Genomic DNA, 55,664 nt, shown 5'->3' with positions numbered 1-55,664 from the left:
GCCGCCAATCCGCTTGATTTCTTCAGAACGAGAAACTTCGTCGCCAGCAGCGCCGCCGCCCTCGTCAGTGAGTGGGCTTATAATCCCACACCCTCAAAACAGTCAACACCGACAATCCAACTTTTTTGACATTTTTGTAACAGGTTGATTCGACAGGTGATTTTTGGGTGGAAAGTTATCCACAGGCCGCCCTTTGGGACGAAATTCCCGAACAATCTTTTACCAGGCGATAAAAAATCATCCGGAACCCTTCCAAAAAGAGGCGGAAAGGCCAAAAAAACAGTGCCTTGGCCAATTTTATGGTTAACGCAGAATAAACGCCAGCCCTATCACCGTTGTCAAACAACCGTCATATTGGATTGTGGCGAAAGGTTCGGAACCTAACGCGGTTTTTCGTGTTTCCCTCCCCATTGAAGGAAAGGAGACAGATATGGCCGCCAATACCGATGATCTCAGAACTTCCGTCAGCAAGGATATCGCCGCTCTGCAGCAGGAGGTCTCCCGCCTGCAGAAGATGATTTCCGCACAGGGCGCCGAAGCCTATTATGAAGTGCGCGACCGCGCCGGCAAGGCTTACGAAGACGCGCTTCCCCGCGCAAAAAGCGCTGTCGCCCAGATCCGGGCCGAAGGTGCGGCAGTCGCCGGCACAGCCCGCGAACACCCGGCAGCCACCACAACGGCGCTTCTGGTTGCCGGCGCGATCGGCTTCCTTGCAGGTTATATGTTGTCAGGCGCCTCGCAGCCCGAGCCGCGTCACTGGTGGCGTTGAACTGCCAAGCTCCAGATTCCGCATTTTTTACGCATCCTGCAGATCCATTTTTTGCAGGATGCGTAAACACTTATGTCTTAGAAAAACCAATTTTTAATGCGATCGATAGGAGCATAAAAATGAAGGGAGGACATTATGGACAACAAGAGAGAGAAGCTGATCGTTGAAGTCAGCGTCGACGCCAGCGATGGACGTCGCGCAGTCGGCATCATGAACATGCGCCAGGCGCTCGATCTGCCCGAAATGCCGAGCCTCTCCTATACACATCCGGACCCGGCCAAGGCCGCAGCCGGCATTATGATGAACCGGCAGGAACTCGCCGGTTTCATGGCCTGCCCTTGAGGCAGTAGAAAAACTCTCTTGCCCACTGCGCTTTGTCCAAAGCGTCGATGATTTCCTTCGGCATCCGAAATCCCCTCCTCCCCAGAATTTCGAGCACCATTGCTGGCATCCGTGCGTCGTTCATGCAAAGAACAGCTTTCGCAATCGCATCAGGGATAGCGAAGTGAAAGGCCGGCGATCACCGCAGAAAACACACGAACGCAACAGACCCCAGGCCGAACCGGCCGGCAAGCGGGTCACGCTTCCACGTGCGCTCTCCAAACTTGGCTATTGTTCCCGCACGCAGGCCGAACGGCTGATCGCTGAGGGCCGCGTCGCGGTCGGTGATCGCATTGTCACAGATCCCGCGGCATGGGTCGATCTTTCGACCGCCCTTATCAAGGTCGATGACAAGGAGATCGTCGCAGAAGTCAGGATCTACCTGATGCTCAACAAGCCGCGCGGTCTTGTGACCACTCGTCATGATCCGGAAGGTCGCCCGACCGTCTATGACTGTCTGGCCGATTTTGATGTCCCGCACCTCTCTCCTGTCGGTCGGCTCGATAAGGCGAGCGAGGGGCTGCTGCTCTTTACCAACGATACGGAATTCGCCCAGACGCTGCTCGATCCAATCACCCACGTCTCGAAATCCTACCATGTGCAGATCGATCGGATCGCCGATAACGACATGCTGACAGCGATGATGTCAGGTCTTCGGCATGACGGCGAACTGCTGCGCGCCACCGCTGCCCGCAAGCTGCGTGACGGCGACCGCAACTCCTGGATCGAAGTGGAATTGCAGGAAGGCCGCAACCGGCAGATCCGCCGGATGCTGGAAGCGCTCGATATCGCCTGCCTGCGGCTCGTGCGTGTCGCGATCGGTGGGCTGGAGCTCGGCGACCTGCCGAAGGGATCGGTCCGGGCGCTGACTGAATCTGAACTGAAGGACCTTCGCCGGAAGGTCGGCACCGGTAAGGCAATACGGGATTGAGAATGAACGAAATGAAGCCGCATGATTTCTGGCAGGAGATCCATCCGCCGGGCAGTTTCGAAACGGGCGGCAATTTCACCTCCTTCTTTATAGCGGAACTGGAAGATGGCAGGCAGTTGCGGCTGCCGATCCGGGTCCTTCCGGATGGTGAGCATGCGCTGGCCTCGCTGATCATCAATCAGGCAAGCTTTGCGGTGCTGGATATGCTCGCCGAAAACCTTGCGGCAAAGATAGAACCATCAGGCATCGATGTCGTCGCCGGCCTGCCGACACTCGGCCTGACACTTGCGGCGGCCGTTGCCCAGAAGCTCGGCCACAGCCGTTATGTGCCGCTCGGCACCTCCCGCAAATTCTGGTATCGCGACGAGCTATCGGTCGCCCTCTCATCGATCACCACGCCGGAACAACAGAAACGGCTCTATGTTGATCCGCGCATGCTGCCCCTCCTCGAAGGACGCCGTGTCGCGCTGATCGATGACGTCATATCGAGCGGGGCCTCGATCGTTGCAGGTCTCGATCTGCTCGCAAGCTGCGGCACAGAACCCGTCGTCATTGGCGCGGCCATGCTGCAATCGGACCGCTGGCGCGCCAAACTCGACGCCACAGGCCCTCAATGGCAGGCACGCACGAAAGGCGTTTTTGCCACGCCCATCCTAAAGCGGACCGCCGAAGGAAAATGGCGCAGACCTGCCTGAGCGACGTCAAGATCAATGTAAGGACCGATCATTCTTTCGTCTGAACGAGCTATACAGTGCGAGACGAAGAGCTACATTCGGCGTGTGATCGAAGACAGGACCCCCCGATGACGCTTGAGCAAGCAGCCCTCCTGATCCTGCTGGTGGCAATGCTCTTCCTGTTCTCCCTCGACCGCCTGCGCATGGAAGTTATCTCGATCAGCGGATTGCTTGCGGGCTATGTGCTCGGCCTTTATCCCGCCGATAGCATCTTTGCCGGCTTCGCAAGCCCTGTCGTCGTCACCGTGGTCGAAATCCTGCTGATCGTTCAAGTACTGGCGCGCACCAAACTCTTTGACAGCCTCGTCGAGCGCTTCGTGGCATCGGGTCTCTCGCATTTCCGGGTCATAACAGGCGTCGCCGCTCTGACAGGCTTCATCTCGATCTTCATGAACAATATCGGTGCCTTTGCGATCAGCTTGCCGCTGGCGTTGCGGCTGAGCACGCTCATGAGCATTCCGCGCCGGCAGCTCGTGATGCCGATCTCCTTCGCCGCTCTTCTCGGCGGTCTCGTCTCGTTGATCGGCACACCCGCCAATCTTCTCGTCAGCGATGCGCTTGAAAAAACCACCGGCAAGGGTTTCCGCTTTTTCGACTTTGCCTATGTCGGACTTCCGGTCGCCATAACAGGCATCCTGCTGATCGGGCTAGTTGTGCAGCGATTGTTTTCGGAGCAGGACGAGACCGCGGAAGTGCCAACTCAGCCGGTCCGCCGCATCGTCGTGGAGCGCAGCATTCCCGAGCATTCGCCGCTCGTCGGCATAACACTTGCCCAATGCCCCGAGCGTTTCGGCATCCAGCCGCATGCCCTGATCCGCAATAGAGCTTTCGTCTTTGGCCCGCTCGAACAATCGGTCATTCAGCCGGGCGATATTCTGCTGGCGCAGGCCGCGGATTCGGTCTTCGCGGATCTGGCCGCCTCACAGGCGCTGGTGCGAGACGTCAATCCGCACGGGCTGCAGCCGGATTTCGCCAGCATCGAAGCCGTCGTCATGCCGGAAAGCACTGTCGTCGGCTCGCGCATCGCATCGCTCGAAGTCTTCCGCACTCGCGGCGTTACTGTTTCAGCATTGTCGATGCGGTCTCCTCGTATCGAAGGACGTTTTGCGGATCTGCAGCTTTCGATTGGCGACATCCTGCTGCTGGAAGGCCCGAAAGCGGCGATAGCTGAAGCGTTGGAAGAGTGTGAATGCCTGCCGCTTGCTTCCGCAGCCCCCTCCCCCGGATCGCCAGCTTCATGGCAGCCTTTTGCAATCTTCGCCTGCGGCGTCGTCGCTTCCGCCTTCGGCCTACGCCCCGATATTGCTCTTGCCTTCGTGGTGTTGGCGCTCGCACTGCCCGGCTATCTCAACATCCGCCACGCAATGGCGGATATCAACTGGCCAATCATCATTATGCTCGCAGCGATGATCCCGATCGGTCAGGCGGTTGCAACAACGGGCACGGCCGAGACCATTGCAGCATGGCTGAGCGTGGCCTTCCCGATCCGCTATCCCTTGTGGGGTATCGCACTCGTTCTGCTTCTCGCCATGGCGATGACGCCCTTCGTCAACAACGCGACGGTCGCAATCGTACTTGCGCCAATTGCGCTGGAATTTGCGCGCGCCAGCCAGCAGCCGCCGCAGGCCTATCTAATCGCGGTGGCCGCAGGCGCCTCGCAGGATTTCCTGACCCCCTTCGGTCACCACAACAATACGCTGTCGATGAGCATCGGCGGCTACCGCTTTGGCGATTTCCTGCGCGCCGGCTGGCCGCTGACGCTCGCCGGCTATATAGTCACGCTTATTCTCATCGCCGTCTTCTGGCTTGAATGAGCCTTTGCTTGACTTCCCCGGCAATGAAACTAGAGCAGGGTCAGAGCATGCGGCGCAAAAGTGTGGAGCGGTTTTGCGATAACGACATGCGTAAAACAAAGACCTGAAGCGTGCGAAGCGAATCCTAAAGATCGCGGCACGCTTTAGTCTCAGCTGATAGAAGGATAGCCAGGCGCCGTGCGTATTCTCTCCGAAGCCCATTTCCCGGAATTGCCGAACTACTACCGCGGCAAGGTGCGCGAGAACTACGATCTTCCGGATGGGCGGCGCATCATCATTAGCACCGACCGACTGAGCGCCTTCGACCGCATCCTGACCTGCATTCCCTATAAGGGACAGGTGCTGACCGAGACGGCCCGCTACTGGTTCGAGGCAACGAGGGACATTTGCCCCAATCACGTTCTCGACTATCCCGATCCGAACGTCGTCATCGGCAAGCGGCTCGATATCCTTCCTGTCGAGATCGTTGTGCGCGGTTATCTCGCCGGCACGACAGGCACCTCGATCCTGACGCTTTACAAAAAGGGTGAGCGCGAAATGTATGGCATGCGCCTGCCCGACGGCATGCGCGACAACCAGATTCTTCCCGAGCCGGTCATCACGCCGACCAGCAAGGAATTCGACGGCGGTCATGACGAGCCGCTAACGCCGGCCGAAATCGTCAGCCGCGGACTGCTGACGAAAGAACAGTGGGAAATGCTTTCGAAATATGCACTGGCGCTTTTTGCCCACGGCCAGCAACTGGCGGCAAAACGCGGCCTGATCCTTGTCGACACCAAATATGAATTCGGCACGGACGAGAATGGCAACATCATTCTCGCCGACGAAATTCATACGCCCGATAGCAGCCGCTACTGGGTGGCGGAAACCTATCCTGCCGCCTTCGAAGCGGGCAATCGGCCGGAAAGCTTCGACAAGGATTTCGTCCGCGCCTGGGTCGCCGAACGCTGCGACCCCTACAAGGATGCGATTCCGGAAATTCCTCTCGAGCTGATCGAGCAGACTTCGGCCATCTATATCAAAGCCTACGAATGGATCACCGGGGAACGCTTCGTACCCGACGATCGTGGCGAAACGCCCGCGGCACGTGTCCGGGCAAATCTCGCGCCCTATTTTCCCTGAACCTTTAAAGCCGGAGTTGCGAGCCTGCTTGCAGGCTTTCAACCAATCGCGCTAGCATCGGAAAAAAGGGGTGCTGGGCCAAGCCCGGCGGGGAACAGATGGCACGCAGGCCCAGACGCAAGGCCGAAGAGACCAGGGAGGATATCCTCTCGATGGCGGATACGCTGTTTCGCCAGCGCGGCTTCGTCGCCGTTTCTATCGCCGATATCGCTTCGTCGCTGCACATGTCGCCGGCCAATGTTTTCAAGCATTTTCAATCAAAGGCGGTGCTGGTCGATGCGATCGCCGAGCGTCATCTCGGCAATGCGACAGAGCGCTTCGCCGCCGTTGACACCAGCCTGCCGCCGAAGGAGCAGTTGCTAAGCTTCGTCCTGCGCCTGCTCGACAGCCATCTGCAGGACATCCAGCAGAACCCCTACATTTTCGAGATGGTGATCTCGACGATCAATGCCAAACTCGATGCCGGCCAGCGCTATCGCGAACGGATAGAGCAGAAGCTCGGCGAGATCATTCGTGAAGGCGTGGCCGAAGGCAATTACCATTGCGACAACACGGATGCGGCAGCCCGCACCGTTGCAGACCTTCTGGCCTGTGTTCTGCATCCCATCCTCATTGCCAAGGACGACAAAAACACACTTGTTCACCGTGCGGAAAAAATCGTGTGTTTCGTGGATGCCGCACTGCAAAATAACCCTTGCTAAGTGACGATTGCTGAATTACGTCACTTCGTAAAGCTTTTCTTAATATCGGATAACGGCATCTGTTTCCGGGTCAATCATCACTCCTATATAGAGCGGCGCCTCATAGGGCCGGCGATTGAACCGCTACTGCCAACCGCACAGGAATTCAGCATGATCCGGCGTGCCCTCATCATCTCCTCGGCCCTCTTGCTGGTTATGGGCCTCGCAGCCTGCAACGAGAGTGGCAGCAAGCCCGCGGGCAATGCAAGCGCAGGCGGTGCTGCCCAGCAGGCTGCACCGGTCGGTGTGGTCACGCTGAAGAAGGATACCTATCCGATCACCACGATCCTGCCTGGCCGCGCCGAAGCCTTCCAGGTGGCCGATATCCGCCCGCAAGTGAACGGCATCATCCGCGAAATCGCCTTCAAGGAAGGCGGCGAAGTCAAGAAGGGCGACCTGCTCTACCAGATCGACGATGCTGCCTACCGAGCAGCCGTCGAGCAGGCCCAGGCTGCGATTTCCAAGGCTCAGGCAAGTGTGCCGAGCGCCCAGAGCAATTTCGACCGCTACCAGCGTCTGGTCGGCAGCGGTGCGACGCAGATCGAATTCGAGACCGCCCGCACGGCGCTTGCCCAGGCAAATGCAGAAGTCGAAGCCGCAAAAGCGGCATTGACCGCAGCACAGATCGACCTCGATCACACAAAGATCACGGCCCCTTTCGACGGCGTCATAGACCAGACGGCCTACAATATCGGCAACGTCGTTGCAGCCAACCAGTCGACCGCGTTGACCACTATCCGCCAGCTCGATCCGATCTACATTTCGCTGACGGAATCGAGCACCAACCTGCTGAAATTGCGCGATGCGATCGCTGCCGGCGAGGTTAAGGGCGAGGACAACAATATCGCGTTCCGCCTGATCCTCGAAGATGGCCGTGAATATAATCAGAAGGGCAAGCTCGACATGTCGAAGCAGGTCGTCAGCGAAACGACCGGCACCTTCATCATTCGCGTGGTTTTCCCGAACCCGGACCGCGTCGTCCTGCCGGGCATGTATGTACGCGCCACGGTCGAACTCGGTGCTGAAACCGGATATTCCCTGCCGCAGCTTGCGACCACCCGCGACGCAAACGGCCGTTTGACGGCACAGTTCGTTTCCGCCGAGGGCAAGGTTGAGACTCGTGTGTTCGAGAACGCCTCGCCCTCCAACAATTCCTGGCTCGTGACCCAAGGCGTGAAGGACGGCGATCAGCTCATCGTCAGCGGTCTGCAGTCGATTGTATCAGGCATGCCGGTAAAGCCGGTTCCAATGAAGATCAACGACAACGGCGTGGTTGTCCCTGCCGATCAGCCTGTGGCCGGAGGCGAACAGACGCCCGCAGCAAAGTAATGCGCAGGCATTTTCGTATCGTCACCGTCCCAGCCGTACAGGAATAACCGATGGCCAAGTTTTTCATTCGACGACCGATCTTCGCCTGGGTCATTGCGATCACCATCATGCTCGCAGGTCTGCTCGCCATCTTCACGCTGTCGATCTCGCAATATCCTGATATTGCGCCGACCACGGTCCGCATCAACACCAGCTATCGCGGCGCGAGCGCCGAAACGGTCGAAAAATCGGTGACCACCATCATCGAAGACGGCATGACTGGTCTCGATGACCTCACCTACATGACCTCGACCTCGTCGACTGGCTCGGCCAGCATTTCGCTGACCTTCGGGACCAGCATCAATCCTGACATCGCGCAGGTGCAGGTGCAGAACAAGCTGCAGCTCGTCCAGTCGCAGCTGCCGGGAGATGTCATCGATGCCGGCATCAGCGTCACGCGCTCCACCTCGAGCATTCTTCTCGTCGGCTCGCTGGTCTCGACAGACGGCAAGCGCACCTCCGTTGACCTCGGCAACATCATGTCGACCTCGATCGAGGACCAGATCCAGCGTCTGGAAGGCGTGGGCAGCATCAACGTATTTGGCTCCGGCTACGCCATGCGCGTCTGGCTGGATCCGTTCAAGCTACAGAAGTTTCAGCTCACTCCAAGCGACGTGACCTCGGCCATCCAGGCCCAGAATACGCAGGTCTCTGTCGGCTCGCTCGGCGCGCAGCCGGCCCTCCCGGGGCAGCAGATCAACGTGACCATCACCGCGCAAAGCCAGCTCACCACTGTCGCGGATTTCGAGCACATCATCCTGAAGGTCGAAAAGGATGGGTCGACCGTCCGCCTCAGCGATGTCGCCCGCGTCGAGATCGGTCAGGAAAGCTATGGTGGCAGCTCGCGCTATAATGGCCTGCCATCGTCGGGTTTCGCGGTCAACCTTGCCATTGGCGCGAACGCCATCGACACCGCCGCCCGCGTCCGCACCGCGCTTGAAACGATCGGCCGTGGCCTGCCGGAAGGCGTCGAGATCACCTATCCCTACGACACGACCCCCTTCGTCGAGCTGTCGATCGAGAAGGTCGTGCATACGCTGATCGAGGCGATCGTGCTCGTTTTCGTGGTCCTGCTCATCTTTCTTCAAAACCTGCGCGCGACATTGATCCCGACCATCGCCGTTCCCGTCGTGCTTCTGGGCACGTTCGGCGTCCTCGCGGTAACAGGCTATTCGATCAATACGCTGACGATGTTTGCCATGGTGCTGGCGATCGGTCTTCTTGTCGACGACGCCATCGTCGTCGTGGAAAATGTCGAACGCATCATGTCGGAGGAAAAGCTCTCGCCGCTTGAAGCGACCGAGAAGTCCATGGGTGAAATCACCGGTGCCATCGTCGGCATCGCTCTCGTGCTGACCGCCGTTTTCATTCCCATGGCCTTCTTCGGCGGTTCGACCGGCATCATCTATCGCCAGTTCTCCATCACCATCGTTTCGGCCATGCTGCTGTCTGCCCTCGTCGCCATCGTGCTGACGCCGGCGCTCTGCGCCACGATGCTGAAGCCCGTCAACGAGCATAAGAAGCATCGCATCGGCGACTGGTTCAACCGCAACTTCACCCGCTCGACCAACGGCTATGTCCGCACGATCGGCTACCTCTTGAAGCGTCCGGTCCGCGTCATGCTGGTGTTCCTGCTGGTCGGCGCCGGCTGCGCCTATCTCTTTACGCGCCTGCCGAGTTCGTTCCTGCCGCAGGAAGACCAGGGTGTGCTCCTGACCATCGTCACCACACCGCCGGGCTCAACCACGCAGCAGACGCAGGCCGTCGTTGAAAAGGTCGAAAAATACTTCCGTGAAAACGAAAAGGATGCGGTGGATTCCGTCTTCGGCGCGCTCGGCTTCGGCTTCAACGGTTCAGGCCAGAACAGCGCTATCGTCTTCACCAAGCTCAAGGATTTCTCACTGCGCACCGATCACAATCTCAGCGCGCAGTCGGTCGTCAACCGGGCTCTCAAGAACTTCTTCACGATCCGCGAGGCGCAGGTCTTTGCGCTGCTGCCACCAGCGATCCAGGGTCTTGGCGTCTCAAGCGGCTTCTCCATGTATCTGGTGGACACCGGCGGCCACGGCAATCAAGCCCTGACGGCTGCGTCCAAGCGGCTCATCCAGATGGCCGGCGCCACCGGCAAGGTCGTGGCGCTGCGCTCGAACAACAAGGAAGTCGAGCCGCAGATGAAGATCCTGATCGATCAGGAGAAGATCGGCGCCATGGGTGTCGACCTCGCCTCGGTCAACTCGATGCTGTCGATCATCTTCACCGGCCGCGACGTCAACGACTTCACGCTGAACGGTGAGATCAAGCCAGTCTACGTGCAGGGAGACGCCCCCTTTCGCATGCAGCCGACCGATCTGAATCACTGGTATGCCCGCAACACCGCCGGCGAGATGGTGCCCTTCTCTGCCTTTACGACAACCCAGTGGGTGGAAGGCGCGCCGTCACTCGCCCGATTCAATGCTGTCAGCGCCATCCCGCTCGACGGTGCGGCAGCCCCTGGAGTCTCCTCCGGCGAGGCCATGAACGAGATGGAAGCCCTGACCGAGCAGCTCGGCGGCGGCTACACGGTCGCCTGGCAGGGCATTTCCTATCAGGAGCGGCTCTCGGGGTCGCAGGCACCGATGCTTTACGCGATTTCGGTTCTCGTCGTCTTCCTCTGCCTGGCTGCGCTCTACGAGAGCTGGTCGATCCCGTTCTCGGTCATCATGGCCGTGCCGGTCGGCGTGCTCGGCGCGCTTGCCGCAGCAACGCTCTTCGGGCAGGCGAACGACGTCTATTTCAAGGTGGGCCTGCTCACGACCATCGGCCTTGCCGCGAAGAACGCGATCCTGATCGTGGAATTCGCAAAGGACCGAATGGAGACGGGCATGGGGCTCTTCGAGGCAACGCTGGAAGCAGCAAGGCTGCGCCTGCGCCCGATCATCATGACCTCTCTGGCTTTTATTCTCGGCGTCGTGCCTCTGGCCATCGCAACGGGCGCGGGTTCCGCTGCCCAGAACGCGATCGGTATCGGCGTGCTCGGGGGCATGCTTTCGGCAACGATGCTCGGCATTTTCTTCGTGCCGTCCTTCTTCGTCGTGATCCGCCGCATCTTTGCCACACGGCAAAAAAATGAGGCGGGAGTGTGATATAAATGCACTGTGAGAAAGCTTTCCGGATTGCTACATTGCGCACGGACTGCTTCGGCATGTGTTTAGCGTAAGGAACGAGGCGCGTCAGGGCCGATAGTGAAGCATGACGCTTCGGACAAGAATTGACTTGCTCGAGTTACAGGATGAAATGCATGGTATCTCTTCGTTATGCCACACCGGCGCTATTGTTATTGCTGTCGGGCTGTGTAGTAGGCCCTGATCACGTACCTCCTGAAATGGCACTTCCCGGAAAATTCAGTGAAGGTGGCAAAAAGAGCATCGGCGATGTCGCTACCACGGCCTGGTGGACCGCCTATAACGACCGCAAGCTCGACAGCCTTGTCCAGACCGGGCTTAGCCAGAACCTGACGATTCAACAAGCGATCGAGCGTATCAATTCCGCATCCGCCAACGTGACCATCGCCGGCGCCGGTGCCTTGCCCGCCCTCGATGTCGGCGCTTCCCACACCATCAGTGGTCAGACCGGTGAACTGCGCGACCAGCCCAACACTCGCAACACCAGCGCCGGACAGCTTTCCCTGTCCTGGCTGCTCGATCTGTTCGGCCTCTACAAGCGCAGCAAGGAAAGCGCCCTCGCCTCTCTTGATTCCGCTTACGCGGGTGCCGACATCGCCAAGCTGTCCTACATCCAGGACCTTGTCTCAACCTATATCGATCTGCGCTTCTACCAGCAGCGCCTGGCGCTTTCGAAGGCCAACCTGAAATCCCGCCAGGAAACCTACGACCTCACGAAGTTCCAGCTTGACGCAGGTGCGGCATCCCGCCTCGACGTCGTGCAGGCTGAAGGTCTTGTCCAGTCGACGCTCGCAGAAATCCCCGGCCTCGAAACCAACATCCGCGTTTCGGCCCATCATATCGCCACCCTCGTCGGCCAGCCGGCTGGTACGATGGTGGATGAACTGATGCGTGGCTCTGGTCAGCCGACTTTCCGCGGCGGTATCAATTCCGGCATTCCGGCCGACCTGATCCGCAACCGTCCGGACATTCGCCAGGCCGAGCGCAACCTTGCCGCCGCTACCGCCCAGATCGGTGTCGCAGAGGCTCAGCTCTACCCGTCGATCTCGCTCTCAGGCTCGATTTCGCCGAGCTACATCAACCAGCGCGGCATACACGGCGGCCTGTCGGCATGGTCCTTCGGCCCAACCCTGAACCTGCCGATCCTCGACGGTGGTCGCCTGCGCGCCAACGTCGACGTCTCCAAGTCCGACGCAGCCGCATCCTATCTCGCCTGGAAGCAGACCGTTCTGACGGCAGTCGAGCAGGTCGAAAACGCTCTGTCGGCCGTTCGCCGCGATGCCCAGACCGTTAATGCGTTGCGCGCCCAGGTCCGGACGACGCAGGAAACCCTCGAGCTTTCGACGGCGTCCTACAAGGACGGCGCCTCCTCGCTGCTCGACGTTCTCGACGCCCAGCGTCAGGTCTCGCTCGCTCAGGCAAGCCTTGCCGCCGCTGTTCAGCAGATGGCAAAGGATTACGCTGCGCTCAACATCGCAACCGGTGGCGGCTTCGCTCCGGGCGGCAAGACTACCGGTCCGGGACCGGTCAAGGTTACCAAGGGCAGCTAACATCCTCGCATAGCGTCATTCCGAAGCCTCGCGGTTTCCGCGGGGCTTTTTCTTTGCGTGAAAATCTACCCTGGACAGATAATATCCTGCACAGGAAGAATTTGGATTCGACAAGCCGCAATTGCTACGCTATGCAATTGATTAAACGATTAAGCGCGGCGCTTCAAAACAATGGCTTCACAACGCCCGGGACCCAATCTCAGCAGGATTGCGACGTCGCTCGGCGTCTCCGTTGCCACGGTCTCCAATGCGCTCTCCGGCAAGGGCCGGGTTTCCGATGCCCTGATCGAAAGAATTCGCGCGCATGCTGCCGAACTTGGCTATGTGCCGAGCCAGGCTGGCCGGGCTCTGCGCACCGGCCGCAGCGCCGTGCTCGGCCTTGTCCTGCCTGACATAGCCAATCCTCTCTTTCCGAAGATCGCCCAGGCCATCGAATATGCTGCATCGGCAGCAGGCTATGGCGTGCTGATCGCCGACTCCCGCGGCGATATCACGGCGCAGACCGAAGCGATCAACCGGCTGGTGGAGCGTGGTGTCGATGGCATGGTGGTCGTGCCGCGCCGTGCCACACGCATTTCCGGCGCAAGCTGCCCGGTCGCAGTCATCGATACCGCCTCCACGCCGGGCAATACGGTCGCCGCCGATCACTGGCAGGGTGGCAAGGAGATCGCCGCCCACCTTGCGAGCCTCGGCCATAAGCAGATCCTGATCATCGGCAACAATCACGAGTCCAATGTCCAGAATGACCGAGCCGGCGGCATCAGAGCCGGCCTGCAGCCTGGCATGCGCTCCGAAACACTCTGGATCGAGCGGTTGGAGAACGAGACGGGTGCCGGTTGCCGGCTGGGGCTTGCGGAAAAGGCGCGTCAGGGCTTCACGGCCTTTGCGGCCCTTTCCGACCTACAGGCTCTGCGCGCGCTGACTGAACTGCAGCAGGACGGCATCAGCGTGCCCGCCGATGTCAGCGTCACCGGCTTCGATGATCTCATCTGGTCGCCTGTCGTCACGCCATCGCTGACGACGGTGAGGATGGATATGGATACCATCGCCGAAATTGCCGTCTCGGCACTGGTCAATAGAATAAACGAAAGCGGCACACGGGAGGGCGTGCTGGTTACGGCGCACACCGAACGTGTGCCCATGCAGCTGATTATTCGCCAGTCATCCGGGCTCGCGAACCCGGCACCAAAAACCTCAGAGATGGAGAACTTGTAGAATGAAGAAAGCCCTGATTGCATCGGTGGCGCTGGCCGCCCTTTTCCCGCTTGGTGCCGCTGCGCAGGAGCGGACACTGACCATTTCCGTCTATGCTTTCGCGCAGGATGACTATAAGATAATCGTCTATGATCCCTTCGAAGCCAAGTGCGGCTGCAAGCTTGTCGTCGAAACCGGCAACAGCGTCGAACGTATTGCTAAGATGGAAGCCAACAAAGCCAATCCGGTGGTCGATCTCGCTGCCGTCTCCATGGCCGATGGCCTCGCCGCTTCCCGCGCCGACCTGATCGACAAGGTCGATACGTCCAAACTCGAAAATTTCTCCAAGCTCTATGATATCGCCAAGAATCCGAACGGCGACGGCATGAGCGTCGGCTACACCTTTTACGCCACCTCGATTGCCTACCGCTCAGACAAGATGAAGATCGAATCCTGGGCCGATCTCCTGAAGCCCGAATATGTCGGTCACGTCGCCTTCCCGAACGTCACGACCAACCAGGGGCCACCGGCGCTCTATATGCTTGGCCTCGCGCTCGGCAAGGACACGCCTGATCTCAAGGCGCCGATCGAAGCACTTGGCGAAAAAAAGGACGAGATCGTCACCTTCTATGAAAAGTCTTCCCAGCTCGTGCAGCTTATGCAGCAGGAAGAAATCTGGGCGGCTCCGATCGGCCGTTTCTCCTGGGCAGGCTTCACCAAGCTCGATGTTCCCGTTGCCTGGGCAACGCCGAAGGAAGGCCAGACCGGCGGCATGAACGTGCTGGTGCTGACCAAGGGCTCGAAGAACCAGGACCTTGCCCTGCAGTTCATGGATTTCTGGCTGTCGACCGACGTCCAGACCAAGCTCGCGGAAAAGCTGATCGACAGCCCGGCGAACAAGGATGTTAAGGTCTCAGACAAGGTCGCCAACAACATTACCTACGGCGAAGACACTGCCAAGAGCCTGAAACTGATCCCGTCCGCAGCCGCCCTCGACAACCGCAGCGGCTGGTTGAAGGAATGGAATGAAAAGGTCGGCCAGTAAGCCAGTCTGAAATCGGTCCCGGCGGCGGCCGGGATCGGCCCTTCCCCGCTCGAAAGGCGTCTCATGTTCCAGAACCGCGCAGAAGCCCTGGCGCTTGCCCTGCCGGCAGCGATCTTCGCCGCCGCGGTCTTTCTGCTGCCTGTCGCGATACTGCTTTCGGAAGGTTTTCGTAGTGGCGGAGCCTGGACGCTTGCCGCCTACACGGATTTCTTCTCGCAGACGCTGAACCGCACCGTCTTCTTCCGCACCTTCCGGCTCGGCCTGGAAGTGACGGCAGTGTCGGCCATCATCGGCTATGCCGCCGCCTTTGCGATCGTCAATCTTCCTCCGAAGGGCAAGGGCCGCATGATCGGCCTCATCACCCTGCCGCTGATGATTTCGCCCGTCGCCCGCACCTATGCCTGGATTGTCATTCTCGGCCGCACCGGCATCGTCAATGAAGCCATCACCGGTCTCGGGCTCAGTCCGGAGCCGCTGCGCCTGCTCTTCACCGAAACCGCCGTCTTCATCGGCCTGCTGCAGCTTTTCCTGCCGCTGATGATCCTGTCGCTCATCAGCGCGCTCGAGAACATGCCGAAGGATGCCATTCCCGCCGCCCGCGTGCTCGGTGCAAACTGGCTCCAGGTCTTCTGGAAAGTTATCCTGCCGCTCACCAAGGAGGGCCTCGTCGTCGGCGGCACGCTGGTCTTCACCGGCTCGCTGACGGCCTATATCACCCCGGCCATCCTCGGCGGCTCCAAGGTGCTGATGCTGGAAACGCTGCTGTATCAGCAAGTCTCCGTCGCCAATAATTTCGTTTCGGCAAGCGTCATCGCCTTCATCCTGATCGTCATGAGCTTTGCCGCCAATATCCTGCTGAAGCGCCTTGCCACCGCGAGGAACCGCCGATGAGCATCCGTCTCCTCTCACCCGTCGTGCTCGTCCTCCTGCTGGTCTTCCTGATCGGGCCCTTCCTGATCATCATCGCCGCTTCGCTTTCCGCGGGCGATACGCTGGCCTTCCCCCCGCAGGGCCTGTCGCTGCGCTGGGTGGCAAAGGTCTTCACCATCGACAGTTTCCGCGAAAGCTTTGCCATGTCGATGTTTCTGGCAGTCTTCGGCACGCTGGCAGCTCTTATCCTCGGCATCCCCGCCGCCTATGCCCTATCGCGTTACCGTCTCCGGGGCGCAGAGACGGTAAGAACCATCGTCTCACTGCCGATCATTGTGCCCGGCATCATCGTCGGTCTGGCGCTGCTGCGTTACCTGGTCGTACCATTCGGCTTCAACATCACATTGGCGCTCTTCTTCGCCCATACGGCTCTGGTGCTGCCCTATGCGGTGCGTGTTGTGTCCGCAAGTCTCGGCAACCTGCGCTCAGATATCGAGGAAGCCGCCGTATTGCTCGGCTCCTCGCGGCTCGGCGCTTTCTTCCGCGTGGTCATGCCAAATATCCGCGGCGGCATTCTCGCCGCCTTCATCCTCGGCTTCGTCACCAGCTTCAATCAGGTGCCAGTCTCGCTCTTCCTCTCCGGCCCTGGCGTCCGCACGCTGCCGATCGACATGCTGGGCTATATGGAGACGACCTACGACCCGTCCGTTGCGGCGCTCTCAGCGCTGCTCGCCTTCCTTTCGATCGGCATCGTCTTCCTCGCCGAACGCTTCCTGGGATTCTCTCGCTATGTCTGATGCCTACCTTCAACTCGACAAACTGACGCTCGCCTATGGCGATACGGTTGCGGTGAAGGACCTCGACTTGTCGATTGCCAAGGGCGAGCTGGTAGCCCTTCTCGGTCCCTCCGGCTGCGGCAAGACGACGACCATGCGCGCCATTGCCGGCCTGCTGAACCCGGCTTCCGGCCGCATCAATCTCGATGGGATCGAGATCACCCGCGTCTCTGCCAACAAGCGCGCCGTCGGCCTGGTTTTCCAGTCCTACGCGCTTTTCCCGCATCTGACCGTCTATGAAAACGTCGCCTTCGGCCTGCGCCTGAAGGGTCTTCGCGGCCGAGATCTGGACGGCAAGGTCAATGCCGGCCTCAAGTCCGTCGGCCTTGCGAAGTTTTCCGGCCGCAAGCCGGGCGAACTCTCGGGCGGTCAGCAGCAGCGCGTCGCGCTCGCCCGCTCCATGGTCATGGAACCGAAAGTGCTGTTGCTCGACGAGCCCCTTTCCAACCTCGATGCCCGCCTTCGCCTTGAAATGCGCGCCGAGCTTCAACGCGTCCAGAAGGAAACTGGCGTAACGATGATCTTCGTCACCCACGACCAGGCGGAGGCCCTTGCCCTTGCCGACCGCATCATCGTCATGCTGAACGGCGGCATCGAGCAAATCGGCGCGCCCGAGGACATCTATAACAAGCCTGTTTCTTCCTTCGTCGCCGATTTCGTTGGCTTCGAAAACATCTTTGCGCTGAAGGACGGAAAACTCGCGACGCCGAATGGCCCTGTCGTGCTTTCCGCCGCAGCACCTGACAGTGCGGCGGGTCTGGCCTGGCGGCCGCGTGCGGTAATCCTCGGTTCTGGCCCTTTCCAGGGCACAGTGCGCGGCACGTCCTTTGCCGGCAACAGCCGCGAATATCTGCTGGACAGCGCGCTTGGCCCTATCAAGGCGGAAGTCGACGCCGCCCTGCCACAGCACAAACTCGGCAATACGATCGCCTTCGATTTGCCGGTCGCAGTTTCCGCAAGCCTCAAGCGTTTCGGGTGAGATCATGGGCGTCTGGATCGACACGGATATGGGTTTCGACGATGTCGCCGCTATCATGGTGGTGACGAACGCCGAGCTCGACATCGACGGCGTCTCGCTGATCTTCGGCAATACGCCGCTACCGCAGGTGCGCACCAATGCGGCTGGTGCCGCCAAGGCCTTCGGTTGGAAATTTCCGATTCACAGCGGCCGCGACATGCCCGTGCTCGGCAAACTTGAGACGGCGCAGGCGATCCTCGGCGAAGGCGGCATTCCGACGACCGGTAGACAGCTACCACCGGCGCCGATCCTGCCGGATAGCGATGCCTTCCCTGCCCTCTGCCGCTGGCTGGAGCTGGAAGGCCCGCATCGCATGCTAGCGCTTGGTCCATTGACGAATATCGCCGCACTGGCGCTCGCCCGGCCTGATCTCACAGCCCGCATCACTGAACTCGTCTGGATGGGCGGCGGCGTTACCTCTGGCAACCACACGGCATCCGCGGAGTTCAACGCACTTGCCGACCCCGAAGCGCTGGCAATCGTCATCGCACACAAGTTGCCACTGCGCATGGTCGATCTCGATCTCTGCCGCAAGGTTCTCGCAAAGCCCGAGGATGCCGATCCAGTCCGCGTTGCCGGCGGCGCCAATGCCGAACTGATTGCCGACATGTTCGCCGGTTATATCCGCATCGGCACCAGCCGCGGCCGTCCTTCGATGGCGATCTATGATCCCTCGGCTGCCGTCGCCTTCGTCGCTCCGCAGGTGGTCAGCTTCCGCCCTGCCCGCATCGACGTGGAATTGCAGGGGCAGCATACCCGCGGGCGCACGGTCGTCGAAACCCGTACCACCCATGCAACGTTCAATGCACAGTTCGCCGCTGACATCGATGCCGATATGGCGCGTGTCATCATTCTCGCCGCCTTGGTTAATGAGGCCCGCAAATGACCGCCACTCCGCGTCAGGAACCCGTCGATCTCAATGAGCCGGCCTTACGCGCCCGCGCCGTGGCTGCGGCGCGCGGTAGTAGCCCTTTCGATGTGCTTGTTACCGGCGGCCGTATCCTCGACGCCGTGACCGGGCTGATCCGCGAGGCCGATATTGGTCTCGTCGGCGCCCTAATCGCGAGCGTACACGCCCCGGCAAGCCGCAGCGATGCTGCAAATGTGATCGACGCGGCCGGCAGCATCATCTCCCCGGGCCTGATCGATACGCATATGCATATCGAAAGCTCGATGGTCACACCGGCCGAATATGCCGAGGCCGTTCTGCCGCGGGGCGTGACGACGATCGTCTGGGATCCGCATGAATTCGGCAATGTTCATGGTCTCGACGGCGTGCGCTGGGCAATCGAAGCCTCGCGCAATCTGCCGTTGCGCGTAATCCTGCTTGCTCCCTCCTGCGTTCCCTCCGCCCCTGGCCTGGAACTCGCCGGTGCGGATTTCGATGCTGGCGTCATTGCCGAACTGCTGCGCTCGCCGGCAATCGGTGGCGTCGCGGAAGTTATGAACATGCGCGGCGTCATCGACCGCGACCCACGGATGACTGACATCGTCAATGCCGGCCTGGCCTCAGGCAAACTCGTCTGCGGCCATGCCCGTGGCTTGGAAGGCGCCGATCTCAATGCCTTTATGGCCGCCGGTGTCACCTCTGATCATGAGCTCACCTCCGGCGCCGACCTTCTGCAAAAGCTCGCAGTCGGAATGACGATCGAACTGCGAGGCTCGCACGATCATCTATTGAAGGAATTCGCCGATGCGCTTGATGGCATCGGTCATCTTCCGCCGACCGTCACACTCTGCACCGACGACGTCTTCCCGGATGAACTCTACGAAAATGGCGGCCTCGACGATGTAGTGCGCCGTCTCGTGCGCTACGGGATGCGTCCGGAATGGGCGCTGAGCGCGGCAACTTTCAATGCCGCACAGCGCCTGAAGCGCTCCGACCTTGGCCTCATCGCCCCCGGCCGCCGCGCTGATCTCGTGCTGTTTGAGGATATGAGTGAATTCAGGGCGCGCGCCGTCATCGCCAACGGCCGTCTTGTTGCCGAAAATGGCGCGGTGAAGGATCCCATCCAGCCGCTCGATGCCAGTCCGCTGATGCAATCGGTCAAGCTCGCAGCGCTCGCGGACGATGATTTCCGTATTCCCGCCAACGGTACGAAAGCGCGCCTCGCGACGATCGACCGCCCGCGCTTTACCCAATGGGGCGAAGCTGAAGCAGATATTCGCGACGGCTTCGTCGTACCGCCAGCCGGCAGCGCCATGATTGCAGTCGCGCATCGTCACGGGGTGGCGGATGGCAGGCCGCGTGTCGGCTTCCTGACCGGCTGGGGTGAGTGGCGCGGTGCCTTCTGCACTACCGTCTCACATGACAGCCACAACCTCACGGTTATCGGCGGAAACGCACGAGACATGGCGCTTGCAGCAAATGCCGTCATCGAAGTCGGCGGCGGCATGGCCGTAGCAAAGGACGGACACGTCGAAGTCCTTCTGCCCCTGCCGTTCTCCGGCCTTGTGACAGATGCCTCCCTACAGGAAACCGCCAACGGCTTCACCGGCATCCGCAAGGCGATGGAGAAAGTCGTCGACTGGCAACCTCCCTATCTGGTCTTCAAGGCCTGCTTCGGTGCGACGCTTGCCTGCAATGTCGGCCCGCACCAGACCGATCGAGGCATTGCCGACGTCGTAACCGGCAAAGTGCTGGAAAGCCCCGTCTTGGAAACCTTCTGAGGCGACCTACGCTTCAGCCTTGAGCTCTTGCTCGACAAGCGACACCCAATAGGCCACTCCATATCCGAGGGCATCGTCATTGAAGTCGTAGGCTGTATTATGATGGAGCGCTCCATCGGCAGCCGGGCCGTTGCCTAGCCAGACATAACAGCCGGGCGCATTTTGCCCGAAAAAAGCAAAATCGTCGCCGGCGGTCGACGGCGGAAAGCTCGTACGCGCCTTTTCACCGAACACCGCCTGTGCGGCGCCTAGAGCCCGAGCAGTTGCATCCGCGTCATTGACGACGGGCGGAATGCGGCGTTCGAATTCATAGTCAGCCAGAATGCCGTACATGGCGGCCGTGCCCTGCGCCAGACGGCCGATCTCCGCTTCCAGTTGGTCACGAACCTCAGGCGAATAGGCACGCGCGGTTCCGCCGATCTCGACGATATCGGGGATGACGTTCAATGCCTTCGGATTGCCGGCCTGTACCGAACAGGCGCTGACGACCGCTGATTGAAGGGGGTCGACGACGCGCCCCACGATCGTCTGCAGGGACGAAAGGAAAGTGCCTGCAGCTGTAATGGGATCGCGGCCGAGATGCGGCTTTGCACCATGCGTACCAACGCCCCGGAAAGTGATCCGCCAGCTATCTGAGGAAGCAAGCTGCGGCCCCTCGACGACCGCAATCTCATCCACGGCAAGCCCTGGCATATTGTGCAACCCATAGACGGCATCGCAAGGAAACTGTTTGAATAACCCTTCCTCCACCATGCGCTTCGCACCGCCACGACCTTCTTCGGCCGGCTGGAAGATGAAATGCACAGTGCCGGAAAAACCGCGCGTTTCAGCCAGATAGCGTGCCGCGCCGAGCAACATCGTCGTATGCCCGTCATGGCCGCAGGCATGCATCTTGCCGGGTGCCGTCGATTTGTAAGGACGCTCCGCCGTTTCCGGCATGGCGAGCGCATCCATATCCGCCCTCAGCCCGATCGAGCGTGTGCCATTGCCGATTTGCAGCGTACCGACGACACCGGTACAGCCAAGCCCGCGATGCACCTTGATACCTGCCTCCTCCAGGAGCCTTACGACGATGTTGCTGGTACGCTCCTCCTCGAAACCAAGTTCTGGATGGGCATGCAGGTCGCGGCGAAGAGATGTAAGGAAGGGCAGATCGTTGCTGATCCGGGCGGGGATGCTCATAGCCTGGATATCCTGTAAAGCGAAACGGGCGCCCGACGACGCCCGCATCAGATCGTCTTTTCTTCAACAAACACGTTGAGAGCGCAAGCCCTCATGCCTCCTCGACGAAGACCTCTTCGCGCTTGCGCTTGACGCTCGGCAGGAAGACGATGATCAGCATCGCCACGGCGATCGCGAGCAGCGTAGCGCTGATCGGCCGCGTGATGAAGGTCGTGGCATCGCCGCGCGACAGGATCATGGCGCGCCGCAGGTTCTCCTCCAGCAAAGGCCCGAGCACGAAGCCGAGCAGCAGCGGCGCCGGCTCGCAGCGAAGTTTCGCCAGCAGGTATCCGATGAGGCCGAAGAAGGCGACGGCGTAGAGGTCGTAGACGTTGGAATTGACGCTATAGACTCCGATTGAGCAGAAGGCCATGATCACGGGAAAGAGCACGTAGTATGGCACCGTCAGCAGCTTCACCCACAGCCCGATCAGCGGCAGGTTGAGGATGACGAGCATCAGATTGCCGATCCACATGGAAGCGATGATGCCCCAAAAGAGCGCCGGCTGCTCCGTCGCCACATTGGGACCCGGCACGATGCCTTGGATGATCATCGCGCCGACCATCAGCGCCATGACAGGGTTTGCCGGGATTCCAAGCGTCAGCAGCGGAATGAACGAGGTCTGCGCCCCTGCATTGTTGGCCGACTCCGGCCCGGCAACGCCGGCAACCGCCCCATGGCCGAACTCTCCCGGCTTCTTCGACACGCGCTTTTCCATCGTATAGGAAGCGAAGGAAGCAAGGATAGCGCCACCCCCCGGCAGGATGCCGAGCGCCGAGCCAATGACCGTCCCACGAATAACCGGTGCGATCATCTCCTTGAACTCTTGCTTCGACGGCAGGAGCCCCGAGACCTTCGCCATCAACACGGTGCGAGTCTTCTCGCCTTCCAGATTGCGCAGGATTTCCGCAATACCGAAGACCCCGACGGCAAGTGCCACGAAATTCAGTCCATCGGCATATTCGCGGATGCCGAGCGTGAAGCGCGGCGTGCCGGTATAAATGTCCGTGCCCACAAGACCGAGCAGCAGCCCAAGCGCCACCATGGCTAGCGCCTTGACGACCGAGCCATGGGCTAGCGCGATCGAGGACACGAGGCCGACGATCATGAGCGAGAAATATTCGGCAGAACCGAATTGCAGTGCAATCGCCGTCAGCGGCGGCGCAAAGATCGCCACCAGGAAGGTCGAGACCGTCCCTGCGAAAAAGGAGCCGAGTGCGGCAATCGCGAGCGCCGCGCCTGCCCTGCCCTTGCGCGCCATCTGATAGCCGTCAATGGCAGTCACTGCCGAGGACGATTCACCCGGCATGTTGATGAGGATTGCCGTCGTCGAGCCGCCGTACTGAGCGCCGTAATAGATGCCGGCGAGCATGATGAGCGAGGAAACCGGCTCAAGCTGGAAAGTAATCGGCAGCAGCATGGCGATCGTTGCCGTGGCACCGATACCCGGCAATACGCCGATCAGCGTGCCGAGCAGCACGCCGATAAGGCAGAAGAGCAGATTTTCCGGGCTTGCCGCCGTATAGAAACCAAGTGCGAGATTGCTGAAGAGTTCCATGCCCGCCTCCTAGAACCGGACCCAGGGGCCGAAACGTTCGAACGGCAGCCCGAGCGCGTAGCTGAAGACAGCAACCGAAAAGACCGCCAACAGCAGCGAGAGAACCAGCGCGAACAGCACATTCATGCGACTGGATGCAAAACAAGCGATAAAGGCCGTCAGGAAGATTGCTGGAGCAAAACCGAGCCCGCGGACCGTTAGTCCGAAAAAGACCGGCGCCGGGAGAATGAAGAGCATGCCGCGCCAGGCGAAAGGCTCGATCGGCTCGCCCTGAACCCGCACCGCCTGCACGAGAATGATGAGGCCGAGCAGCATGAGGATGCCCGACAAAACGAGGGGGAAGTAGCCAGGTCCCATACGCAGCGCCGTACCGATATCGAGATTGAACGACTGATAGGCAAAGAAGGCGCCGGTCGCGGCAAGTAAGGCGCCGCAGATGACATTGGTGGTGTCGAAACTGAGAGATTTCATGATGTCTCCTGGGTTGGAGATTGAGCGTCGCGACGGATATGAGGCTGCGCAAACACCCTCCTTCCGATTGGAAGGAGGGTGGCGAGGTGGCAGTCAGGCTCAGTCCGCGTATTCGCCGGCTGCTTCGATGACGGGCTTCCAGCGGCCGATTTCGCTCTCGAGCTTCGCCTTCAGGGCCGTAGGGGTCGCATCAGCGTCCGACGAGGGAGCGGTGCCGAGTTCGGCAAAGCGGGCGCCAACATTCGGATCCTTCAGTGCGACCTGAAGCGACTTCGACAGGCGCTCGTTTATTTCGGCCGGCGTTCCCTTCGGCGTATAAATGCCGTGCCAGATACCGACTTCGAAGCCCGGCAGGCCGGCTTCTACCGCCGTCGGAATGTCCTTGAGTACATCAAGGCGGGCTGGCGAAGTCACGGCATAGGCCTTGATCGTACCGCCCTTGATCTGCTTCGTCGTATTGGTCGTCTGGTCACACATGATATCGACCTGGCCACCAAGAAGGTCGGTCATGGCCGGACCGGTTCCCTTGTAGGGAACGGTCGTCAACGGCGTCTGGATGGCGCTCATGAACATCATGCCGCAAAGGTGGGATGCGGCACCGATACCGGCATTGGCGACAGTGACCTTATCCTTGTTCGCCTTCACATAGTCGATCAGGCTCTTCAGATCGGCGGGTTCGAAATCCTTGCGTGCAACGATCGTCATCGGAACATCGGTGACGAGACCGACATATTCGAAGGCGTTCAGCGGGTCGTAGGCAAGCTTGCGATAAAGCGTGGCGCTGGTCGCCATACCGATATGGTGCAGCAGGATGGTGTAGCCATCCGGATCGGCGGCGGCAACCCGGGCGGCGCCGAGCGTGCCACCGGCACCGCCGACGTTTTCGACGACGATCTGCTGGCCGAGATCCTTCGACATGGATTCCGCGACGAGGCGCGCGACGGTATCGGTCGGGCCACCAGCGGCGAAAGGCACGACCATGGTGATGGTGCGGTCAGGATAGTTCTGTGCCGAGGCGGCATGGGCGAGAAACGAAACAGCAGCGGCGGCTGTCACGCCGAGCATGGCCTTCAGGATTTTCATCTTTTCCTCCCTGATGAAAAATGGTCTTCTGCCGGCGCATCCTCCCGCACCGGCTCGGATGATCCATTTGCAGGCCAGGGACCTGCAGCCGCAATCGCGGTGTGAGGGAAGAATGACGATTTTGCGACGGTGCGACGCAGCATGGGTCGACTTGGAAACAAATGGTTAAAGCGATGGGTGGAAATCCACCCATCGCTGGGTCATCCACCGCTTGGGCGGCAGAACGACCTCGCCTGTTTCCAAGCGATTTGGAGTGGGAGAGAATTTGCGGCCAGCCGCCAGAGACGGTCTGACGAATTTGGAGCCCTCCACCGGCATCGTGCGTCAGCGTCAGCTTGGCCTCACCGATCGGTTCGATCACATCAAGAGATTCGGGATTGGATCAGAATTCGCGACGCATCTCGCTGGCCATCTCGTTGGCCAGCAGCTTCTTGTCGAGACCATATTTCTGCATCTTTTCATAAAGCGTCTTGCGCGAAATTCCGAGCGACTCATAGACCGGTTTCAGGCTGCCGCCATGGGCAACAAGCGCGCTCGCAATCACGCCGCGCTCGAATTCGGCCACGCGCTCCGCGAGCCCGGCAGCCTCGGCCAGCCGGCCGCCCCCATCGAGACCGAGCACGAAGCGGTCGGCTGCATTGCGCAACTCGCGGACGTTGCCCGGCCAGTCGCGCTGCGCGATGTCGGAAATCACATCCGGCGGCACGGCCATCTCGTCTTTGCCGTAACGCGCAGCCGCCTCCCTGACGAGCTGCATGAAGAGCAGCGGAACATCGGCACGGCGCTGTGAGAGCGACGGCACATGAAGGGTTGCGACATTCAGCCGGTAGAGGAGGTCGGCGCGAAATCGGCCACCAGCGACTTCCGCTTCCAGATCGACCTTGCTCGTGGCGATGAACCGCACGTCAAGCGGAACGGTCTCATTCGATCCAAGGCGGGAAATCGTTCTCTCCTGTAGTACCCGCAGGAACTTCGCCTGCAGATCGAACGGCATGGAGCCGATCTCATCGAGCAGGATGGTACCGCCTCTCCCATGCTCGAACTTGCCGTAACGCGGCCGCACCGCGCCCGGAAAAGCGCCGGCCTCGTGCCCGAAAAGCTCACTCTCGATCAGGTTCGCCGGGAGAGCTGCACAATTGATGGCGACAAACGGCCGGCTTGCCCGCGAGCTGATATCGTGCAGCGCGCGGGCCACCACTTCCTTGCCCGCACCAGTATCGCCAACAACAAGCGTGTCGGCATCGCTCGCTCCGATCGCGCGGATGCGGTAGCGCAGATCGACCATGATCTGCGTGCGCCCCGGCAGCCGCGCCTCGAGGTCGTCGCGCTTGCCGGCAACAGCCTTCAGCAGCCGATTTTCCAGCACAAGGCTGCGCCGCTCCATGGCGCGGCGGATGACACCGGCGAGCATCTGCGGCGTGAATGGTTTCTCGATGAAATCATAGGCACCCTCACGCATCGCCTTGACGGCGAGCTGCACATCGCCATGGCCGGTGACGAGAATGACAGGCACTTCGGTATCGAGTTCACGGATTTTCTGCATCAGCGTCATGCCATCCATACCGGGCATGCGGATATCGGTAACGACGACTCCAGGAAAACTGTAGCCGATCAGCTCTAGCACATGATCGGCATTGGAGAAGGTTTCGACGCTGAAGCCCGAAAGTTCCAGCGCCTGTGCAGTCGAGCGACGCAGTTCCTCTTCGTCGTCGACGAGCAATATCTTTTGTTCGTTCATTCCGCCGCCTCCGGCATCATGCCAGCTGCTGCGGAAAGCTCGATGCAGAAAACGGCCCCGCCTCCCGGATGGTTGGAAACGGTCAAGCTGCCGCCGAAATCCTTGATAATGTTATAGGAGATCGAAAGGCCGAGACCGAGACCCTTGCCGACGCCCTTGGTGGTGAAAAAGGGATCAAAGATGCGCTCGGCAATTGCCGCCGGCACACCGGGCCCATGATCACGCACGGTCAGGATCACCCTGCCCGCCTCTTCGGAAGCCGAGACTTCGATACGCTTGTCCTCCAGCCCCTCGACCACGTCAGCCGCATTGGAAATCACATTGACCAGCACCTGCTGAAGGCGCACCGAACCTGCTTTGACTACCGGCGGCCGTGCGCCAAGATGCAGTCGCAGATCGGCATCCGCCGCCTTCAACCGCCAGGCGATGATCTCCAACGTGTCGCGGATCGCCTCGTCGAGCGGCACCGGGCCGAGCTTCTCATTCGGCTTGCGCGCAAAATTGCGCAGGTGCCGGCTGATGGAGGCCATCCGGTCGATCAGCCCGCCGATGCGCTGGATATTATCTTGCGCTTCGGCTGTGCGGCCGCGTTCGAGCAGGACATAGGCGCTGTCCGTATAGGTCTTGGCGGCGGCAAGCGGCTGATTGAACTCATGCGAGAGCGCTGCCGACATCTGACCGAGACCGGCAAGCTTGCCCGCCTGGATGAGATCGGCCTGTGTCCGGCGCAGCTGCTGCTCGGTCAGGCGTCGCTCGGCGATCTCTTCCTCGATGCGGCTGTTGACGCGGGCAAGATCGGCCGTGCGCTCATCAACCCGCCGCTCCAGCTCGTTCCGCGCCTCGGCCTGCAGCTGCAGGCGCTCGGCAAGCCGCATGCGCCGCTGCCGAAGAATAGCAAGGGTCAGCGCGGCAATGCAGAGAATGAGGAAAACGACGACCAGCGCGGTACGGGCCTGCGCTCGGATGGAGCTCGTGTCCATCAGCACGTTCACAGTCCAGTCTTCGGCCGGCATATAGTGCGAAAGCACGAGATATTCACTTTGCCCGCGATCGCTGGCGAGCGTCATCAGGTCATGATCCTCGAAACGATGGCGGATGACCGGCAGTTCGACGAGCTTGGCACTTGCATAACGCCGTGACGCTTGGGTGCGCGCCACGCGATCCGAACTCAGCGGCAGGATCGCGCCGTAAAGCCAGTCCGGACTGTCGGACATGAAGATGATGCCTTCAGGATCGGAGACGAAGATACGGTATTCGCCGCCGCTCCACGAGGATTCGATTACGTCGATATCGACCTTGAAGACGATGACGCCGCGGATTTTCCCATCTACCCGGATTGGCGATGAGAAATAGTAGCCACGCTTGAGCGAAGTCGTGCCGAGCGCATAGAAGCGTGCCTGATGCCCGCCGATCGCCTCCTGAAAATATGGACGGTAGCTGAAGTTTTCACCGACAAAACTCCCGGGGCCGTCAAAATTGCTGGCGGCGATCGTTTCGCCATCCGGACGCACGACATAAATATCGGACGATTTCAGCAGCCCGTTGATTTCCTTGAGGTAGAGATTGGCATTGTCGCGCAGTGAGGGATCATCCGGCCGACTCACCAGCTCCTTGATATCGTCGTGATCGGCGATCAGCGCCGGCAACGCCTCGTAGCGGCTAAGATGACCACTCAGCGCCGAGACGGCAAGCCGCAGCGCCGTACCCGCCTGCGCCGAAGCCTCACCCATATAAGCGCGCGTGGCGACCGCGCTCCCATAATAGAAGAAAGCGAAAACCAATAAAGGTGCAGCGCAAAACGCCGCAATAACACGATAGCGCGAAGACAGAGTCTCGCTCCTCCCTTTCCGCCTCCGCTCCCCGTGAAGGCATAACCCGACGGACCAAGTGTAATCAGCACGGTGCAGATTTCCAAGAGGCGCCGAAACTTGACACTTGCCAGGCGCGGATGTCTGATTGTTGCACCGCAAGGAGACTGCTATGAGCGACGACCAGATCCCCAAAGACAGCAAGCTCACAACATCCAAACGCCGTTGGGCCGCGGAAGGAAAGTTCCTGACCGGCCATATCAGCCGCCCGGAAACCGAGCGCCTGCCGCCGGGCCAGCATCTGGTCAAGAACTGGCCGGTGCTCGACCTCGGCCAGCAACCGATCATTTCCATCGATAGCTGGCGGCTGGAAGTTCGCGGCCTGGTCGAGACGCCGCTCGACCTCAGTTGGGCCGCCTTCCAGGCGCTGGAACAGAGCACAATGGTTACCGATATCCATTGTGTGACGACGTGGTCGCGCTACGACAACAAGTGGAAGGGTGTTTCGACCCGCGATCTGCTTGATCTCGCCATGCCGAAGGCGGAAGCCGGTTACGTCATGCTGACGAGCTATGACGGCTACACGACCAACCTGCCGCTTTCCGATTTCGCCGCTGAAGACGCCATTCTGGCCACCGCATGGGAGGGCCAGCCTCTCACTCGCGATCACGGTGGCCCGATGCGTCTGGTCGTGCCACATCTTTATTTCTGGAAAAGCGCTAAATGGCTGCGCCGCATCGATCTGCTGCCGGCCGACAAGGCAGGCTTCTGGGAAAAGAACGGCTACCATATGTATGGTGATCCGTGGCGCGAACAGCGCTATTCCGAAGACTGAATCCGAAGAAGCCGCCTGAGAACAAAGAACCCTGCAGCGAGGATCGCCGCAAATCCGGTGAGCGAGGCCATGCTCGCCGGATGCAGGGGTATTTCGCTCCAGCGCGGGCGCACGATATCGGCCGTGTCGAAGCCCTCTCCACTGAAGCGGCAGGTCACCAGCGAGAGCCCGTGCCGGACCATATCGACATCGACAGCCGATGCGATTTCACCGGCGGCTACGGCTTCCTGCGGCATGTCGCGCATGGCAAGCAGCACCGCCTTGGTCGCGGCGAGATAGGCATGGGCGCATTCGTTGAACGGACTTTCCTGATCCGTCACGCTGCCAGGCATCCGACCCCAGAGGCAGTAGGAATACTGTATCTCGGCATAGTTCAGGACACGCCGGAAAGGCTCGTTCGTATCGACCGCGCTTGCGGCGAGATCCATGATACGGCCGCGATAGTCGGCAATCACAGCCATTTCCCCGTGAGATATTTCGGGCACCGGTAGGCCAGCGCGGCTGCCCTCGTCCCTGCCGCCTCCATGCGCGGACGCGTTATCCGCAATCAGCAGGGCAAGGCCGAAACAAAGGAGATTGAATCCGTTTTTCACAATACGTCCACGTCCCGACGCAGCAGCCGAACAGCCGACGGACTTTGCGAGGAAAGAGGGCGCGTCAAGCCCCTCTGCCGCTCCTTATCGATGGGCCGGGCGCAATACGCTCTTCGCCCCGAGGCGCTTCTCCGCCAGCGCGCCGAAAGCGAGACCGAGCACCAGCCAGAGGATCATATGCATGCCGAGCGTGGTCGTGCGGAAGCGCCACAGCACCATCGCTGAGAAATTCTCCGGCACTTCGTTGATCGGAGGCAGCAGATATTCCACCAGACCGATGAAGACGACAAAGAGAACACCCGCAAGGATCGCCGCATTCCATAAGCCGTAGCGCGCTGTCAGGCTGCGGGCAATTGCAACGGCCGCGATCAGCGAAGCAATCGAAACGACAATCATCAGGAAGAACAGGTCGGTGCGCACCCCGATCGTATCCGAATTGCCGACAGCCGGCGGATTGGCCGGATATTTGATAGCCGGAACGATGACAATGGCGACGAAAGCGGCGACTGCGATAACGGCCGAGGTGCCGCGTGCCGAAAGGCTGCTGAAGCGGCCATGCACGAAGGCGAAGACAAGCGCAAACAGCCCGCCAATGGCAACGCTATAGGCCATGACGCCGATGAAGAGCCCAGGCCCCGCCTGGGTGACGCGGCTGACGATTTCAGGCTCGGCAACCTCGCCGGCAGCCTGCGCCGTCGCCTCTTCGAAGGCGATGGCAGCATCGACGAGCGGTTCGCCGAAGAAGCGCGCAAAGGCGAAAACCAGGATACCTGCAATCACGCCCGCGATCATCCCGCGAAGCAGAAGATTTCCAACCATGTGAGAAACTCCCCTAAAGCATGTCGCACAAGAGCGTTCAGCGGTTTTGCGATGACGACATGCAAAAACTACAACTAAAACGTATCAAGCGGATCTCGAAGATCGGGACGCTTAGTGGCAGGGGAAGCCGAGGAGGTGGCGGGCGTCATGCACGAATTCGTGCACATACATGCCGTTGAAGAGCGCCATCGCGCCTTCTTCGGTACCGACGAAATAGATGGCAATCAGCATCAGCAGGCCGCCGAAGATCGCCCATGGCAGAATCTGGCTTGCAGGAATTGGGGCGGGCGACGTGACCGGCGCAAAAGTGGTGTCAGACATGTATTCCTCCTGGAATGACGCGTTCAGTCGAAGATCTCGTGTGCAGTAGGGTCTGACTTCCAACGCGAAGAACTTCGACACGCTGGTCACAGTGGCGCGACCGCGCCGGACTTTCACCGGCTTCCAAACCCGCAACGTCACGGTTATATCTGCACGTCAAAGATACTGTCAACGAAACTTCATACGCGTGGCGGTCATCCCGCCCTATCTCCGGAGGGCGCGAATAACGTGACCACTCGCCTCACATGGATAAATAACGGCGCCACGGCGGCAAATCGCACGGCTTCCTTTCCCATGGACGAACCGCTGGAGGAACAAGCGATGAGCAAAGCCACGCTGCCGTCACCGGGACAGGCGGACAGGGTTTTCGTAAGCCCGGCGCTGCGCACCCGGCAGACCGCCGAAATGCTGGGCTTCGACGCGGTCCTTGCCCCCACGCTCAGGGACTGCGACTATGGTCGCTGGAGCGGCAAGCCGCTTATGAGCCTTCGTTCCGAAGAGCCGGATAATTTTGCTCTCTGGATATCGGATCCAGAAGCTGCCCCGCATGAGGGTGAGAGCCTGCAACAGCTTTGCAAACGCATCGCCGGCTGGATGAACGAGGAAATGCCGCTCGGCGGCCATGTCGTCGCAGTTACCCACGCAGCCGTCATCCGCGCCGCGATCGTGGATGTCCTGAAAGCACCGCCTGCCTCCTTCTGGACAATAGATGTTCAGCCGCTCGGTATGGTGCGTATGACGCATGACAACCGCCGCTGGTCGCTGCGTTTCTGAATACCCCTCTAAATTAGTTCAGCCTTACACAAGCAAACGCAGCCATACACATCGAACCCGGTACCCCCGGGCTCTACGTCCTTCCCTGCGGAGACGAAAAATGACCTATGACTGGAGTGGAGAGCGCACGCGGCGTATTCGCGCCGTGCGTGTCGCAACTGTTGTCGCCGTTCTCGTCGGCATCATGATCAGCCTGCCACTGCTGATCAATGTCGCCTGAACTATCAGAGTCAAAGGCGGGCGCGCTACGGCCGCTCGCCTTTCTCTTCACCGATTTTAATCTGAATGACGACGAAAAACAGGCCGACCGGACACGCCGGTCAGTTTCGGCATCTGCGGCCTCGAAGACAGATCGGCCTGCCGAGCTGCGCATGCGACGCATCATAGGAATGACGGCGGAACGCTCTCAGGCATGGCAGCCATAAAAAGGACGGATCAGTGTTTGCTGCTCTTGGAGATTGTGGTGTTGGTGATCGAGACCGGATCGCTGGCGGGAAAAGTGCCTTCCAGTCCTTCGTCCAGTTGCTCTTCCATTGCCTCCTCATCACCCCGCGAACGAGCATTCTCTACCGCAACTGGTTGGCCGTTATCGCCCTCGCGGATTGGCGCAGTGGCGAGGCAGCCCATCACTTCCCTCGCCTTTTCCACCGCATTCAGCCGGTTCAATTGCCGACCGCGATCGCTCTTGATCTGCACGGAGACGACTTCGCCGCCGTCGCCCACGAACTCGACCGTGAAACCACCTTTGTTGCCATAGGCGGGGATGACCTGGGTGCCGACAACGTGCATGAGATTGTCCTCTCTCTTGAATAGTTCTGAAAAACGGTTTGGACGAGACATTGGTTCCGCTCAGGGCGGACGGACGTAGTCTACTTTCAGCTCCAGCCGCAGCCGCACGATGGGAGCGCGATCACCGTTCTGCACTTCTATACCCAGCGATCCGCCCGGCCATTGCGGCAAACCGTCGAGCGCCATTTCGGCCAGCACGTGCTTTGCCTCTTCCACGGCGGCGAAAAGGTCGGGAAATTCGAACGGCAGGTCATCCGGGACCATGCCGTCATTGTCTACGGTCTTGAAATAGAAGAGAGACATCTCGCTGCATCCGTTGCGAAAGCTTAAAAGCAACAGGCGGCCAAAGGTTTCAAATTGCGTGCAAAAATTCGGCTTTTCTTATATCACGTTAAGAGGCAGCGCAGCACGCACGGTCTGTCCGTTTCCGATGAAAGTGCTACCGAATGCATGGTACGATCGCCAACAATTCGCCTTCAGGTTTCAATAAACATTTCAGACTTTCATGATACTTCCGCCCGGGATGGAGATGGAGAAGCTCATGGCGGAATTCTTCAGGAGCAGGGCGGGAAAGCAATGCCTGTCTGTCATGGCGCTCGGAGCAACGTTGTGGATTTCAGGCGCCCTGCTGGATGTCGATAGCTGGCTCGTTTCCTTCATGAGCGGCTTGGAGAACTACGGCGCCGACGAGTTCGTGCTTGCCCTCGGCATCGCCGGCGGGATGAGTTTCATCTATTCCGCGTTGCGCATTGGCGACCTTCGCAAAGAGACGCAACTTCGCGGTGCCGCCCAGGCGCGCGCCGACTGGACCGCTACTCACGATCATCTGACCAAGCTTCCAAACCGCTACGCCTTCGAACGCAAGATCCTGCCCAAGCCCGCCTATCAGGACGGCGATGTCCCCGAAGGGGCCAAGAGCAACGTTACGATCTTCTCCGTCGATCTCGACGGATTCAAGAAAGTCAACGACCTTATCGGCCACAAGGGTGGCGACGTTCTGTTGGTGGAAGTAGCCAAGCGCATCTGCGCACTGGGCAATGCCGATTGCGTTTATCGTTTCGGCGGGGATGAATTCATCGTCATCGCGCTCGGCATGACCGAGGCGCGGGAGGAATGGTTCGCCAAAGTGCTTATCCAGGCAGTCACCCGGCCCATCCTGATCGATGGCTTTGCCGTCGAAGTCGGCGCCAGCGTGGGTTACGACCGCTGGAACGAAGGCGCAGAGCCACTCGAGGACGCAGCTCACCGCGCCGACCTTGCCATGTACGAGGCGAAATCACGCGGTCCCAACCATCACCTGATCTTCCAACCGTCCATGCAGGACAAGGTGACGGAACGCGCATCACTGGAGAGCAAGCTGCGCGGCGCCATTCAGAACAAGGCGATCAAGACCTACTATCAGCCGCTGATCGATCTCAGGAGTGGTAGGCTCTGCGGCTTCGAGGCGCTGGCCCGATGGACTGACGAAGACGGTATGAGGATTCCGCCTCCGGTCTTCATCGGCATTGCCGAAGAAACCGGCATGATAACCGAACTGTTCGAAAACCTCCTCACCCAGGCCTGCAGCGATGCCCTCGCCTGGCCGGATGATGTAAGGCTTTCCTTCAACGTCTCACCTGTGCAGATGGAGGATAAACTCCTTCCCTCGCGCATCTTCAAAGTGCTCGCGGCAAGCGGCCTGCCCGCCGGGCGGCTGGAAGTTGAAATTACCGAAAACGCGCTGATCCAAGATCCCGCGATCGCAGCCTATATTCTCGATGAATTGCATAAAGCGGGCGTACAGATCGCCCTTGATGATTTCGGTACGGGCTATTCGAGCCTTGCTCAGCTCGCCCGTTACCGGTTCGACAAAATCAAGATCGACAAGAGTTTCATCGCCACCTGCCGGGAGGACGGGAAGCAGGAAAAGATCGTCCGCGCCATGCTTGCTCTCGGAAGAAGCCTCAACATCAAGACGACGGCTGAAGGCGTCGAGGAGCACGCCCAACTCGCCTATCTACTGCCGCTTGGCTGCGACATCGGCCAGGGCTATCTCTTCGGCAAAGCGATGCCCGCCGCAGAGGCGGGCATCTTTATCGAAAATCAGATTAGCAGTCTCGCCTTTACGGCCTGACCAACCTTAGAAGATCTGGCGAAGGACCACGAACAGCAAGAAGGCGATTGCGATCGAGGCCGGAAGCGTCAGAACCCAGGCCATGAGCATGTTGCGCACGGTGGACCATTGCAGGCCCGAGCCGTTCGCAGCCATCGTGCCAGCCACACCTGATGACAGCACGTGTGTGGTCGAAACCGGCAGGCCCAGATGGTCGGCCGAGGCGATCGTCGCCATGGCGACGACTTCTGCGGCGGCACCCTGGCCGTAGGTCAGATGGGTTTTGCCGATCTTCTCACCAACCGTCACAACGATACGCTTCCAGCCGACCATCGTTCCGAGGCCGAGTGCCAGCGCGACGGCGACCTTCACCCACAACGGAATGAACTTTGTCGCGTTGTCCACTGCCGCATGATACCCGGTGACGGCCCTGAGATCACTGGCGTCCATCGGCAGCAGCTTCTTCTTGTCGATGAGCTTGAGCGCCTCGCCGATCAGGTAGATGTCGTTGCGGACGTTGCCGACGAGATTAGTGGGAACGGCTTCCAGTGTCGGGAAAGCAGCAACTTCGGCGCTCGTCTGGTGGATATACTGCTGCAGCGCCGGCGTGGTCGCGGCCGTCCAGACCTTGTTCTTGACGGCATTGCTGACTTCGGCCTTGTAGTCGGTAACGGTTACGCCCGGCTTCACATATTTGCCAAGAGCCGTTTCCACCTGCGCCGACGCCGATTTGTAGGCTTCGAGATAGTTGACATCAGGCGTGCGATTGAGCGCGAAGGCGGTCGGCACCAGACCGATGAGGATGAGCATGATGAGACCCATGCCCTTCTGGCCGTCATTCGAACCGTGGGCGAAGCTCACGCCCGTGCAGGTGAAGATCAGGATGGCGCGGATCCACAACGGCGGCGGCCGATTGCCCTTCGGCTCTTGATAGAGTTCGCGTTTGCGCACCAGGAACTTCATAACGATGAGCAGGATGGCCGAAAGGCCGAAACCGATGATTGGTGAAATCAAGAGCGACAGGCCAATATTGGTTGCCTGAGACCAGTCCACGCCGCTGGTGGCGGAACCTGCCGGCGCCAGGAACTGGTTGGCGAGGCCGACGCCGATGATCGAGCCGACCAGGGTGTGCGAGCTCGATGACGGCAGGCCGAGATACCACGTGCCGAGGTTCCAAATGATCGCTGCTATCAGCAGCGCAAAGACCATGGCAAGGCCTGAACCGGAACCGACCTGCAGGATCAGCTCGACTGGCAGCAGCGCCAGGATGCCAAAGGCCACGGCGCCCGTGGATGTCAGAACGCCGAGGAAGTTGAAGAAGCCCGACCAGATAACGGCAAATTCCGCCGGCATCGAGCGCGTGTAGATAACGGTCGCCACGGCATTGGCCGTATCGTGGAAACCGTTGACGAACTCGAAGCCGAGCGCGATCAGCAGCGCGAGACCGAGAAGTACCCACGGAACGGCAACTGCGGCAGTCAGGTCACGGGACAGGGCGTAGGCGACATATCCGAGACCGCAAACCAGAATGAGACCGAACACCGGCAGGAACCACTTGCCTACGGAATTCGAATGGTGCAGCGGATGGGAAACGTCACTATGGCTTGGGGCAATGTCGGCCATGGAATAGTTCCTTGTTCCATTTGCAAATTTGCCATTTGTTAATAAATCCGCAGCGTGAAACTCTCATGACGCAACCATCCACGCGTCATCCCGAGCCGACATCTTCGGAGACCGAATCGACAACCGAAAATTGCCCGCTGGGAGCGAAGAGCCTTCCCACGCGGCGCCATGGCGCTAAGTTCGTTTATCGCCACGCTTGCCGGGAGTATCAAGCAAATGCCGTCGACTGACCTTCTCCTGACCTTCAATGCCGGTTCGTCGACGGTGAAGATCGGCATTTTCGCAATCGAAGATGCAAACGTGCGCCGCATCGGCAAAGGCGTGATCGATTTCCGCGCCGAACCCCTCACCTTCAGCATCACGGAAGGTCCGCAGATATCAGATACGCCGCTCGAGGCCGAGTTTACGGACGATCTGCGCCCCGTTGTCGACGAAGTGTGCGAATTGCTTTCGGAGCATTTCGATATCGGCGCCGTCCGCGCTGCCGGCCACCGCGTCGTTCATGGCGGCGACCGTTTCACCGAAGTGACTGCGCTTGATGACACCGCAATCGATGAAATCGACGCGCTGACGCCGCTGGCACCCCTTCATCAGCCGCAGGCACTCCGCTTCATCCGCGCATTGCGGCACCTGAAGCCGCATCTTTCCCAGACCGCCTCCTTCGATACCGCTTTCCACGCAACACAGGCCGACCTCGTCCGCCGTTTCGCTATCCCACGTGCGCTTCATGACGAGGGTATCAAGCGGTATGGCTTTCACGGCCTTTCATACAGATTCATTGCCGGCGAAGTGAGCCGCAAACTGTCGGGCAAGCCGAAAATCGTCGCCGCTCATCTCGGCAGCGGCGCGAGCCTTTGCGCCCTGGAAAAAGGCGTCAGCCGAGATTGCAGCATGGGGTTTTCCACGCTCGACGGCATCCCCATGGCAACCCGGCCCGGCTGGCTCGATCCCGGTGCGATCCTTTATCTTCTGCAGCGGAGGAAACAATCCGCCGATCAGGTTGAGGACATGCTCTACCATCGCTCCGGCTTGCTCGGTGTTTCGGGCATCAATGCCGATACCCGTCATCTTCTCGAGGATAGCCGCCGGGAAGCCCGCGAAGCTCTCGATCTCTTCACCCTGCGCATTGCAGGCGAGATCGGCCGCATGTCGATGACGCTCGGCGGGCTCGATGCCATCGTCTTTACGGCCGGTATCGGTGAACACCAGCCGCAAATCCGCGCTTCCGTCCTCCAGCGCTTGAGTTGGCTCGGTCTTGCGGTGGACGAAAAAGCGAATGCCGCTAACGGCTTCACAATCACGACACCCACAAGTCGGATAACGGCGCATGTCATCGCTACCGACGAGGAGCACGTCATCGCGCAGGAAGCGCTCTCTATTCTTCGCTCCGGCTGATCCAGATCAAAGGCATGCTGGTGCCATCAGCTAGAATTGACGTTGAACAAGTTTAAACGGGAGAAATCCATGGAAAAGCATGTCTCGACTCCAGCAGTTCTTTCCGACGCCGAACTTACGCTCATCGATCGCTACTGGCGTGCCGCCAACTATCTCTCGGTCGGACAGATCTATCTCCTGTCCAATCCTCTGCTCCGCCAGCCGCTGAAATCAGAACATATCAAGCCCCGCCTGCTCGGCCACTGGGGCACCACGCCCGGTCTCAACTTCATCTATGCGCATCTGAACCGCATCATCCGCGCCCGTGATCTCGACATCATCTATATGTGCGGCCCCGGTCACGGCGGCCCGGGCATGGTCGCCAATACCTATCTCGAAGGCATTTACAGCGAAATCTATCCCCATATCGCCGAGACCGAAGACGGCATGCATAAGCTCTTCCGCCAGTTCTCCTTCCCCGGCGGCATCCCGAGCCATGCAGCGCCGGAGACGCCGGGCTCCATCCACGAGGGCGGCGAACTCGGCTATGCGCTGGTCCATGCCTACGGCGCAGCTTTTGACAATCCCGATCTGATTGTCGCCTGCGTCATCGGCGACGGCGAGGCCGAAACCGGCCCGCTTGCGGCAAGCTGGCATTCCAACAAGTTTCTGAACCCGGCCCGCGACGGCGCCGTTCTGCCGATCCTGCATCTGAACGGCTACAAGATCGCCAACCCAACCATCCTCGGCCGGGCAACCGACGAGGATCTGACGCATTTGTTCGAAGGTTATGGCTATGAACCCTTCTTCGTCGAGGGTCACGAGCCGGCAAAGATGCATCAGCAGATGGCGGCGACCTTCGAGAAAGTCTTCGACCGTATCCCCGCCATTCAGAAAGAGGCCCGCAGCGGCAAAGCGCCACAAGCCTGCCCGCGCTGGCCGATGATTGTGTTACGCAGCCCCAAGGGCTGGACCGGACCCAAAGAGGTGGACGGAAAGAAGGTCGAGGGTTTCTGGCGCGCCCATCAAGTGCCGGTCTCCAATTGCCGGGATAACGACGGGCACCGGAAAATCCTCGAAGACTGGATGCGCAGCTACGATCCCGAAGACCTCTTCGACGCCGCCGGCCGGTTGAAGCCGGAACTGCGGGCGCTGGCCCCCTCGGGCGATCGTCGCATGGGCGCCAATCCGCACGCCAACGGCGGTATTCTGCGCAAGGAATTGATCGCACCCGATATCCGCTCCCATGAGGTAAAGGTGGAAAAGCGCGGCGCTGAAATGGTGCAATCCACCGAAATCCTTGGTCGCTATCTGCGCGATACGCTGAAGCTCAACGAGGCCAATGCGAATTTCCGCATTTTCGGCCCGGACGAAACGGAATCGAACCGTCTCGGCAGCGTCTTCGAAGTCACCGATCGCGTCTGGATGGAGAAAATCGAGTCCTATGATGTCGGTCTGTCGCGTGACGGCCGCGTCATGGAGGTTCTGAGCGAACATCTTTGCCAGGGATGGCTGGAAGGCTACCTGCTGACGGGCCGGCATGGCCTGTTTTCCTGCTACGAGGCCTTCATCCACATTATCGATTCCATGTTCAACCAGCATGCCAAGTGGCTGAAGGTCACCCGCGAACTGGAGTGGAGGAAGCCGATCTCCTCCCTCAACTACCTCTTGACCTCGCATGTCTGGCGGCAGGATCATAACGGCTTCTCGCATCAAGACCCCGGCTTCGTCGATCTCGTCGCCAACAAGAAGGCCGATATCGTCCGCATTTACCTGCCGCCGGACGCCAACACTTTGCTTTGTGTAGGCGATCATTGCCTTGGGACTTATGACCGTATCAACGTCATTGTCGCCGGCAAGCAACCGGAACCGCAATGGCTGACGATGGACGAGGCGGCGAAACATTGTGAGGCTGGTATCGGCGTCTGGGATTGGGCAAGCCATGAGGAAGATACGGTGGCGCCTGATCTCGTCATGGCCTGCGCCGGCGACGTACCGACCATGGAAACGCTCGCGGCCGTCGACCTGCTGCACCAGCATATTCCTGAACTGAAGATCCGCACGGTAAACGTGGTCGACCTGCTCGCCTTGCAATCGAAGGATCAGCATCCGCACGGCCTGACGGATGAGAATTTCGATGCGATCTTCACCACGGACAAGCCGGTCATTTTCGCCTATCACGGCTATCCCTATCTCATTCACCGGCTGACCTATAAGCGCACCAATCATCGCAACATCCATGTGCGCGGCTTCATTGAGGAAGGCACGACCACCACGCCCTTCGACATGACCGTGCTCAACGAGCTCGACCGCTTCCACCTCGCTATCGAGGGGATCGAGCGCGTTCCGGGCCTGAAGGAGAAAGTGCCTGAAGTGCTGGAAAGCCTGAGAGCTAAACTCGTCGAGCATCATGCCTATGTCCGCGAATATGGTGAGGACATGCCCGACGTGCGTAACTGGAAATGGCCCGCGGCCTGAGAGCAGGTAACTACGTGAAAGGGCTGCACGGATACCGCGCAGCCCTTCCCCAGCCGTGATGCAGGATCACAATATTACCGTCCGTTCTGCGTGCCGTTCTGCGTGCCGCTCGGCGTGGTCACGCCCGTCGGACCACCACCGCTACCGTCAGGGGTCGGATCGCGGTCGGTGGCTTCCGGCGGCTTGATGGAGCCTGTTGCCGGATTATTGTCGAATGTGCCCTGGCCCGAGGGCTGCGCGTTGATCGGGTCTTGGGTCGTGGACGCGGTCGAAGCCGGTTCGTTGGTCGTACCCGGCCAGATGGCAAAGCTTGCCGCAGCGATCAGAATGACCAGGATGCCGGCTGCCAGCACACCCCAGAGCGAAACGCTGCGCCGCTCATCGGCAAGCGTTTTTTCCTCTTCATAGGATGCCTGCCCGAGCGGCATGCCTGTATTCTCATCCACAATCCGGTTCTTGTCGTCACCATATTGGGTCATCGCTTGATCCTCCAATCTGTAACGGAGAAACCAGATCGGCGGCAAGAGGTTCCATTGAGCAGGCTTTCTGGGCCAATGCTGGCAGCGATAAGGGGTGTTTTCTTGACTAGGCTGCAGTTCTCAACATCATCCATGACATCAAATCAGGAGTGAATCATGACATTCGACGGCCGCCTCCTTTCGGGTGTCAGCACGCTTGCCGCAGTGGTCGAAAGCGGCAGCTTCGTCCAAGCGGCCGATGTGCTGGGTCTTTCAGCCTCCGGCGTCAGTCGCGCCATATCCAGGCTGGAGGCCCGTATCGGCGTGCGCCTGCTCGACCGCACCACCCGCTCGGTACGACTGACGGACGAAGGCGCCCGTTTCTACGAACAGGTCGCTCCACATCTCGATGGCATCGAGGAAGCCGCCACGCTCGCATCAGGCGCGTCACTGACCGTGCGCGGCCGCCTGCGTGTCGATGTCGACCCGATCTTTTCCCGCATGGTGCTGGCACCGCATCTGAAGCAGTTCATGACCCGCTATCCGGCGCTGGAACTCGAATTGATAACCCGCGACCTGATGAGCGATCTCGTCGCCGGTGGTATCGATATCGCTATCCGCTTCGGCCAGCAGCCGAGCTCCTCGCGCATCGCGCGCAAGCTAATGGAAACCCGTGTTCTCACAGTCGCAACACCAGCCTATCTCGCTGAGCACGGCACGCCAAAGACGCCTGCCGAGATAGCCGACCACTCCTGCATCCAATTCCGCGATCCGCTGACGGGCCGGACCTTCGATTGGGAACTGCACAGAGGCAAGAAGATCGTCCGGCTCGACGCCCGTGGTCCGCTTCTGATGAGCGACCCCGGCACCATGCTCGATGCCTGCCTTGCCGGCGCCGGCATCGCCCAGGTTCTTGCCCTAAGCGTCAAGGACCTGCTTACCGAAGGACGTCTTGTTGAGCTCTATCCAGACTGGCCGGGCGAAACCTTCCCGCTTTTTGCAATCCATCCCTCTCGGCATCACGTACCGGCCAAGGTCACCGCCTTTATCGAGTTCTGCCTCGAACTTATCAGCGATTAAAGCAATTCCAGCAAAAGCGCACAGCGGTTTTGCGTCCGGAATTGCATTAAAACAAAGAGATGGAGCGTTTCTTCGCTTCGGGGTAAACGGAAATGCTCACCGATCTTCGAAAGTTGGTGACAACCTCGCGGCCCTTGTTCCGGACCGGCCTGAGGGTAGGCTATGAATTCGCAACCGGAAACACCCCCGAGGAAAGCCATGAAGGGTTTCGCCACGAGCCTCACTGCCTCCCGTCTGGAGGAAATGCTGGCCTTTTACATCACGCCGGAGGATGTCAGCTGTGACGAAGCCGACGACAGCCGCGAGAAAAGCGGAGCGGTGTCTACCAAGAAGGCAGATCATGTCGCCGAATGCACGGCGCCCCTCTCGGCACTGACGGAAAACTGAGCTTTTATTTTACGACCAGGACCGGGATACCCGCCTCGGAAAGGACCTCGGACGTTTGGCTGCCGAGCATGAGCCGCGAGATCCCGCGGCGACCGTGCGAGGAAATAACGATCAGGCCACAGCCCCGCTCTGCTGCCGTTTCCAGAATGGCGACCGCCGGCGAAAGATGCACCTTGCTGACGAAGTCGGCGACGACACCGGCGCTCTTCGCTTTTTCCCCGATGATCTTCTCCAGATCCTCGATCTCTTTTCGGCGGCCCTCATTATAGCTGTCCATCGCCTCAGCCTGCACGATCCCTTGCAGCGCAAAACCGGTCAGCGGCACGATGACGCTGACAACGGTCACGGGAAGGCTGAGCGCCTTGGCAAGTGCAAGACCATGATCGACACCCCGACCGGCAAGTTCCGAACCGTCGGTGGGCAGCAATATGCGATTGTACATGGGAGATCCGTTCTGCTGACTGAATTCAAATAGGAAGGGATTCACCAGTGATCGTAATCCCGCGCTTTGACGCAGGTCAACATCAGGCGAAACCAACGCACTTCTTCAGTTCCAGAGGAAATCTTCGCTTTCAATACGCGAGGCAAGCTTGAGCGTGCCATCAGGCTGAACAACATAGCGTTCGAACTGCCGATAGCCAAATTCACCGAGGAAAGTGTGCTTGACCACTGTGCCGGGCTTATAAGGCGAGTGGATAACCTTGCCATAGGTCAGGCTGCCTGGGATAGGCTGGTCTTCCGTCGTCGTACTGCAGCCGGCAGCGAGAAAAAGAATTGCGACAACAGCATATTTCATTATGCACCCCCGTGACGAAGCGTCTTCCGACAAAATTATATCGCCTGCTCGACTGGGGCGCACTCACAGTTTTGATTTCGGGAAAAGTGGTAGCGGAGGAGGGATTTGAACCCCCGACACAAGGATTATGATTCCTCTGCTCTGACCTACTGAGCTACTCCGCCACTGGTCAAACGATACCGTTCGCGAAGCGCTTCCGGTTCGTGGGATGTGCGGCTTATAAGGTGCGCCTCCGCTTTGTGTCAAGCACATGATGGAGAAAAACGGTGGGCTTTCCGAAGTGCCGTTTTTCGCCGTTTCAGGCCATGGCGTAGGTGGAAAGCAGCGCCTTCAATGAGGCTTCCGCATCAGGCTCGCGCTCGGAACGTTCGATGAAACCGCCGCCGAAGACGCGGGCGTCATCGCCGGGCGCCGAATAGAGCGCGCAGGCTTGGCCGGGCGCAATACCGGCCTCGCCGACCGTCAGGTCGACATAGATGCCGCTTGCATCCATGTGCAGCACAGCCGGAGCTGGCGCGCGGGTGGAGCGCACCTTGGCATAACAGGTAAAACCTTCGCCCGAGGCTGCAGCCTGAAGTGTTTCGTCACCCAACCAATTGACGTCACGCAAATAGACGCGGTGCGTTTCCAGCGCTTCTTTCGGGCCGACGATGACGCGGCGCGAGCGGGCGTCGAGATAGATGACATAGAGCGGTTCACCCGTAGCGATGCCGATGCCGCGCCGCTGACCGATCGTATAATGCAGGATGCCTTCGTGCTGGCCGAGGATGCGACCGTCGAGATGAACGATGTCACCGGCCAAAGCCGAATTCGGCTTCAGCTTGGCGATGATGTCGGAATATTTGCCCTGCGGCACGAAACAGATGTCCTGGCTGTCGGCCTTCTTGGCGACGACGAGACCCATCTCTTCGGCCAGCCGGCGCGTTTCCGACTTGGGCAGTCCACCCAGCGGAAAGCGCAGATAGTCGATCTGCTCCTGCGTCGTGGCGAAGAGGAAATAGCTCTGGTCGCGGTCGGCATCAGCCGGGCGATAGAGCGCGCGGCGACCGGGATTGCTGGATGACGGGTTCGGGCGCGAGCGGATATAATGGCCCGTCGCCAGCGCGTCAGCGCCGAGCTCCTTGGCGGTAGCCAAAAGATCGGCAAACTTGACCGTCTGATTGCAGGCTACGCAGGGGATCGGCGTCTCGCCGGCGACGTAACTTTCGGCGAAGGGATTGATGACGGTTTCGCGGAACCGTTTCTCGTAGTCGAGCACGTAATGCGGAATACCGAGCGTCTCGCAAACACGGCGTGCATCATCGATATCCTGGCCCGCGCAACAGGAGCCGGCGCGATGGACCGCTGCGCCGTGATCGTAAAGCTGCAGCGTAATGCCCAACACATCATATCCCTGGCGTTTGAGAAGCCCAGCCACGACGGAGCTGTCAACGCCGCCAGACATGGCGACGACGACACGGGTGTCTTCCGGCTTCTTGTCAAAATCCAGTGTGTTCACGGGTGCTGCCAAAATTCTGCGCTGTTTCGATCCGCCTTCCTGATCCCGAAATATGGCGGATTTCCTGTATTTCCGGCGGGATCGGCCGCCAGCTTGCATGGGCGACGGATATAGAAACTATTGCGTCTCCGCGCAAGGGCCAGCGTTTCCGGCGACGTCATGCGCGGGTCACGCATTGCAGCTATTCGCAATCGACCTTTGCTGGGCCGCATTTCATCACGTAGATGAAATGACTCACCTTTTAAAGATTCGGATAAATGACAGCCGCCTCCACCACGCTTCGTGGCGTCCTTGTCGCATTTGCGGCCTATGCCGTGTTTGCCTTCAGCGATGCATCCATCAAGGCCCTGCACGGCACGGTTCCCTCGTTCCAGGTCGCCTTCACGGGTGCGATCCTCAGCCTCGCCGCCCTGCCCGTCATCAAGGGGCCGGGCGATTCTTGGTTGGACGTTTTCAGGACGACGAACCGGCCGCTATGGTTGGTGCGCTTTGCGGCCGGTGCGACCGGCGCAATCGCCTCCATCATCACCTTCACCAAGCTGCCGATGGCAGAGGCCTTCTGCCTTCTCTTTTTGCTGCCTTCCTTTGTCACTATTCTCTCAGTGATCTTCCTGAAGGAAGATGTGCGCTGGCAGCGCTGGGCAGCCGTCATCGTCGGCTTCCTCGGCGTGCTGGTGGTTCTCAGACCTGGCTTCCGCGATTTGTCCGTCGGCCATCTGGCAGCGACCATCGGAGCGATCGCGGCGGCAATTGCCATCGTCATCCTGCGCAAGCTCGGCCCGGCCGAAAAGCGCCTTTCACTCTATGGCGCTTCGCTGCTTGGCACCCTCATCGTCAGCGGCCTGCTCATGCTCTCGCAAGTAGTCGTACCAAGCCCGCAGCAATGGCTCTTTCTCGCCAGCTACGGCCTGCTTGGCGCTGCCGGCAATGTTATGCTGATGACCGCCGCGCGGCTTGCCCCCGCAACGCTGGTTGCGACACCGCAATACAGCCAGATGATCTGGGCGATCGCCTTCGGTTATCTCTTCTTCAACGACAGCGTCGATCCGCCGATGGCTCTCGGCATCATACTCATCGTCTGCTCCGGCCTGCTGACGCTGATCCGCGAGCGCAAGCGCCAGGTGCCTCTGCCCGCAGCCGTCGCCTCCGGTGATACGCAATCGCAGATCGCAACGACGCCGGTGGAAGGCGAAGCAGAAGCGCCGATGCGGTAGATCTACTCTGCCGCCTCACGCCGGCCTCGAGCGGGCGGCTCGTTCATCACCGCCCGCACATGTGGCAAGGATGCCGGATATTCGCGCTGGATGAAATCGATCAGCTTCTCGCGAACCTCACAGCGCAGATCGAAGGTGCGGGCGGAATTCGATGCCGACACGAGAATGCGGATTTCCATCACCGCCTCCCGAAAATCCGTAACGGCAACATTGACTACGCGCCGATCCCAAAGCTTTGAACCTTGCGCGATCTCTTCCACCTTCCTGCGAATGACCTCTACCGGCACGCTGTAATCCAGATAGATCATGACGGTGCCGATTAGCGCCGAGCTTTCGCGCGTCCAGTTCTGGAACGGGTTCTCGATGAAGTAGCTGAGCGGCAGGATCATCCGCCGCCAATCCCACAATTGCACGACGACATAGGTCGAGGTGATTTCTTCCACCCTGCCCCACTCGCCTTCGACCAGCAACGCATCGTCGATGCGGATTGGCTGGGTGATGGCAAGCTGAATGCCGGCAAACAGATTTTTCAGCACAGGCTGCAGCGCGAGACCGACGACGATACCCGCCACACCGGCGGAGGCGAGCAGGCTGACGCCATATTGACGGACCGCATCAAAGGTCATCATACAGGCCGAAATCGTCACGATGACAATCAAAAGATCGACGACGCGTTCCATGATACGCGTCTGCGTTACGTGCTTGCGTGCCAGAAGATTGTCCTCGGCATCGAGCTTGAACCGTCTGAGATAGACCGTCATCCAGATATGCTTGACGGTCTTGGCCATCCAAGCAACGAGCACGATGAAGAAAATGAGCAGGATATGCCGGACAGTCGCCGACTGCGTATCCGTCAACGGCGCAATCGTCGCCCCGAAGGAAAGGGCGGCCACCAGCATGGCTAGCCGCACGACCCGCTTCAGGCGCGAGACGAGCGAGCGCCAGAAGAGATCCTTGCCTTCAACCAACTGCGTCAGCAGACGGAAGAGAATGCGATGCGTAAAGAGCGTCACCGAGATGACGACTGCGAAGATGATGACGCTCGCAAGCCAGTCCGGCAGCCATATGCCTTCGGCGCGGATGTCGTTCAGAAACTCCGTCATGCAGGCACAGTTAGGGTGCAATGCAGCATGGAAAAGGGAAAGGCATCAAAAAAGGCGGAGCCGGAGCTGCGCCTTTAGGAAAAGGATGGATGATATCGCCTCAGGTGCCGATCAATTTGTTGCAGGCAAGTGCGATGCCGAGATTGGCGATAATGGCGGTCACGAGGGCCAGACCGATCATCGACAGCGTATAGCGTTTCATGTGCATCCTCCTTTTCAGCCCCGCGGAAAGTATGCAATGCTGACTGCATTCTCAAAATAACGAATGATTGAGCCAGTTGTGTAGGCGTCAGGCGATCAGCTCTCCAGGCACGGATCGACGAAGAGCGAACCATTATAGGCGCCGCAGCTCGTGCGGATGGCGACGACGACCCAGATTGCGGCAAGGGCTGCAACCAGAACCTCCCCGAACCCCGTCAGCGCCGGCAACGGAAAGATATTGGCAAGCCGCAGTGTCGCGACGGCATAGACGCCGATCGGGAAGGTATAACCCCACCAGCCGAGATTGAAGGGCAAACCCTGCCGCAGGTAATTGATGGTGATGGCGACCGCCAGACCAAGCCACCAGAGGCCATAGCCCCAAAGCAAGACAGCACCGAGCAAAGCCGCACCCGAGATCGCCGGAGCCAGCGCACCAAGGCCGCCGGCTGCAAGAGCCTGCCCGCCATTGATGGAAAACAGAGCAAGGCCAAGTGAGCCGGTACCGACAGGGCCGAGGGCAAGGAAGCTCGTCGCTGCCATGCTGGCGTGCGGCAGCTTGTGCAGAGCCATGCGCAGGAAGAGAATGACGAGAATGCCGAGCGCCAGCGGCACCGAGCAGGACCAGAGTACGAAGCTCGCAAAAAGTACCGGCAGTTGCGCACCTTCGGCAAGATGCGGCACCAACAATCCGCCGCTTGCAGCCGCCACCTCAGAAGCGACGATCGGCAGCAGCCAGACGGCGTTCATATGCTCGATTGCGTGCTGCTGTCGTGTGAACATGACCATCGGAATGGCAAGACCCGCCAGAACCGCCAACGCCGCATCCACCCACCATAGCTCCGCTGCGATAGAGACGCTTATCTCACCCAACAGATCTGATCCGAAGATCAGGAAACCGTTGACGATGGTCGCAAGGCCCATCGGTATACAACCGAAGAACATCGAGACGACGGGATGGTCGAATGCCCTGAGCGCAGGGCCGGGGTGTAGCAACCACTTCCCGGCATAGATGCAGGTTAACACTGCAAACAGGACGATATCCGCGAGCCACAGCATCTCGCCTGTCGTGTGGACTGCCGTCAGACCCGGAAACTGACCGAAGCAGACGGCAAGGATGCCGGTCCCCATCGTCGTCGCAAACCAGTTTGGCGTGAAGTGGCGCAAGACATGCATGCGCGGGCGAACAATCGGTACAGAAGGAGATAGATGCAGGGCGGTCATAGTTGGTGTCCTTTCGTTGACCGCTTTCATATCGGCACAAAATAATCGCTTCCAACGATTTATTTTTCTAATTCTGTTCGATAAAATCGAATGATTGATGGAGGTGACATGACACTGGAGCAGCTCAGAATATTCGTGGAGGTGGCGGCGCGTCAGCATATCACGAAGGCGGCGGCTCACCTGAACATGACTCAGTCGGCCGTTAGCGCCGCAGTTACAGCACTGGAGACACGCCATGGCGTCACCCTCTTCGACCGCGTCGGCCGCTCGATCGTACTGAACCGGACCGGTAAGCTGTTCCTGAAGGAAGCGCATGCTGTGCTGACAAGTGCAAAGGCGGCGGAAGCCGCGCTCGTAGACCTCTCCGGCCTTATGCACGGAGAACTTACGATCATGGCGAGCCAAACGATCGGCGGCTATTGGCTATCGCCACGGCTCGTCGCGTTCCGCCGAAGATATCCAGGCATCGAACTGACAATCCGCATCGGCAACACAGCTGAAGTGTCGGACGCTGTTGCCAATGGCGAGGTGGAGGTAGGCCTCATCGAGTGGCCGAGTGAAAGGCGTGGCGTTTCGGCAAGGAAAATCGCTCATGACGAGATGATCGTCGTCGTTGCTCCTAGTCACCCCTGGGCGGATGGCAAAGCACGCAGTCCGTCCGATTTTCCCCAGACACAATGGGTCCTGCGCGAACAGGGATCGGGTACCCGTCTTGCCTTCGAAAGTCTTCTGCAAAAGGCCGGGCTCGACATTGAGGCGCTGGAAATCGCGATGGTGCTGCCGGAAAACGAACCGCTCGTCGGCGTTGTCGAAGCCGGTATCGGCGCGACACTGATGTCACGAAGCGTTGTTGCAATGAGGCTGCGCAACGGTCTTCTCACCGAGGTGAACGTGCCGGCCCAGCCCCGTCCCTTCTTCCTGCTGCGCCATGAGGAGCGCTATCGCAGCAAGGCTGCCGATACCTTCGATACCATGATCTCAGGCTGATGCCTTCTTCAGCCGGCGGTAATCGATCTGTGCTTCAAGCCAGCCATCCCGCGGCTTAGCTGAAAGTTCCACCCAGGTGGCCAGGACGAAGGTCGGACCCATACCTCATTTTCAGTTGGAACCAATTCATTTCCGAGGAGTTATTTCTAGTTGAAAATACAACCCGTCCGCAGGGAGGCGATGATGGGCGTGTCCACAATGACAGATCATGATAAAATCCGGGAATGGATCGAAGCACGCGGCGGCCATCCCGCCCGGATCAGAAGCGGCCAGGTCGGCGTCGATTTCGGCAGGCCAGAAAACTCTGTCGAGAACATTTCCTGGGACGAGTTCTTTAGGGTGTTCGACGCGAACAGAGACACTTTCCTGCATCACGACACGAATGCCACCCGCCGCCACTGATCACAGATCACTGACGACATGCGCTGGACTATAGAAAAAACCGGCCCGGAGACCGGACCGGTTTTTCATGTCTTTCCTTGGGAGGAAAACTCAGTCGACGTTGAAGGTCAGCGGCTTTGCCTGGCGGATCGCCGGATTGGCCGTCAGCTTGTTTAGAACGACATCGTCAACCGCAGCATCGACATAGAGTAGAGCGATCGCATCGCCGCCCTGTTTGTCACGACCGAGCTGGAAGTTGGCGATGTTGACGCCGGCAGCACCAAGCGTCGTGCCGATAAAGCCAATCATGCCCGGAACGTCGGTATTGGTGATGTAGATCATGTGGTTGCCGACATCGGCGTCGAGGTTGATGCCTTTGATCTGAATGAAGCGCGGCTTGCCATCAGAGAAGACCGTGCCGGCGACAGAACGCGTCATGGATTCCGTGGTCACCGTCAGCTTGATGTAGCCGTCGAAGACACCCGACTTGTCGCGCTTGACCTCGGAGAGGATGATGCCCTTTTCCTTGATCATGATCGGGGCTGAAACCATGTTGACGTCAGCCACCTGTGATCGGATCAGACCGGCGAGAACCGCGGAGGTCAACGCTCGAGTGTTCATGCTGGCGGTTACGCCATCATAGAGGATCTCGATCTCCTTGATCGGCTCTTCGGTGACCTGGCCGACGAAAGCGCCGAGGACATCGGCGAGCCTGATGAACGGCTTCAGGATCGGCGCTTCTTCAGCCGTGATCGACGGCATGTTGATGGCGTTCGAAACCGCCCCGTTGACGAGATAATCAGCCATCTGCTCGGCCACCTGCAGAGCGACGTTCTCTTGCGCTTCCGTGGTCGATGCGCCGAGATGCGGCGTGCAGACGACGTTCGGCAGGCCGAAGAGCGGGCTTTCCTTGGCGGGTTCGACTTCGAAAACGTCAAAGGCGGCGCCGGCGACATGGCCGGACTTGATGGCATCGGCAAGCGCTGCCTCATCGACGAGACCGCCGCGGGCGCAATTGATGATCCGAACGCCGGGCTTGGTCTTGGCAAGCGCTTCCTTATTCAGGATGCCACGGGTCTTGTCCGTCATCGGCACGTGCAGCGTGATGAAATCTGCCCTGGCGAGCAGCTCGTCGAGCTCGACCTTGGTGACGCCCATCTCTTCGGCACGCTCCTTGGAGAGGAACGGATCGTAGGCAACGACATGCATCTTCAGGCCGATGGCGCGGGCGCAGACGATGGAGCCGATATTGCCGGCACCGATGACGCCGAGCGTCTTGCCGGTGATTTCGACACCCATGAACTTCGACTTCTCCCACTTGCCGGCCTGCGTAGAAGTGTCGGCAGCCGGAAGCTGGCGGGCAACGGCAAACATAAGGGCGATTGCGTGTTCAGCTGTCGTGATCGAGTTGCCGAAGGGCGTGTTCATGACGATGATGCCACGGCGCGAAGCGGCCGGGATATCGACATTGTCGACGCCGATGCCGGCGCGGCCGACGACCTTGAGGTTTTTGGCCGCTTCGATGATTTTCTCCGTCACCTTGGTGGCGGAGCGGATGGCAAGACCGTCATAATTGCCGATGACTTCGAACAGCTTGTCCTTGTCCTTGCCGAGCTGCGGCTGGAAATCGACTTCGACGCCGCGATCACGGAAGATTTGGACGGCGGTTTCCGACAGTTCGTCGGATACGAGAACGCGAGGTGCCATGTTGGGCCTCCTTCAAAGAGTTCAGCGATAAACTTGAATTGGGAATGCAAGGCTCCGCCCTCAGACGGAGCCGGATGCGATCACATCAGGCAGCAGCCTGGGAAAGCGCAGCTTTCTGCGTTTCGAAGGCCCAGGAAAGCCACGGCATCAGCTTCTGCATATCGGCAGTCTCGATCGTGGCACCTGCCCAGATCCGAAGACCGGACGGAGCGTCTCGGTAAGCGCCGATGTCATAGGCGACGCCTTCCTTCTCAAGAAGAGCGACGAGACCCTTGGCGAAATCCGCCTGGCCATCGGCGTCGAGGGCGGCAACATCCTTGTCGACGATCTTCAAGCAGATCGAGGTGTTGGATTCGATCTCCGGCTTGACGGCGAGATTGGCGATCCAGCCGTTTGCGGCTATGAAATCGGCGATAACCTTTGCATTGGCATCGGCGCGGCCAATCAGTGCCTTGAGGCCACCGAGTTGTTTGGCCCAGAGCAGCGCATCGATATAGTCCTCGACGCAGAGCATCGAAGGCGTGTTGATCGTTTCGCCCTGGAAGATGCCTTCGATCAGCTTGCCGCCCGAGGTCAGGCGGAAGATTTTCGGCAGCGGCCATGCCGGCTGATAGGAGACGAGGCGTTCGACGGCGCGCGGCGACAGGATGAGGATACCATGCGCACCCTCGCCACCCAAAACCTTCTGCCAGGAGAAGGTGACGACATCGAGCTTTGCGAAATCGAGTTCTTGCGCGAAAGCGGCTGACGTCGCATCGCAGATCGTCAGGCCCTTGCGGTCGGCCGGGATGAAGTCGGCATTCGGTACGCGAACGCCCGAAGTGGTGCCGTTCCAGGTGAAGACCACGTCACGGTCGAAATCGACGGTGGAAAGATCCGGAAGTTCACCGTAACCGGCTTCGATCTTGCGGACGTCGTTCAGCTTGAGCTGCTTGACGACGTCGGTAACCCAGCCGGCGCCGAAGCTTTCCCAGGCGACCATGTCGACACCGCGCTCGCCGAGCAGCGACCAGAGGGCCATCTCGACAGCGCCGGTATCGGAAGCCGGCACGATGCCGATACGGTAATCCGCCGGCACTTCCAGAATTTCGCGGGTAAGATCGATCGCCTGCTTCAGCTTGGCCTTGCCGACTTTCGCACGATGCGAACGGCCAAGAGCCGCATCGGAAAGAGCTTCGAGCGTCCAACCAGGACGTTTCGCGCAGGGGCCAGAAGAAAAATGAGTGTTTTGCGGACGCACGTCCGGCTTTGCGGTATTTGCCATATTGCTACCCTTCCAGATAGATGGCTCCTCGTTGGGGAGGAGTGTCCCGCCGCCGTGTTTATGGGCGATGCCCGTCATAGTCAAGCGGCTGATGTCGTTTCTGAAGGGTATTTTGCCGCAGTGGCGATCACATCTCAGATTACGCTGCACTGCCTGTCGCACTATGATCGCGGACGTTGGAGATACCGCGACCGATCCGGTATGCTACCTCGACATGCTTGCAAGCACCTCCCGCATCCGAATCGAGAAGCAGTTCCGACGTCACCACGTGGGCGCCGCAATAGTCGAAAATCCCATGATCGATCTGCGTCTTCATGGCACTGAAATAGCCGTGCCGCTCATAAGTGCCTGCATCCGCGCCACCGATGCCAATGAGATGCACGCGCAGATGGCTGAGCTTCTTCACGACTTTGCTGCCGGACGTGTCGTCATAGGCCCAGCCATTGGCAAAAACGCGATCGATCCAGCCTTTCATCAAGCCCGGCATAGACCACCAATAGACAGGATAAACCAGGACTAGCGCATCGGCGCGATCAATCCTGGCCTGCTCGGCGACGACATCGGCCGGTGCATCGGCTGTCCGGCGATGCGCCGCAATATCGGCCTCGCTGAATCTGGGATCGAAACCCTCTTCCGTGAGATCCGCGATTTCAAAGGTGTTGGCAGCATCGAATGCCGATATTCCTTTGGCAATCCCCGCAGCGACGCTGTGACTGAGGGAACTGGAATTAGGATGGGCGAGGACGATGAGCGCATGCATTTGGAAACCTCCTCGTTGGCGTTGCGAGCAAAACCGATCGCTTATATACTTCTCGTAAGCTACTTATCGTAAGTTACTTTTAGTAGGTTTTGATGTCAAGCATAGACCACAACCATGCCCCACCGCTGCCCCGTCGACGGCTTTCGCGGGAGGAACGGCATCGACAGCTACTGGATGTATCCTGGCGACTAATCCGTGAAGAAGGCACGGATGCGCTGACGCTGGGCAGGCTGGCCGAACAGGCCGGCGTGGCAAAGCCCGTCGTCTATGATCATTTCGGCACGCGACCAGGGTTGCTTGCGGAACTTTACCGCGAATTCGACGATCGGCAGACGGCGCTGATGAATACCGCGCTTCGCGAAAGCGGACCGGCGCTGAGCGACAAAGCGAAGGTCATGGCGGCCGCCTATATTGGTTGCGTTCTCACGCAGGGACGCGAAATTCCCGACGTGATCGCCGCTCTGGCGAGTTCCCCTGAACTCGAGAAGGTCAAGCATGAGTGTCAGATAGTTTTCATGGCTCAGTGCAAATCCGTGCTCAGCCCTTTCGTCGGCGCAGGAACCATCGCTTCAGCCAGTCTTTGGGCGATGCTCGGCGCTGCCGAAACACTCTCCTACGCTGCGGCAACCGGCGAGATCAGTGCCAGCCAGGCTGAGAGCGAGCTTTTCGAAATCATTCTGGCAATGGTCGCGAGAAATACCTGCTGAAACAACAAAAGCCGCCCTCACGGACGGCTTTCGATAATCTTCGGCGCTCCGGCCTTACTTGTAGACCGGCTGCTGCAGTGGAATGTCCGGCGGTTCGTAGGCGACCGGCTGAGCGCAGCCGCCGAAGAGGTAACGGGCACCGACACGGGCTTCGTGGACGTTGACGCCACGGTCGCGACCCGGGCCGCCGTTTTCGGCGTAGCCGAACATGCTGCCGCCATCGATATGCAGGTAGCGGTAGCCTACATCGGCCTTGACGTTGCAGGTCACATCGATCGAAGCGCCGGCCATGAGGGCATAGCTGAAGCGCCAGCTGCCACGTCCACCATGAATGACTTCGTCATCGCAACCACTGCCGTCATCGGCGCAGGCGACGTTGTGGAGGTCTTTCCACTTGACGTAGGAACCACCGATACCGGCGCCGACATAGGGCGTGAAATAGGCGTAGGTGCCGAGATCGACATAGGCGTTGGCGAGAAGCGTATAGGCCGTCATCGACGATACGTCACGCGAGGTACAGGAGTCTACGCAGGCACCGAAGGCAGCGCCGCCGCCGACCGTCGAACCGCGGAAGTCAGACTTGGTCAGATAGTCGAAGGTCAGATCGGTGCGCAGATAGCTGTTGATCTGGTAACCAACACCGCCGCCGACCGTCCATGCATCGTCAAGGTCTGCATGATCGAAATCGGCTTCCAGAGCATTGCTGCCCTGGAAGAACTTTGCGCCACGCAGGTCGGTGAAGGCGTAGCCGACATCACCGCGCAGATACCAGCCCGTGCTTTCGCTGACGGCGACTTCCGGCGGTTGTTCCGGCACGGGCTCAATCGGTGCAAGATCGGCGGAATAAGCATTCGACGCGATCAACAGCACGCCGAAGATACCGGACAAAGTTCGTTTCATGGATTCACTCCAGTCGGTTGCGTCGGCGCGCTGCGGGCCGCCAAAACGGATATGCTTTTTATGGATAATGAATTGGAAACGTTAAAAGCTGCTTAACCATAAGAAGTAATTCGAATATCCGCGACAGAACATGTTTTGAAAAGTAAATGCTGGCCACCCCGCCTGTCTCAACTCCGCTAATCGGGAAGACGACGAATAAAAAGTCCGGCAAACTTTTACGCTCGGGAATGACGGACGAGCAAAGGCGAGGGAACAACAGCGGGCAGGCCCACGAGGCCGAAGACCCGGCCTGCGGCAATCACACGGTCTGGCCGCGCAATACCGGTAAATCAGCACCATAAAAAAGCCGGCTCGAGGCCGGCTTCAATCCTTGATGTCGCGCCCTCAGGCGGCGCTGCGCACGCTTGAAATCGTGCCGATCAGATCGTTGACGATGCGTTCGATCTGCGCGCGGTCGTCGCCTTCCGCCATCACGCGGATCAATGGTTCGGTGCCGGAGGGGCGGATGACGAGACGGCCGTTCTTGGAAAGCTCGGCTTCGGCATCGGCAATCGCCTTGACCACCTGCAGGTCTTCCAGCGGCTTGCCGCCGGAAATGCGGACATTGCGCAGAAGCTGCGGCACGGGCTCGAAGCGACGGCAGATTTCGCTGACTGTTTTACCGGTGCGCTTGACGGCCGCCAAAATCTGCAGCGCAGCAACGAGACCGTCGCCGGTTGTGCCGTAGTCCGAAAGCACGATATGGCCGGACTGCTCCCCACCCACATTGTAATTGTGTTGGCGCATATGCTCGACGACATAGCGGTCTCCGACCTTGGTACGGGCAAGGCCGAGACCCTTATCCTCGAGGAAACGCTCAAGGCCGAGATTGGACATGACGGTCGCAACGATACCGTTTCCGCGCAGCTGCTGGCTCTCGGCCCAGCTTTCGGCGATGACGGCCATCAGCTGATCGCCATCGACGATCGAGCCGTTTTCATCGACGATGATAACGCGGTCCGCATCGCCATCGAGCGCAATGCCGATATCGGCGCGCACCTCGTCAACCTTCTTCTGCAGGGCGACCGGGCTGGTGGAGCCGCAATTCAGGTTGATGTTCGTGCCATTCGGATCGTTGCCGATCGTCACCACGTCGGCGCCGAGTTCCCAGAGAACGGCAGGCGCCACCTTGTAGGCCGCGCCATTGGCGCAATCGACTGCGACGCGCAGGCCCTGCAGGG

General features: G+C 59.7%; 51 protein-coding genes, 1 tRNA gene and 1 riboswitch (1 of these 53 running past the window's edge). Of the genes, 28 read left to right on the top strand and 24 right to left on the bottom strand.

Annotation, left to right across the window (positions count from 1 at the left end):
• The first annotated feature begins 430 nt into the window (after positions 1–430).
• The 17 genes from FHT92_RS23650 (at position 431) to FHT92_RS23570 (ending at position 20,203) form a co-directional block, all read left to right on the top strand.
• Positions 431–769 carry a hypothetical protein gene (locus FHT92_RS23650; RefSeq protein ID WP_007815384.1) on the top strand — a complete coding sequence of 113 codons (339 nt, stop codon included), beginning with the start codon at positions 431–433 and terminating at the stop codon, positions 767–769.
• Between the two features lie 135 nt (positions 770–904).
• On the top strand, positions 905–1,111 hold the full coding sequence (locus FHT92_RS23645) for a hypothetical protein (RefSeq protein ID WP_183829869.1): 207 nt from the start codon (positions 905–907) through the stop codon (positions 1,109–1,111).
• Positions 1,112–1,274: 163 nt separating this feature from the next.
• Complete coding sequence (locus FHT92_RS23640; RefSeq protein WP_183829866.1) at positions 1,275–2,081, top strand: pseudouridine synthase; 807 nt, start codon at positions 1,275–1,277, stop codon at positions 2,079–2,081.
• Between the two features lie 11 nt (positions 2,082–2,092).
• Positions 2,093–2,776: a phosphoribosyltransferase gene (locus FHT92_RS23635; RefSeq protein ID WP_183829910.1), complete on the top strand. Its 684-nt coding sequence runs from the start codon at positions 2,093–2,095 to the stop codon at positions 2,774–2,776.
• A gap of 107 nt (positions 2,777–2,883) precedes the next feature.
• Positions 2,884–4,629 (top strand): SLC13 family permease, encoded by a 1,746-nt coding sequence (locus tag FHT92_RS23630; RefSeq protein ID WP_183829863.1) that lies wholly within the window; start codon positions 2,884–2,886, stop codon positions 4,627–4,629.
• Between the two features lie 177 nt (positions 4,630–4,806).
• Positions 4,807–5,751 carry a phosphoribosylaminoimidazolesuccinocarboxamide synthase gene (locus tag FHT92_RS23625; RefSeq protein WP_183829860.1) on the top strand — a complete coding sequence of 315 codons (945 nt, stop codon included), beginning with the start codon at positions 4,807–4,809 and terminating at the stop codon, positions 5,749–5,751.
• A 98-nt stretch (positions 5,752–5,849) separates the two neighbouring features.
• Positions 5,850–6,452 (top strand): TetR family transcriptional regulator, encoded by a 603-nt coding sequence (locus FHT92_RS23620; RefSeq protein ID WP_183829857.1) that lies wholly within the window; start codon positions 5,850–5,852, stop codon positions 6,450–6,452.
• 150 nt (positions 6,453–6,602) lie between these two features.
• The gene (locus tag FHT92_RS23615) at positions 6,603–7,820 is read left to right on the top strand and encodes an efflux RND transporter periplasmic adaptor subunit (RefSeq protein ID WP_183829854.1); all 1,218 of its coding nucleotides are present in this window, start codon (positions 6,603–6,605) and stop codon (positions 7,818–7,820) included.
• A 50-nt stretch (positions 7,821–7,870) separates the two neighbouring features.
• On the top strand, positions 7,871–10,981 hold the full coding sequence (locus FHT92_RS23610; RefSeq protein ID WP_183829851.1) for an efflux RND transporter permease subunit: 3,111 nt from the start codon (positions 7,871–7,873) through the stop codon (positions 10,979–10,981).
• Positions 10,982–11,136: 155 nt separating this feature from the next.
• Complete coding sequence (locus tag FHT92_RS23605) at positions 11,137–12,570, top strand: efflux transporter outer membrane subunit (protein WP_183749960.1); 1,434 nt, start codon at positions 11,137–11,139, stop codon at positions 12,568–12,570.
• Positions 12,571–12,741: 171 nt separating this feature from the next.
• The gene (locus FHT92_RS23600; protein ID WP_183829848.1) at positions 12,742–13,785 is read left to right on the top strand and encodes a LacI family DNA-binding transcriptional regulator; all 1,044 of its coding nucleotides are present in this window, start codon (positions 12,742–12,744) and stop codon (positions 13,783–13,785) included.
• Between the two features lies 1 nt (position 13,786).
• A complete protein-coding gene (locus FHT92_RS23595; RefSeq protein WP_183829845.1) occupies positions 13,787–14,809 on the top strand; it encodes a PotD/PotF family extracellular solute-binding protein in 1,023 nt (340 codons plus the stop codon).
• Positions 14,810–14,872: 63 nt separating this feature from the next.
• Positions 14,873–15,700, top strand: a complete 828-nt coding sequence (locus tag FHT92_RS23590) for an ABC transporter permease (RefSeq protein WP_183829842.1) — start codon at positions 14,873–14,875, stop codon at positions 15,698–15,700.
• A complete protein-coding gene (locus tag FHT92_RS23585) occupies positions 15,697–16,476 on the top strand; it encodes an ABC transporter permease (protein WP_183829839.1) in 780 nt (259 codons plus the stop codon). The genes FHT92_RS23590 and FHT92_RS23585 overlap by 4 nt, the downstream gene beginning before the upstream one ends.
• Entirely contained in the window at positions 16,469–17,494 is a 1,026-nt protein-coding gene (locus FHT92_RS23580) for an ABC transporter ATP-binding protein (RefSeq protein WP_183829836.1), read from the top strand. The genes FHT92_RS23585 and FHT92_RS23580 overlap by 8 nt, the downstream gene beginning before the upstream one ends.
• Positions 17,495–17,498: 4 nt before the next feature.
• Complete coding sequence (locus FHT92_RS23575) at positions 17,499–18,419, top strand: nucleoside hydrolase (protein WP_183829833.1); 921 nt, start codon at positions 17,499–17,501, stop codon at positions 18,417–18,419.
• Entirely contained in the window at positions 18,416–20,203 is a 1,788-nt protein-coding gene (locus FHT92_RS23570; protein ID WP_183829830.1) for an adenine deaminase, read from the top strand. Before FHT92_RS23575 ends, FHT92_RS23570 begins: the two co-directional genes overlap by 4 nt.
• Positions 20,204–20,209: 6 nt before the next feature.
• Here FHT92_RS23570 and FHT92_RS23565 read toward each other — a convergent pair whose 3' ends face one another.
• The 6 genes from FHT92_RS23565 to FHT92_RS23540 form a co-directional block, all read right to left on the bottom strand.
• Positions 20,210–21,385 (bottom strand): M20 aminoacylase family protein, encoded by a 1,176-nt coding sequence (locus tag FHT92_RS23565; protein WP_183829827.1) that lies wholly within the window; start codon positions 21,383–21,385, stop codon positions 20,210–20,212.
• 91 nt (positions 21,386–21,476) lie between these two features.
• Positions 21,477–22,982, bottom strand: coding sequence for a tripartite tricarboxylate transporter permease (locus FHT92_RS23560; RefSeq protein WP_183829824.1), 1,506 nt, complete (start codon positions 22,980–22,982; stop codon positions 21,477–21,479).
• Between the two features lie 9 nt (positions 22,983–22,991).
• Positions 22,992–23,453 (bottom strand): tripartite tricarboxylate transporter TctB family protein, encoded by a 462-nt coding sequence (locus tag FHT92_RS23555; protein WP_183829821.1) that lies wholly within the window; start codon positions 23,451–23,453, stop codon positions 22,992–22,994.
• 99 nt (positions 23,454–23,552) lie between these two features.
• Complete coding sequence (locus tag FHT92_RS23550) at positions 23,553–24,536, bottom strand: tripartite tricarboxylate transporter substrate-binding protein (RefSeq protein WP_183829818.1); 984 nt, start codon at positions 24,534–24,536, stop codon at positions 23,553–23,555.
• Between the two features lie 382 nt (positions 24,537–24,918).
• Complete coding sequence (locus FHT92_RS23545; RefSeq protein ID WP_183829815.1) at positions 24,919–26,274, bottom strand: sigma-54-dependent transcriptional regulator; 1,356 nt, start codon at positions 26,272–26,274, stop codon at positions 24,919–24,921.
• Entirely contained in the window at positions 26,271–28,004 is a 1,734-nt protein-coding gene (locus tag FHT92_RS23540) for a sensor histidine kinase (protein ID WP_183829812.1), read from the bottom strand. The genes FHT92_RS23545 and FHT92_RS23540 overlap by 4 nt, the downstream gene beginning before the upstream one ends.
• Before the next feature lie 250 nt (positions 28,005–28,254).
• Between FHT92_RS23540 and FHT92_RS23535 the strand changes: the two genes are divergently transcribed.
• Positions 28,255–28,917: a sulfite oxidase-like oxidoreductase gene (locus FHT92_RS23535; RefSeq protein WP_183829809.1), complete on the top strand. Its 663-nt coding sequence runs from the start codon at positions 28,255–28,257 to the stop codon at positions 28,915–28,917.
• Here the strand turns inward: FHT92_RS23535 and FHT92_RS23530 are convergent.
• The 3 genes from FHT92_RS23530 to FHT92_RS23520 form a co-directional block, all read right to left on the bottom strand.
• Positions 28,902–29,510 carry a hypothetical protein gene (locus FHT92_RS23530; protein ID WP_409527167.1) on the bottom strand — a complete coding sequence of 203 codons (609 nt, stop codon included), beginning with the start codon at positions 29,508–29,510 and terminating at the stop codon, positions 28,902–28,904. The genes FHT92_RS23535 and FHT92_RS23530 overlap by 16 nt on opposite strands.
• Positions 29,511–29,594: 84 nt before the next feature.
• Positions 29,595–30,329, bottom strand: coding sequence for a CbtA family protein (locus tag FHT92_RS23525; protein ID WP_183829806.1), 735 nt, complete (start codon positions 30,327–30,329; stop codon positions 29,595–29,597).
• Between the two features lie 111 nt (positions 30,330–30,440).
• Complete coding sequence (locus FHT92_RS23520; RefSeq protein WP_183829803.1) at positions 30,441–30,650, bottom strand: CbtB-domain containing protein; 210 nt, start codon at positions 30,648–30,650, stop codon at positions 30,441–30,443.
• Positions 30,651–30,700: 50 nt separating this feature from the next.
• A riboswitch (cobalamin riboswitch) is annotated at positions 30,701–30,775 on the bottom strand.
• Positions 30,776–30,878: 103 nt separating this feature from the next.
• Here FHT92_RS23520 and FHT92_RS23515 point away from each other — a divergent pair.
• Positions 30,879–31,424 (top strand): histidine phosphatase family protein, encoded by a 546-nt coding sequence (locus FHT92_RS23515; RefSeq protein WP_183829800.1) that lies wholly within the window; start codon positions 30,879–30,881, stop codon positions 31,422–31,424.
• 435 nt (positions 31,425–31,859) lie between these two features.
• Here FHT92_RS23515 and FHT92_RS23510 read toward each other — a convergent pair whose 3' ends face one another.
• Together FHT92_RS23510 and FHT92_RS23505 are read right to left on the bottom strand one after the other, a co-directional pair.
• Positions 31,860–32,213, bottom strand: coding sequence for a hypothetical protein (locus tag FHT92_RS23510; protein WP_183829797.1), 354 nt, complete (start codon positions 32,211–32,213; stop codon positions 31,860–31,862).
• 60 nt (positions 32,214–32,273) lie between these two features.
• On the bottom strand, positions 32,274–32,516 hold the full coding sequence (locus FHT92_RS23505) for a DUF6894 family protein (protein ID WP_183749942.1): 243 nt from the start codon (positions 32,514–32,516) through the stop codon (positions 32,274–32,276).
• Between the two features lie 238 nt (positions 32,517–32,754).
• Here FHT92_RS23505 and FHT92_RS23500 point away from each other — a divergent pair, with 238 nt between their 5' ends.
• Complete coding sequence (locus tag FHT92_RS23500) at positions 32,755–34,326, top strand: bifunctional diguanylate cyclase/phosphodiesterase (RefSeq protein ID WP_183829794.1); 1,572 nt, start codon at positions 32,755–32,757, stop codon at positions 34,324–34,326.
• Positions 34,327–34,332: 6 nt separating this feature from the next.
• Here the strand turns inward: FHT92_RS23500 and FHT92_RS23495 are convergent, their stop codons facing one another.
• Entirely contained in the window at positions 34,333–35,928 is a 1,596-nt protein-coding gene (locus FHT92_RS23495; RefSeq protein WP_183829791.1) for an inorganic phosphate transporter, read from the bottom strand.
• A 216-nt stretch (positions 35,929–36,144) separates the two neighbouring features.
• Here FHT92_RS23495 and FHT92_RS23490 point away from each other — a divergent pair, with 216 nt between their 5' ends.
• Both FHT92_RS23490 and FHT92_RS23485 read left to right on the top strand, forming a co-directional pair.
• A complete protein-coding gene (locus FHT92_RS23490; RefSeq protein WP_183829788.1) occupies positions 36,145–37,323 on the top strand; it encodes an acetate/propionate family kinase in 1,179 nt (392 codons plus the stop codon).
• A 69-nt stretch (positions 37,324–37,392) separates the two neighbouring features.
• Positions 37,393–39,780: a phosphoketolase gene (locus FHT92_RS23485; RefSeq protein WP_183829785.1), complete on the top strand. Its 2,388-nt coding sequence runs from the start codon at positions 37,393–37,395 to the stop codon at positions 39,778–39,780.
• A 74-nt stretch (positions 39,781–39,854) separates the two neighbouring features.
• Here the strand turns inward: FHT92_RS23485 and FHT92_RS23480 are convergent, their stop codons facing one another.
• Positions 39,855–40,259, bottom strand: a complete 405-nt coding sequence (locus tag FHT92_RS23480; RefSeq protein WP_246715443.1) for a hypothetical protein — start codon at positions 40,257–40,259, stop codon at positions 39,855–39,857.
• Between the two features lie 156 nt (positions 40,260–40,415).
• Here FHT92_RS23480 and FHT92_RS23475 point away from each other — a divergent pair, with 156 nt between their 5' ends.
• Both FHT92_RS23475 and FHT92_RS23470 read left to right on the top strand, forming a co-directional pair.
• Positions 40,416–41,318 (top strand): LysR family transcriptional regulator, encoded by a 903-nt coding sequence (locus FHT92_RS23475; RefSeq protein ID WP_183749937.1) that lies wholly within the window; start codon positions 40,416–40,418, stop codon positions 41,316–41,318.
• A gap of 198 nt (positions 41,319–41,516) precedes the next feature.
• A complete protein-coding gene (locus tag FHT92_RS23470) occupies positions 41,517–41,705 on the top strand; it encodes a hypothetical protein (protein WP_183749936.1) in 189 nt (62 codons plus the stop codon).
• Between the two features lie 4 nt (positions 41,706–41,709).
• On the opposite strand, the gene FHT92_RS23465 is transcribed toward FHT92_RS23470, so the two are convergent.
• The 4 genes from FHT92_RS23465 to mnmA all read right to left on the bottom strand — a co-directional run bounded on the left by FHT92_RS23465 (position 41,710) and on the right by mnmA (position 43,999).
• Positions 41,710–42,147, bottom strand: coding sequence for a universal stress protein (locus tag FHT92_RS23465; RefSeq protein WP_183829782.1), 438 nt, complete (start codon positions 42,145–42,147; stop codon positions 41,710–41,712).
• Between the two features lie 105 nt (positions 42,148–42,252).
• Positions 42,253–42,501, bottom strand: a complete 249-nt coding sequence (locus FHT92_RS23460) for a hypothetical protein (RefSeq protein ID WP_183749934.1) — start codon at positions 42,499–42,501, stop codon at positions 42,253–42,255.
• 87 nt (positions 42,502–42,588) lie between these two features.
• Positions 42,589–42,665: transfer RNA gene (locus FHT92_RS23455), tRNA-Met, on the bottom strand.
• 134 nt (positions 42,666–42,799) lie between these two features.
• Complete coding sequence (mnmA, locus tag FHT92_RS23450; protein ID WP_183748857.1) at positions 42,800–43,999, bottom strand: tRNA 2-thiouridine(34) synthase MnmA; 1,200 nt, start codon at positions 43,997–43,999, stop codon at positions 42,800–42,802.
• 257 nt (positions 44,000–44,256) lie between these two features.
• Here mnmA and FHT92_RS23445 point away from each other — a divergent pair, with 257 nt between their 5' ends.
• Positions 44,257–45,213: a DMT family transporter gene (locus FHT92_RS23445; RefSeq protein WP_183829780.1), complete on the top strand. Its 957-nt coding sequence runs from the start codon at positions 44,257–44,259 to the stop codon at positions 45,211–45,213.
• Positions 45,214–45,215: 2 nt separating this feature from the next.
• Here FHT92_RS23445 and FHT92_RS23440 read toward each other — a convergent pair whose 3' ends face one another.
• A complete protein-coding gene (locus tag FHT92_RS23440) occupies positions 45,216–46,316 on the bottom strand; it encodes a mechanosensitive ion channel family protein (RefSeq protein WP_183829776.1) in 1,101 nt (366 codons plus the stop codon).
• A 297-nt stretch (positions 46,317–46,613) separates the two neighbouring features.
• Positions 46,614–47,738: a TDT family transporter gene (locus FHT92_RS23435; protein ID WP_183829773.1), complete on the bottom strand. Its 1,125-nt coding sequence runs from the start codon at positions 47,736–47,738 to the stop codon at positions 46,614–46,616.
• A 108-nt stretch (positions 47,739–47,846) separates the two neighbouring features.
• On the opposite strand from FHT92_RS23435, the gene FHT92_RS23430 reads away from it, so the two are divergent.
• Together FHT92_RS23430 and FHT92_RS23425 are read left to right on the top strand one after the other, a co-directional pair.
• A complete protein-coding gene (locus FHT92_RS23430) occupies positions 47,847–48,725 on the top strand; it encodes a LysR substrate-binding domain-containing protein (RefSeq protein WP_183829770.1) in 879 nt (292 codons plus the stop codon).
• 180 nt (positions 48,726–48,905) lie between these two features.
• A complete protein-coding gene (locus tag FHT92_RS23425) occupies positions 48,906–49,127 on the top strand; it encodes a hypothetical protein (protein ID WP_183829904.1) in 222 nt (73 codons plus the stop codon).
• A gap of 90 nt (positions 49,128–49,217) precedes the next feature.
• Here FHT92_RS23425 and serA read toward each other — a convergent pair whose 3' ends face one another.
• From serA to FHT92_RS23410, 3 genes are all read right to left on the bottom strand, one after another.
• Positions 49,218–50,813 (bottom strand): phosphoglycerate dehydrogenase, encoded by a 1,596-nt coding sequence (serA, locus tag FHT92_RS23420; protein WP_183748851.1) that lies wholly within the window; start codon positions 50,811–50,813, stop codon positions 49,218–49,220.
• Positions 50,814–50,898: 85 nt separating this feature from the next.
• Positions 50,899–52,077, bottom strand: coding sequence for a phosphoserine transaminase (locus FHT92_RS23415; protein ID WP_183829767.1), 1,179 nt, complete (start codon positions 52,075–52,077; stop codon positions 50,899–50,901).
• Positions 52,078–52,216: 139 nt separating this feature from the next.
• The gene (locus tag FHT92_RS23410) at positions 52,217–52,837 is read right to left on the bottom strand and encodes an NAD(P)H-dependent oxidoreductase (RefSeq protein WP_183829765.1); all 621 of its coding nucleotides are present in this window, start codon (positions 52,835–52,837) and stop codon (positions 52,217–52,219) included.
• Between the two features lie 92 nt (positions 52,838–52,929).
• On the opposite strand from FHT92_RS23410, the gene FHT92_RS23405 reads away from it, so the two are divergent.
• Positions 52,930–53,544, top strand: coding sequence for a TetR/AcrR family transcriptional regulator (locus FHT92_RS23405; RefSeq protein WP_183748848.1), 615 nt, complete (start codon positions 52,930–52,932; stop codon positions 53,542–53,544).
• A 54-nt stretch (positions 53,545–53,598) separates the two neighbouring features.
• Here the strand turns inward: FHT92_RS23405 and FHT92_RS23400 are convergent, their stop codons facing one another.
• Positions 53,599–54,444, bottom strand: coding sequence for an outer membrane protein (locus tag FHT92_RS23400; RefSeq protein WP_183748847.1), 846 nt, complete (start codon positions 54,442–54,444; stop codon positions 53,599–53,601).
• Between the two features lie 384 nt (positions 54,445–54,828).
• On the bottom strand, positions 54,829–55,664 hold the 3' portion of the coding sequence (gene glmM / locus FHT92_RS23395) for a phosphoglucosamine mutase (RefSeq protein WP_183748846.1). 517 nt of this gene lie beyond the right edge of the window; 836 of the gene's 1,353 nt are visible here — the last part of the coding sequence; the start codon falls outside the window, past its right edge — the gene reads right to left on this strand; the stop codon is at positions 54,829–54,831.

The organism is Rhizobium sp. BK377 (assembly GCF_014193935.1).
In the GTDB taxonomy this organism is placed as follows: Bacteria; Pseudomonadota; Alphaproteobacteria; order Rhizobiales; family Rhizobiaceae; genus Rhizobium.
Note: the sequence above shows the minus strand (reverse complement) of the source record. Positions and strands in the feature narration are given on the sequence as shown.

Coding starts and splice junctions, on each gene's coding strand:
- FHT92_RS23510 (WP_183829797.1), bottom strand. CDS start 32,213: ATGCACGTTGTCGGCACCCAGGTCATCCCCGCCTATGGCAACAAAGGT.
- FHT92_RS23465 (WP_183829782.1), bottom strand. CDS start 42,147: ATGTACAATCGCATATTGCTGCCCACCGACGGTTCGGAACTTGCCGGT.
- FHT92_RS23425 (WP_183829904.1), top strand. CDS start 48,906: ATGATGGGCGTGTCCACAATGACAGATCATGATAAAATCCGGGAATGG.
- FHT92_RS23410 (WP_183829765.1), bottom strand. CDS start 52,837: ATGCATGCGCTCATCGTCCTCGCCCATCCTAATTCCAGTTCCCTCAGT.
- FHT92_RS23610 (WP_183829851.1), top strand. CDS start 7,871: ATGGCCAAGTTTTTCATTCGACGACCGATCTTCGCCTGGGTCATTGCG.
- FHT92_RS23495 (WP_183829791.1), bottom strand. CDS start 35,928: ATGGCCGACATTGCCCCAAGCCATAGTGACGTTTCCCATCCGCTGCAC.
- FHT92_RS23460 (WP_183749934.1), bottom strand. CDS start 42,501: ATGAAATATGCTGTTGTCGCAATTCTTTTTCTCGCTGCCGGCTGCAGT.
- FHT92_RS23525 (WP_183829806.1), bottom strand. CDS start 30,329: ATGGTTGGAAATCTTCTGCTTCGCGGGATGATCGCGGGCGTGATTGCA.
- FHT92_RS23430 (WP_183829770.1), top strand. CDS start 47,847: ATGACACTGGAGCAGCTCAGAATATTCGTGGAGGTGGCGGCGCGTCAG.
- FHT92_RS23565 (WP_183829827.1), bottom strand. CDS start 21,385: ATGAGCATCCCCGCCCGGATCAGCAACGATCTGCCCTTCCTTACATCT.
- FHT92_RS23480 (WP_246715443.1), bottom strand. CDS start 40,259: ATGACCCAATATGGTGACGACAAGAACCGGATTGTGGATGAGAATACA.
- FHT92_RS23540 (WP_183829812.1), bottom strand. CDS start 28,004: ATGGGTGAGGCTTCGGCGCAGGCGGGTACGGCGCTGCGGCTTGCCGTC.
- FHT92_RS23630 (WP_183829863.1), top strand. CDS start 2,884: ATGACGCTTGAGCAAGCAGCCCTCCTGATCCTGCTGGTGGCAATGCTC.
- FHT92_RS23645 (WP_183829869.1), top strand. CDS start 905: ATGGACAACAAGAGAGAGAAGCTGATCGTTGAAGTCAGCGTCGACGCC.
- FHT92_RS23490 (WP_183829788.1), top strand. CDS start 36,145: ATGCCGTCGACTGACCTTCTCCTGACCTTCAATGCCGGTTCGTCGACG.
- FHT92_RS23575 (WP_183829833.1), top strand. CDS start 17,499: ATGGGCGTCTGGATCGACACGGATATGGGTTTCGACGATGTCGCCGCT.
- FHT92_RS23635 (WP_183829910.1), top strand. CDS start 2,093: ATGAAGCCGCATGATTTCTGGCAGGAGATCCATCCGCCGGGCAGTTTC.
- FHT92_RS23590 (WP_183829842.1), top strand. CDS start 14,873: ATGTTCCAGAACCGCGCAGAAGCCCTGGCGCTTGCCCTGCCGGCAGCG.
- FHT92_RS23470 (WP_183749936.1), top strand. CDS start 41,517: ATGAAGGGTTTCGCCACGAGCCTCACTGCCTCCCGTCTGGAGGAAATG.
- FHT92_RS23415 (WP_183829767.1), bottom strand. CDS start 52,077: ATGGCAAATACCGCAAAGCCGGACGTGCGTCCGCAAAACACTCATTTT.
- FHT92_RS23615 (WP_183829854.1), top strand. CDS start 6,603: ATGATCCGGCGTGCCCTCATCATCTCCTCGGCCCTCTTGCTGGTTATG.
- FHT92_RS23500 (WP_183829794.1), top strand. CDS start 32,755: ATGGCGGAATTCTTCAGGAGCAGGGCGGGAAAGCAATGCCTGTCTGTC.
- serA (WP_183748851.1), bottom strand. CDS start 50,813: ATGGCACCTCGCGTTCTCGTATCCGACGAACTGTCGGAAACCGCCGTC.
- FHT92_RS23585 (WP_183829839.1), top strand. CDS start 15,697: ATGAGCATCCGTCTCCTCTCACCCGTCGTGCTCGTCCTCCTGCTGGTC.
- FHT92_RS23505 (WP_183749942.1), bottom strand. CDS start 32,516: ATGTCTCTCTTCTATTTCAAGACCGTAGACAATGACGGCATGGTCCCG.
- FHT92_RS23485 (WP_183829785.1), top strand. CDS start 37,393: ATGGAAAAGCATGTCTCGACTCCAGCAGTTCTTTCCGACGCCGAACTT.
- FHT92_RS23600 (WP_183829848.1), top strand. CDS start 12,742: ATGGCTTCACAACGCCCGGGACCCAATCTCAGCAGGATTGCGACGTCG.
- FHT92_RS23605 (WP_183749960.1), top strand. CDS start 11,137: ATGGTATCTCTTCGTTATGCCACACCGGCGCTATTGTTATTGCTGTCG.
- FHT92_RS23560 (WP_183829824.1), bottom strand. CDS start 22,982: ATGGAACTCTTCAGCAATCTCGCACTTGGTTTCTATACGGCGGCAAGC.
- FHT92_RS23400 (WP_183748847.1), bottom strand. CDS start 54,444: ATGAAACGAACTTTGTCCGGTATCTTCGGCGTGCTGTTGATCGCGTCG.
- FHT92_RS23405 (WP_183748848.1), top strand. CDS start 52,930: ATGTCAAGCATAGACCACAACCATGCCCCACCGCTGCCCCGTCGACGG.
- FHT92_RS23535 (WP_183829809.1), top strand. CDS start 28,255: ATGAGCGACGACCAGATCCCCAAAGACAGCAAGCTCACAACATCCAAA.
- FHT92_RS23580 (WP_183829836.1), top strand. CDS start 16,469: ATGTCTGATGCCTACCTTCAACTCGACAAACTGACGCTCGCCTATGGC.
- FHT92_RS23440 (WP_183829776.1), bottom strand. CDS start 46,316: ATGACGGAGTTTCTGAACGACATCCGCGCCGAAGGCATATGGCTGCCG.
- FHT92_RS23620 (WP_183829857.1), top strand. CDS start 5,850: ATGGCACGCAGGCCCAGACGCAAGGCCGAAGAGACCAGGGAGGATATC.
- FHT92_RS23550 (WP_183829818.1), bottom strand. CDS start 24,536: ATGAAAATCCTGAAGGCCATGCTCGGCGTGACAGCCGCCGCTGCTGTT.
- FHT92_RS23435 (WP_183829773.1), bottom strand. CDS start 47,738: ATGACCGCCCTGCATCTATCTCCTTCTGTACCGATTGTTCGCCCGCGC.
- FHT92_RS23595 (WP_183829845.1), top strand. CDS start 13,787: ATGAAGAAAGCCCTGATTGCATCGGTGGCGCTGGCCGCCCTTTTCCCG.
- FHT92_RS23545 (WP_183829815.1), bottom strand. CDS start 26,274: ATGAACGAACAAAAGATATTGCTCGTCGACGACGAAGAGGAACTGCGT.
- FHT92_RS23445 (WP_183829780.1), top strand. CDS start 44,257: ATGACAGCCGCCTCCACCACGCTTCGTGGCGTCCTTGTCGCATTTGCG.
- FHT92_RS23475 (WP_183749937.1), top strand. CDS start 40,416: ATGACATTCGACGGCCGCCTCCTTTCGGGTGTCAGCACGCTTGCCGCA.
- FHT92_RS23520 (WP_183829803.1), bottom strand. CDS start 30,650: ATGTCTGACACCACTTTTGCGCCGGTCACGTCGCCCGCCCCAATTCCT.
- FHT92_RS23650 (WP_007815384.1), top strand. CDS start 431: ATGGCCGCCAATACCGATGATCTCAGAACTTCCGTCAGCAAGGATATC.
- FHT92_RS23570 (WP_183829830.1), top strand. CDS start 18,416: ATGACCGCCACTCCGCGTCAGGAACCCGTCGATCTCAATGAGCCGGCC.
- FHT92_RS23555 (WP_183829821.1), bottom strand. CDS start 23,453: ATGAAATCTCTCAGTTTCGACACCACCAATGTCATCTGCGGCGCCTTA.